The organism is Kitasatospora sp. NPDC059599 (assembly GCF_042735125.1).
Lineage (GTDB): Bacteria > Actinomycetota > Actinomycetes > Streptomycetales > Streptomycetaceae > Kitasatospora.
The window spans coordinates 1-56,322 of sequence record NZ_JBHWCL010000038.1 but is presented as its reverse complement, the minus strand read 5'-3'; the positions used below and the strand labels follow the sequence as shown (position 1 = coordinate 56,322).

Here is a 56,322-nt window from a genome sequence, read left to right as displayed (position 1 = left end):
GCGCCGTGACCCCGGGAGCTCCTCGTGGACATCTGCAATCTCCCGATGGTCGCCCAAGTGTGCGACATCGTCGACGGTATCAACTTCGTCAGCGATCCGGGCAAGAGCATCACCGACGGCATCGGCGCGTGGATCGCCAAGTCGATGGGCCAACTCGCGGCCAGTGCCGTCGACCTCTGTGCGAAGGCGGTCGACGAGACCACCGCCATCGACCTCTCCGCCCCGTGGTTCAGGGACAACTACCAGCTGATCCTGCCGATCGGCCTGATCCTGACCGTGGGCACCTTCTGCGCGCAGTTGATCCTGGCCGCCTGGCGCCGGGACGAGCGGGCCCTGGCCAAGGCGGCCTGGGGCACCATGACCGGCGTCCTGTTCTCCTTCGGTGCCATCTCCTTCACCGCGGTGGCGGTGACGACGGTGGACGCGTTGTCGGCCGGGCTGTTCCAAGCGGCGAACACCAGCGTGGCCGACGCCGTCAGGCGCATGATCAAGATCAGTCAGTTCGGCCCCATGTTCGCCCTCGGCTGGGCGATCCCCGCGCTGGTCGCGGTCGGCAGCGCCATCGGTGCGTTCCTCTACTGGGGCGTGATGGTCGCCCGCAAGGTCGGCGTCCTGATCCTGGTCGCGCTCGCAGCGTTCGCGGGGGCCGGCGGCGGCTGGGAGGTCGCCAAGCGCTGGCGTCGCGGCTGGATCGAGGCCACCGCCACCCTGGTCGTCAGCAAGCTGCTGATGACGGTGGTCTTCCTCGTCGGTGTCTCCGCGCTCGGTAAGACGGACGCCAAGGACGGCATGGCCGCCCTGTCCGACGCCCTGGCCGGAATCGTGATCATGGTGCTGGTGCTCCTGTGCCCGTACGCCGTCTACAAGTTCGTCCACTGGGCGACCGACGGCAGTGGGCACGACGATGTCCACCGCACCGGCATGGCCGGGATGGCGACCGCCGCCGGGGCGGCGAGGACCGCCGGATCACTGGCCATGCAGATGGGCACCGGCAGCCCGGCACCGCAGGGCCCTGCCCAGGTTCCGGGCGTCGGCGGCGGAGGTGTCGCCTCCGGCATCGACCCGACCGGTCGGATCAGCAAGGAAGGAATCGACGCCGGCCCCGCACAGCAGCCGACGAAATTCCGCTTCGGAGAGGACCCCACCGCATCCGGCGACCGCGGCCGGGCCCTGGTCACCCGGCCCGGCATCCCAGCGCTGATCACGCGGGCCTCCTCCGGCGGCGGCCGGGAGCAGCCGCAGTCGGGCGGCGGCGAGGCAACTGCCGTGCCTCGCGGCCAAGGCGTCGAACTGGCAGGTTCGGTCGCACCGTCCGCTCCCGGCAGCGCCCCGGTGCCCGGTGCGGCCTCGGCATCGACCGCTCCCGCACCGTCGACACCTGCCGGCGCCGCCGTTCCCACGGCGCCGCCACCGGGCGCCAACGACCCGACTACGGCCGGAGACCCGGCCCCGGTCCGGTTCGTCTACCCGAGCCGGAGCAGCAACCCCGCTTCCTGACGCCCGCGCAACGGCCCGTTCAACGGTCCTGGGGCAGGTCACCACATGTCGCCTGCCCCAGGCCCCTCCCCTCAGTGAAGGACTTCCCGCGATGACGTCCAGACGAGCGCCGCGACCCCGCCCGCCGCCCGCGCCCTGTCCCCTGGAACCCCGATGTCCTCCACCTTGCAGTCCGACGCCACACCTACAGCCGTCAAGTTCCCCCACCGCAGCCGCCGGGGCATCCTGCTCGGCCTCAGCTTCTCCCAGCTGGTCACCACCACCACCGCTGGTCTCCTGCTGCTCGCCGTCCTCACCACCCATGGCGTCATCGGCGCCCTCCAGCTCATACCGGTATGGGCGGGTGCCGCGGCAGTCGTCCTCCTCCGCTACCGGGGCCGCACCCTCGCCGACTGGGGCCCGATCGCCATCCGCTACGCGCTGCGCCGCTTCCGCGGTCAGCTGCTCTGGCTCGCCCGTCCCTCCCGCCGCCCGATGCGCGAGGGTCTGCTGCACCTGCCCGGCAGTGCGGCCAGCCTGCGCGTAGTCAACGCTCCCGACCGCCACTACGGCGCCGTCCACGACCCGCACGCCGGCACCCTCACCGCCGTCGTCAAGGTGAGCAGCCGCGCGTACGCCCTGCTCGACCCCGGTACCCAGAACGCCAACGTCAACGGCTGGGGTCGGGCGCTCGCGGCGCTCGCGCGCACCGGTCAGGTCGCCCGTATCCAGGTCATCGAGCGCACCGTCCCCGACTCCGGCGACGCACTGCGCCGCTACTGGGAGGAACACGGAACGCCAGGAGCCCCGCTGGCCGGCGCCCTCTACGGCGAGCTGATCCGAGGCGCCGGGCCGGCGGCCGCGCCGCACGAGGCGTACGTCGCCATCGCCCTCGACTTCAAGGGCGCACGGCGACTGATCAACCAGGCCGGCGGCGGCCTGACCGGTGCGTTCGCGGTCCTGGCGCAGCTGGCCGGCTCGTTCGAGCAGTCCGCCCGCACCGCCGGCCTCAACCCGACCGGCTGGCTGTCCGCCGCCGAGATCGCCGCCGTCGCCCGCACCGCCTACGACCCCAAGTCCCGTGCCGCTCTGGACCAGTGGTCCCAGGACGGACGCCCCGCTGCCGACCCGGCTGCCGCGGGCCCGGTGGTCGTCGTGGAGAAGGCGGACCACATCTCGACCGACTCCGCTCACCACGCGACCTACTGGGTGGAGAACTGGCCCCGCACCGAGGTCAACCCGGGATTCCTGCATCAGGTGCTGTTCGCCTCCGGCGTGCGCCGCACCGTCTCCCTCGCCTACGAGCCGCAGGACCTCGATTCGGCGATGCGTGACGTGCGCCGCAAGAAGGCCAGCGTGATCGCCGACTCGGCCGAACGTGCCCGCAAGGGGCAGGTGTCCAGCGAGTCGGACTCGGTGGAGTACCAGGACATCCAGCACCGCGAACGCCAGCTGATCGCCGGCCACGCCGACGTCGCGCTGACCGGTCTGCTGACCGTCTCCGCCGACACCGAGGACGAACTGCGCTCCGCCTGCGCCGTGGTGGAGACCGCCGCCGTCGGCGCCCAGCTCGACCTGCGCCCGCTCACCTGGCAGCAGGCCGAGGCGTTCACCGCCGCCGCCCTGCCGTTCGCCCTCGCCGCCTGATGCCGGCCGCCCCCGCTTCCGCGCAGGACTTCGTCCCCTACGCGACCGCAGCGATCGACTTCCACCGCGCGCTCAACATCCCCACCGGCCCGCTGGTCGCCTCCCGGGCCGAGCTCGACTCCCTGCACGAGCACCTGGTCGCACTGCAAGGCCTGCTCGACGCCCACACCCAGCGCACCGCCCCGCTGCTTCCGACCGAGGGCGACCACCTGAAGGCCGCCCGCACCCGTCTGTGGCAGGCCGCCGACCACCTCCACGCCGCCTACCATGCCTCGCCCCGCCCGGGCTCCGGTGAGGTGCCCGGCCCGGACCACTGCCGGGCGCGCATCCCCGAAGGTGCACCGTCTCTGACCATCTGTCGCCGCCACCAGCAGACCGCCCAGCTGGTCCGCCGCCGCACCACCCCAGCCGACCTCAACTCCCCGTTCACCGGCCTCATCCGCCGCTGAACCTCGACCACCGGATTGGTGATCATGCCCAGGAACCGCGCAAGCGCCTCCCCGCTCTTCGTCCCCCGCAAGACCACCCGCGCCCAACAGCGCGCCGCCCGCGCCGAGTTCGCCGAGGCCCGCACCAAGGCCCGCTCGGCCGGGGCCCCGGCCGAGCGCCGCGAGCACGAAGGCGCTGACCCCGAGCTTCAACCCACCTACCCGGCCGCCGGGCGGCCCGGCGCCGCCTCCGCACGCGGCGGCCGGCTCCGCCTGCCCAGGCACCGCATGACCACCGCCGTCGCCGGCGGCGCCTACCCCTTCCTGGCCGAAGCCGGCCTCGGCGCTGAAGGGATCTTCATCGGCCGCGACCTCCACGCCGAAGGCTCCTTCTGCTACGACCCGTTCTCGCTCTACAACTCCGGCCGCGTCGAGGGGTTCACGAACCCGAACGCGATCCTGTGCGGCGTCATCGGCATGGGCAAGAGCGCACTCGCCAAGTCCATCGCCACCCGGGCCATCGCCCACGGCTACAAGATCTACGTGCCCTCCGACCCGAAGGGCGAATGGACCGGCCTCGCCGAGGCCCTGGGCGGACAGACCATCGCCCTCGGCCCCGGCCTGCCGGGAAGGCTCAACCCCCTGGACGCGCCACCGGCACCGGCAGGGGTGAGCGAGGGCGACTGGCGCGCCGAGGTCCGCAAGCGCCGTCTGCTCCTCCTGGCGAGCCTGGCCGGCACCGTGCTCAAGCGCGACCTGCTGCCCATGGAACACACCGGCCTGGACGTCGCCCTGGACCTGGTCGTCGCCGGCGCCGAAGCGAGCGGTGCCGTACCTCTGCTCGGCGACATCGCCCACGCCCTCAGCCACCCGGAGCGCCTCGACGCCGCCCTGGGCGACCAGGGCGGCGGCCTCAGCCACGCCGCCGACGACCTCACCCACGCCCTGCGCCGCTTGGTCCACGGCGACCTCAGCGGCATGTTCGACGCCCCATCCACCGTGGCCTTCGACCCGACCGCACCGATGCTCTCCATCGACCTGTCCCGCCTCGGCAGCAGCGGCGACGACACCGCCCTCGTCCTCGCCATGACCTGCGCCAGCGCCTGGATGGAGACCGCCCTCGCCGACCCGGCCGGCGGCCGCCGCTGGGTGATCTACGACGAGGCGTGGCGGATCATGCGCCACCTCGGCCTCCTGGAGCGCATGCAGCAGCAGTGGAAGCTCAGCCGCGGCCTGGGCATCGCCAACCTCCTGATCCTCCACCGGCTGTCCGACCTCCTGTCCGCCGGCGACGCCGGATCGCGAGGACGCGTCCTCGCCGAAGGCCTCCTGGCCGACTGCTCGACCCGGATCATCTACCGCCAGGAACCCGACCAGGTCCAGGTGTCCATCTCCCTCCTCGGCCTGACCGGTGTCGAAGCCCAGGCGATCGCGGCACTCACCCGCGGCCGGGGCCTGTGGAAGGTCGCCGGCCTCAGCTTCATCGTGCAGCACCTCCTCCACCCCGAGGAGAAGCCTCTCTACGACACCGACTTCCGTATGAGCGCCTGACCGACCTGCCGCTTCGAGCGCGGCAACCACACCGCCGCGCTCCGGCTCCCGTCAGCCGAGCCGATAGCGGCGGGCGCTACCACCGGATCCCGGCCGGGCCAAACCGCCCGATCCCGGCACCATCGCCCTGCCGCCCGAGCCGAGCGCCGGGCCGAATTCCCGCAGGAGCAGTCCATGCACCCCTTCTCGTTCGCCCCGCCACCCAGACCGTGCCCGCGTCCCGCCTGCCCCCACCAGCCCACATTCTCCGAAGCGGAGCGCACCCGTGCCGGCCACCGATTCCTTCCCGCCGCCCGACGTCGCCATAGGGCACCACCCCGACCACGGCATCGTCGCCGCACTGCCCTCCCAGTCCGCCGCCGCACAGTGGATGCTCGAACGCCTTGACTTCCACCGCGTCCCCGGTCACCCCAGCCTCTACACGCTCACCGACCAGCATCGCGAGGCTCCCGAGCGCGCCGCCTGGGCCGCCAAGCTCCTCACCGGCGCCGGCTACCGCGTCGACTCCGACATGGCCCTGGCTCCCGAGAACCTCGCCAAGCAGCGACGACAGGCCACCGTCGAGCCGGAGCGCACCCCGTCAGCGGACACCGGTCCGGACGTCGCCTTCGCCGAGCATCCGACCCTGGGCATCGTCGCCGCCGTCAACGACCACCTGCCCTTCGACCCCGGCATCTTCCTTGACACCGACGGCTGGCGACATCACCGGGACCTCGACGTCTACCTCCCTCCGGCCGGCACCCGCGCTGAGTCGCTCGACGTCGTGGCCCACACCGTCGCCGGACTGCGGCGGGGCAACTTCCAGGTCGCCCTGGAACCCCGGCTCGCCGAGGACGTCGCCGCTCACCGCGCAGAAGTCCGGCAGGCGTTCACCACGCACAAGTTCCGCGTCGATGAGGCCGCTCTCGGTGGGCCAGCTCACCAGCCCGCTCCTGCTGCCTCTGTCGGTGTGCTCGGCAACGGCGTGCCGCCTGCGGCTGTCGACCCGCGCATCGCCTTTGCCCGCACCCGCTGACCAACTCTGCTTCACCCGAACCGCCTTGAAGCCCCTGTGTCCGCTGCTGCCGGCCCCGGCAACGACACCCCATCCCTCCGCGATCCCGGCGACCTCGCTGTTCACGCACAGGATCCGGACGCGGCCCTCACCGACCATCTGCGCGGTGATCCGGCCGAGGGTGCTCACCGAGATCGGAAGGCCCGCCTGCCGGACCTCGACACTACCGCGCGTCCAGCCTCGAAGCCGTCGCCTCGGCGAGGACCCTCCGCCCTCAGCGGAGCGCGGCCGGTACACCGTCGCCGTTGAGCGCACCCTCACGAACACCGTCCTCAGCCGTGCCACCGCCGGTGACCACCGCAGCTGATCAACCAGCACCACGAACACAGCAGGAGACAGAACATGGCAGTGAAGAAGGTCTGGATGATCACCCACGGGTGCGGGCACGAAGTCGAGCGTGATCTCGGAACTCGCCCGGCCGACCGCCGAGCCGGCTTCGCCGAGTGGCTGGCCGGGCAGGAGTGCACGGGCTGCTGGCGCGCCAGCCAGGGCAACGCCGAGACGGGCAAGGCGGAGTGGCTGCAGGCCAAGCGCGCAGCCGAGCAGGCCGATTCGGAGGCCTGGTCCCAGCAGTACCGGATGCCGCCGCTGGAAGGCACCGAACGCGGGATCGCCTGGGGTGTCCGCTGCCGCCACCAGGTCCTTACCGCCGCCTACACCGAGCTCGTCCTCGACGGAGGCATGCCGGACCCTCGGTGGGAGCAGATGGAGGATCAGGCCCGCACGATCACCCGTGCAGGCTGGTGGATCGACCAGCGTGTCTCCGAACCCGGCGACCTGCCCGAACTCCTCGACGCGGCCCTGGACGCCGACCGGCCGACCGAGAACCCCTTCGTCTGACCGGGCCCGCTCGTGAAGGCGGGCTCTCATCTCGCCGCGCCGACGCACGCGGACCGACCGGGCCGGCCTCCGCCGGGGCCGGGCCTACCATCGATCTCCAGCCCGTCCAAGCCGCCGAACCCGCGGATTCTCGCCCTACCGGCCTGCCTGCCGGACCTCGCCGCCCGTCCGAGAGGGGACGCCGTGATCGCCCACCTGCAGCGTGCCGCCACCACGGCCGCAATGATCCCCACCCTCTACGGCCTGGACAACCCGCGCGGCCGGCTGCGTCCCTGGCTGATCGGCGCCGACTACCGCGGCGCCGACAAGCAGCTGCCGCTGTTCGGCGACCCGCAGGAGGTCCTCGGCGGCGGCGTGCTCGACGCTCCGGCCCTGCGGCTCGGCGCCCGGGCGCCCGAGTACCCGGTGTGGATGTGCTCGGTGCGCTCCGACCCCCGTCACCCGGACCTGAGCGACGCCCAGTGGGCCGACGTCGCCCGGCGCCTGGTCACCGCGACCGGTCTCGCCCCCACCGGCGACCCGGACGGCTGCCGGTGGGCCGCGATCCGCAACGGCGACCGGTCGGTGCACGTCGTCGCCACCGTCGTGCGCGAGGACGGATACATCCACGGCACCTACCGCGACCCCTTCCACGTGCAGGCCGAGTGCACCCGCATCGCCGCCGAACTCGGCCACCTCACCCGTGCCGTCACCACCACCAAGGACCACCGGATGCCCGTCATCACCATCAGCGCCGAACCCAGCGGCAGCATCGTCGCCACCGGCACCAGCGACGACCTGTCGGCCACCCTCCTCCGCCACGCGGGGTTCAAGCAGATCGACGACTGGCACGGCCGCCGCCACCGACTGCCCACCACCACACCCCACCCCGACGCTGCCGCCATGGCCACCCAAGCCGCCGAGATGCTGCGGGCTGCCCGCTACAAGGTTGCCCTCGACCCCCGGCTCGCCGTCGAGCCGCTCCACACCGCGGGCCGACAGGTCCTCGGTCTCACCGATGAGCTTCGCGGCAGCACCGACTTCGCCGAACTCGCCGGGGTGCTCGACCAGCTGCTCGACCCGGACGAGGGGATGCTCGTGTACCTCCAGGAGGCCCTGGAGACCGCCTCCGAGCACATCATCGACCTCGGCCCCGACCAGGTCGAACTCTCCGACCGGTTCGGCTTCGCGTCCGACCAACTCGTCGCGCTCCAGGCCGACCTGGACGGGGCCGTCGACGAGGTGCAGCGCGCCGTGTTCCACGCGCCGGGCACCACCGCTGTCCGGGCCGACGACGACCTGCAAAGCCGCGCAGCCCTCGCCCGCACCACCACCCCGAGCGCGCCCGCCGCAGCCGCAGCCATCCGGCTGCCGCCCGCGCCAGCCGCATCGGCCGGGCCTGCCCTCCGAGCCCGCTGAAACGTTCCGCCATCCCCGCTACCAAGGAGAGCCGTTCCGTGCTTCACACCAGATCCGAGCGTGCCCCGCCCACCGCCCGCTCGCACCTCCCAGGAACCCCTTGTTGCCCTCCCCGCGCACGAGCGCGCCGTCTACCACCACCGGATCGGATGCGCTGCTCTACCTCCTGTTCGGTCTACTCGGCGCGGCCCTCGCCTACGACGCCCTCGCCTGGCTGACCGGCAACCTCACCAACGCCCTTGCTGGCTGCGGCCCTTGGGCACCGTTCAACGCCACCGACGCCCTGCTTCACCCTGGCCGGCTGTGGCCCCACCTCGACCCGGCCGCCGTCCTCGTCGGCGCCCGCGTCGTCCCCGGCGCGCTCACCCTCGCATCCGCCACCGCCCTGTTCGTCCTGTGGCTGCGTCACCGCGCCGGGACGAAGGGCGGTCTGGCCCGCAAGGCAGACATCGCGCCGCTGCTGGACAAGGAGGTCACGGACAGGGCTCGCAGCCTGCGTCCGAGCCTGAAGGACGAGAAGGACGTCACTCCGGCCGACCGGGGCATCCCCATCGGCACCCTCTCCCCGGGCAAGGCGCAGGTCCGTGCCTCGTGGGAGGACGTGATGGTCGCGATCATGGCTCCCCGCTCTGGCAAGACCAGCGGCATCGCGATCCCGGCGATCCTCGCCGCCCCCGGACCAGTGCTGTTGACCTCGAACAAGGCCGCCAACGACGCCTACACAGCGTGCGTCGACGCCCGCGCGACGGTCGGCAAGGTGTGGACGCTGGACCCGCAGCAGATCGCGCACCACCCGCGCGAGATGTGGTGGGACATCCTCGCGGACGCCCGCGACCTCGCCGGCGCCAAGCGCCTCGCCGGGCACTTCGTCACCGCCTCCGTCGACGAGTCCAGCGGCTCCGACTTCTGGTCCACTGCGGCGAGCAACACGCTGGGCTCGTTGTTCCTGGCCGCCGCGAGCCATCGCCGCCCGATCACCGACGTGCTGGCCTGGCTCGCCTCGCCCTCCGACCGCACCCCCGTCGACCTGCTCACCGACGCCGGCCACCACGCGGTCGCCGCCCAGCTCCAGGGCACCGTCACCGGCGCCACGGAGACGAGGGACGGCATCTACGAGACGGCGCGGCAGTACGCGAGCTGCCTGCTGGACCCGGAGATCGCCGCCTGGGTCACCCCCACGCCCGATCTGCCGGAGTTCAAGCCCTTCGACTTCGCCTCCTCGCGAGACACTCTGTTCCTCCTCAGCAAGGACGGCGGCGGCTCAGCTTCGGCGATCATCGCAGCGGCGGCCGACGCGGTATTGCGCGCGGCCGTCATCGTCGCCGAACGCAACGGCGGCCGACTCGACCCGCCCGCCCTGTGTGTCCTCGACGAGGCCGCCAACGTGTGCAGGATTTCGGACTTGCCGGACCTCTACTCCCACCTCGGCAGCCGGGGCGTCATCCCGATCACCATCCTGCAGTCCTACCGCCAGGGCCAGCGTTGCTGGGGAGAGGCCGGCATGGACGCCCTCTGGTCCGCGGCCACCGTCAAGGTCATCGGCAGCGGCATCGACGACGCCGACTTCGCGGACAGGCTGTCGCGGCAGATCGGCGAGCACGACGTACAGACCGTCTCCGTCTCCAACTCCGACAGCGGCAAGTCGACGTCGGTGTCGATGCGCACCGAGCGCATCCTGCCGCCCGACGAGATCCGCGCGCTCCCCAAGGGCAAGATCCTGCTCTTCGCCACCGGCATGCGGGTCGCCATGCTTGACCTCAAGCCCTGGTACAAGGAGCGCTCGGCCAAGGAGATCGGCCCTGCCTCCGCCCGTGCCACCAAAGCCATCACCGAACGCGCCCTCGCCAAAACCATCCACGGCCGCGACGATTTCACCTTCTCGGCCTGAGCGCCGCTTACCTCTCCCCTCTTCGCTCAGCTTCCCCATGCTCTCCGGGAGTCCTGCATGTCCGATCCGAACATCGTCACGCGCCGGCGCGCATCGGCCCCGCTGTCCGGGGCGCCCGTGGTCCGGCGCGGGGGCCACTGGTGGCTGATCACCGGAGCCGGTTCCCTCCTTGCCACCGACCCGGTGTTCACAGGCGCGCTGGACCGGTTCGCCGCGGCCAGCGCTGCCGCCGACCGCGAGGTCGCCCGGCTGCGGGCCGAGGACGACGGGGCAGCGTGATGGACCCGCTGCTCACGGGAGAGCAGGCCGTGCTCGGCGCGGTCCTGCTCGATCCGCGCCAGCTCGACCGCCTGGACTGGCTGGAGCCGCGCGACTTCTACCGCCCGGCCCACCAAGCCCTGTTCGCTGCCCTGCGCGCCCTCGGCGGTGCCGGGCACCCGGCTCTCGCCGCCGAGGGCACTGTGCCGCTGAGCTGGTTGAACGACAGCCTCGCCGAGGCGGGCCGCCACGTGCGCGGGCTCACCGCCTCCTATCCGCACGCCCTGATCGCGGCCTGTCCGCGCCCGGCGAACGCGCCGCTCTACGGCCGGATGGTGCTCGAAGGCGCCATCCACCGCACCGTCGCCGAGCATGCCGCCCGCCTGCTCGCGGTCGCCGACGAGGGCACCCGGCAGCACGAGGCCGACGGCACGGTCGCCCAAGCCGACGTCCTGGTAGGCGTCCTGGCCGACCTCGCCTGGCGCTGGGGAGCCCCGCCGAGGCCGCAGGCCCCTGCCGTGCCGCCAGCCGTCGTCGCTGCTGCTGCACCCACGCCGGGTCAGATCGAGGACGAGCGGTTCCTGCTCGCGCTGCTCGTCCACCAGGACGGCGCGATCGGCGAGGTGTTCGGCTGGCTGCGGCCCGGCGACTTCGCCGACCCGGGCCACGGCCACCTCTACCGCTGCCTCGGAGCGCTCCACCACCGGGGCGAGCCGATCGACCCGGCCACCACCCTGTGGGAAGTACAACGGCGGGGCCTGCTCGCCGACGGCACCCTCACCGGCGAACGCCTCTCCACCGTGCTCGGCAATGGAGCGGCCGGCTCGGCCGAGTGGCTCGGCGAGCAGCTCCTGCGCGGCTCCCTCAACCGCACCGCTGCCGTCGCAGCCCGGCAGATCGCCGCTCATGCCGACGACGACCGACTCGCCCCCGGACAACTCATCGGCCAGGCGCTGCACGTGCTCGGTCCGGTCGACCAGGTGCGGGAGCGATGGCGCACGGCCACCTCTCCACCCGAGCCGCAACCACGGCCGGGCGCCGACCAGGCCGCCCGCGTCAGCGCCGCGCTCGCCCGCAGCCCCGCCCGAGCCACCGGCCGCACGATGCCCGGCCCCGCCTCCCCCAAGATCCCGCACGTGGTCACCGACCCCGTCATCCGCACCCGCCCCCACCGGAGCCCCTCGTGAACACACCCGCCAGCGAATCCCTCGCCCTTCAGTCCCTGGCCCTCCGCCTCGAAGCACAGGACGCGAAGCTGCCCGCCATGACCAGCCTGCCGACCCGGCTCGCGGAAGCCACCGCCGTCGGCCGGCAGATCACCGAACTCGGCCACCTGATCACCGAGATGGGCCAGGCCATCGAAGCGCGGGTAGCCGTGGATCCCGTACCCGAGCACGTCCTGCGGGCGGCCTGGACCTACGGCGAGGTCGCCGACCGGACGGGCCAGACCGTCTCCGCCCTGGGAGCACTCACCGACCAGCTCGCGACACTGTCCCACCTCGGCCCCCTGCGCGGCCGCCCCGACGTCGACCAAGCCCTCGCGACCGCGAGCCAGGTCATCGACGAGGCGGTCTCGACCGCTCACAGCGAGCTGACGAAGGCTGGACGGTCCATCCTGACGACGGTCTCGATCATCGATACCCAGCAGGCTCGGGTCGAAGCCGCCCGCGCCCACTCGACCGGCGCCCTCCCCAGGTCCGAGCCGTTCACGATGACTGCTGCCGTAGCCGCGCCCGTATCCCTGTCCCTTACGCGCTCGCGCTGAGCCATCCCAACACCACCTCCAGGAACCACCCGTGATCGCTCCCTTCGAGGAATCGCTCGCCCTGCGCACCCAGGCGAGCGCCCTACAGCAGCAGGAAGCATTGCCGCCTTCCACCGCCGGACCCGCCGACGTTCCGGCCCTCGTACAGTTCAGCCGGCAGATAGCCGCGCTCGGCAGGCTCATCCGGGAACTGGGAGCCGGGTTCGCCGCCCAGGCCGCCGAGCAACCAGCGCACGGCTATTCGCGCGCTGCCACGGCGTACGGCGAAGCCGTCAGCAATCTCGGGGAGGCCTCCGCCCGCTCCCGGTCAGGTTGTTCACTGCACACCATCTCGCCCATCTCCTCGGCTTCGAAAGCCTTCCCAGGTAAGACTGGGGCCCGGTCCGCCGCCGTGATCAGTCCACTCCGGGGGGCTGTCCCATCGACTGAGCGCTGACGGTGGCCTTGATCTTCGCCCCGGGATAGCGTCCCTCCAGATCCTTGACCAGGCTCTGCACCCGGCGAGGGGTCTCCCCCGGGCTGACCCCCCGCAGCACGGGAAGTGGCGGCAATTCCTCGCCGTTGGACCAGGACCCCTCGATGACCAGATCGGGACCGATCACCCGGGACCCCCGGTCCCGGGTCTCTTGGGCTGCCCAGTCCGGCGGCGCCGTTCTCGACACCCGCAGGGTCAGGACGTGGCCGGCGTACTGTCCCTCTCGGGCTGGCTCGGGAAACGCCGGCCTTGCGCGGCGCGGCTCCAGTGGGTGTCCGCGGCCGATCGGCCACAGTCTGGGGGCATGGAGCTCGCTGTTGTAGGGCTGGAGGTACGGCCTGCCGGTTTCTGGGTTGATGGTCCTACGGGCCTGCTCGATCCAGCGCTCGTACTTGCGGGAGGGCTGCGCACGCTCACCCTCGGCCTCCACCAGAGGGAGGTCATAGACCTCCGAGATGGCGCGCTTCGGGGAGAGGCCGAAGTTGAGCGCGTAGTTGTACATCGTGCTGATGGTGGCGGCCCGCAACTGCACGCCGTCCGTCTTCTTCTTGTGCGGCGTGGGAAGGGCCAGGGAGACCACCCAAATCGAGCTGCGCGGGAGTTCCTTGGCTGCCTCAGCTGCCCTTCTTATGCGCCGGACCAGTTCGGGGTCGTCGGTCGGTCGCCGGGCGTTGCTCCGGGTTCGAGGGGGCGGGGCGTCCCGGACGGTGCGCGAGCTCCAGGTCGACCAGTCGATGTCGACCTCTGTCACCCAGCCCGGCCACCCGTGGAGATTCCGCAGGGTGACGCCGGTCTCGGTGAGGTCCATCTCGATCTCACCGAACCCCATCCCGAATGCCATACGGCCACTATCTCGCAAGCACGCGTTCGGCACCGTCGCGGTCGTCCGGAGAACACCCCCGATTTTGTCGGGCAGGATCTCCCGGCGATCGCGACGATGCTCGTGCCATGACCAACAACAGCTCCATTCAGACGCCTTCCGCCCGGCCCCAGCAGTCCTACCCGACTCCCGCAGGCCCGGCTGCCGCGGCCCTGCTCCCTCTCCTGATCTTGCTCTTCGTCCTCGTCATCCTCATCATCGGAGCCGGTCTGCTCTACGTGACGCTCGCGCACCCCTCGCTTGCGACCCCGCTCACAGTCGCGGTCGCCGGCGTGACTCTCGTCGTCACGATCGCGGGTGCGATCGCCGCCTTCCTCGCCGTCTCCAGGAAGTAGCTTCCCTGCGCGCAACCGGTGTGCTCTCTCCGCTGGTTGTGGATGGGTAGTGCCAACACGTCGTCCCCCAACAGGCATGCCGGACAACCGAGTTGCGGGCACCTGCTTTCGCTCTCTGCCCGCGCTGCCGCACCGGGTGAGGGGCTTCTACCTCCTTTTCCCGGCCGTACCAAATCCCGGAATCCGCGGACTCTTCTCTTCGCAGCCGCACCGAGCAGAGGGGGGCTTTCATGCCTGCGCATGCCCCGGTCCGGCGCGCCCGCGCGCCGCCGACCGTACGACCGAAGGACCTTCCCCTTGAGCACCATCACCGCCTGCGGCCGGGCCCAGGACAGCGGATACCGCGCTGTCCTGGGTTCGCCGTACGTCGTCCGCCTGCTGGGCGGCACCCTGATCGGCCGCCTTCCCACCGGCATGGCGCCGATCGCGATCCTGCTGCTGGTGCGCGCCGAGCACGGCCCGCTCGCCCTGGCCGGAGCCCTCGGCGCCCTGTACGGCCTCACCTCCGCGCTCGGGCAGCCGCTGCTCGGACGCCTGGTCGACCGCCACGGCCAGACCCGGGTCCTCGTCACCGCCACGGCCACGGCGAGCACGGCGTTCCTGCTCCTGCCGTGCACCGGCCCGGCGCGCCACCCGGTGCTCGCCGCGCTCACCGTGCTGGTGGCGGGGCTGGCGACGCCGCCCCTGGAGGCAGGTCTTCGGGCGCTGTGGCCGGTGCTGCTGCCCGATGCCGAACGCCAGCGCACCGCGTTCCCACTGGACAGCAGCACCCAGGGCCTGGTCTTCGTCGCCGGCCCGCTGCTGGCCACCGGCTTCGCGGCCGGTGCCGGAGCGACCACCGCGCTGGTGGCAACCGCGGCGCTCGGGCTGCTCGGCACCGGCCTCGTCGTAACCGCCCGCCCCTCCCGCGCCTGGACGCCGACGAAGCTCACCGAGGCCGTGCACTGGAGCGGGCCGCTGCGGGTGCCGGGCCTGAGGGGGCTATTCGCCGCGCTGATCGGCACCGGCGTCGCGCTCGGCGCCGTCAACGTCCTGGCACTGTCCGCCGCCGAGCGCCACCACGCCGGGTGGCTGGCCGGAGTGATGCCGGCCGCGCTGTCCATCGGCAGCATGCTCGGCGGCCTCGCCTACGGCCGCCACGCCTGGCCCGGCGCCCCGGCCAAGCACCTGGTCGCCGCCTCCATCGGCTTCGCGGCCGGATGGCTGCCGCTGCTGCCCGACCCCGAACCCGCCGTCGCCGCCCTGGGCGCCGTGTTGCCCGGCACCTTCCTCGCGCCGCTGCTGACCGCCTCCTTCCTCACCGTCGACCGCGTCGGCCCCGAGGGCGAATCGACCGAGGCGTTCGCCTGGCTGATCGCCTGCATCGGCATCGGCCAGGCCGCTGGCACCGCCCTCGCATCCCTCGCCGCCACCGTCGGCCCGCACCTCCTTGCGCTCCTCCCGCTCACCGGGGCCGCCGCCGCGCTGTGGCTGCTGCGCCGCTTCAAGGACCGCCTCTCCTCCTGACCACCCCGCTCATCCCGAAGGACACCGCCGTGAACACCGGCCTCTTCGCCGCCGCAACTCCCGCCACCCGCATGCACGTTGTATGGGACTGGAACGGAACGATCAAGGATGACCTCGACGACCACGTCTCCGCCCTGAACGCGACCCTGCCCGCCCTCGGTGGCGCCCTGGTTGACCGGGAGACCTACCGGGCCAAGCACACCGTGCCGATCCCCGACTTCTACGCCCGCCTGCTCGGCCGCACGATCACCGAGCAGGAGTGGGTCTCCAGCGACAACGCCTTCCTCGCCCACCTGCGCGCCCAGCCGGTACTCGTGCGCGAAGGCGCCGTCGAGCTGATGACCGTCCTGCGCGACGCCGGCCACACCCAGTCGCTGCTGTCCGTGTGCCCGCACGCCACCCTGGTCCGCGAAGTCGAGCAGGCCGGCATCGGGCACTTCTTCGCCCGGTACGAAGGGCGCACCGGGCCCTCCGGCGGCACCAAGGCCGCCCCGCTCACCGCCCACCTCGCCACCCTCGGCCTCACCGAGCAAGCTCACCGGGTGCTGCTGGTCGGCGACGCCGTCGACGACGCGGACGCCGCCCACGCCAACGGCGCGTACGCGGTCCTGCACACCGGCGGACTGCACCACCCCGCCAAGCTCGCCGCCGCCGGCCACCCACTCACCGACACCCTCGCCGACGCCGCCACCCTCGGTCTGCGCCTCGTCCAGGGTCGCGCCGCCCAACTGGCTTGCGCTTAGCGCCAGTCGGCGGCCAAGCCAAGCCGCCGATCCCGCAGATCCTCGCACTCGACAACCGCTACACCGGAGCCCCGCCATGACCCGAAGAAAACCTTCCGGCCCTGTTCTCCCGTCCGTCCGATCCCTCTGGATGTGCCATGTCCGACCCCATCCCGGGCACCCCCGAGCCCGAGCCGATCCGCATCCCCGACGAGGACCTCGACGACCTCGTCAGCGCCCTGAGCCGCACCATGGCCGAGGTCCGCCAGCACGGCGTCATCCTCGATCGCCTCGGCTCCGAACCCGACGCCATTCCGGGGCCCAGCTTCACCGAGGCGGTCCCCGAGACTGCGGGCGAACTCGGAGCCGCCCCACCGCTGTTCATCCTCGCGATGGGCGGCTCGCAGTACGCCGCCGAGGTTGCCGAGCTCGACTTCTGGGTCACCCACATCCTGCTGCCCGTCTACGGCCGGGAGATCGGCTCAACCCGCCCCTGGTGCGCGAAGTGGCACGAGCACCCGGAAGCCGTCGCCCGCCTCCACGGCCTGTGGCTCGCCTGGCAACAGCTCACCACCGCCGAGGCCGGCCAGAGCGGCCCCGCCACGTGGCACCGCGATCACCTCGACCACACCCTGCTCCAACTGCGCTCCCCGGACGGCCCGTTCGCCGCCTGCACCACCAGCCCGTCCCGGCTGGCCCACCGCCTCCTGTCCACCCCCGATCAGCTGGGACTCGCCACATGAACACCCTCGACTTCCACCTCGACGGCCTCAAGCCCGCCGACGAGTCCCCCGGCTATGCGTACAACCACCCCTGGGAGAACGACTTCCAGCTCATCTCCCGCCACGACGTGGGCGAGCGCAGCTTCATCATCGCCTTCGACAAGACGGCGACCTGGGACTACCCCAACAAGGCCAACATCGTCTCCTTCGACATCGACCGCGACAGCAGCCGAGGCCTGTTCAGCATGCACCGGGAGCAGCACGCCACCTTCGTGTTCGCGCAGAACTGGCTCATCAACCGCAGCTGCCCGCCGAACGCGCTCGCACCGGTCTTCGAGATCCCCCGCCCCGCCGACGAGCTGTCCCTCCGGGTCGAGGACCGCATCCGGCGCTCGGGCGAGAGCCTTGAGGTCGCCGACTACCGGGTAATCGACAGCTCCGACACCGAGGGTTGGAGCATCGCCGTGGACAGCCAGGCCAAGGAACTACCTGTCCGCCTGTTTCTGGAGACGCTCCAGCCCGACCAATTCACCTACACGGTGCGCGAGGGGGCCTTCGCTGACCACTCCGCCGCCGATTACTGGCTGGAGCACCGCTCTGCCCCGCTGCCCGAGCCGCCGGAGTATCGCCGTGACGCCGACGCCCTGCGTACCAGCGCCGCGCTCGCCCGCAGCACCACGGTTCCGGCCGTCACCGCTGCTGGCGTCCTGGCCGCCGCTTCCGCAGCGACCGCCGCCCTCTCGCAGCCCGACCGGGGGCAGTCTCTGTGAGCCGCGCCAAGTTCGCCTTCTCCGCCCACCCTGACGCCATTGCCGACCTGCGCCAACTCCCCGACGCCATCCGCGACCAGGCCCTTCTGCACCTGCAGGACCTCGTGCACGGTGAACGCGTCGCCACCCGCCTCGAAGGCCGGCTGGAAGGCTGCCACAAGATCTACCTCGGCGTCGGCGACCAATGGGCCAGCCATCGCCTGGTCGTGCAGTTCCGCAACGCCCCACCCGACTCCCAGCACCGCCGCGAGGTCCACCTCGTCGCCGCCGGCTCACGGCTCGACTACGCGGTGTACCGCTCCGCCCAGAACCGGCTGGGCCGCACCGGACTCAACCTCCCACCCGGACTCAACCCCGCCGAGGAAACCCGCGTGCGCGCCGCCCGCGCCCGCTCCACGCGGCCGACGCAGACGGCGAGCGCCGGCACCGCCCACACCACCGCCTCCCCCGGCTTCGCCGTCAACTCTTCTTCCCGAAGGGCTCGATGATGCCCCTCTCCCTCACCCACGCCGAACTCGCCATCTGGCTCGTCGAGGCAGCTGAGGCCGTCTCCGGCATTGCCACCATCTAGTGCTCCACCCCGTTCTCCCGCTCCTACCTCCACCCCGTTCTCGGCCCGCTCACTGCCGGGCCCGAGGCACTCACGGCCCTCGCGAACCGCATGGAGGACCTGCTCGACGAGAAACTGCCCACCACCCCGGCCACCTTGTTCACCCTGGCCTCCTAAGCCTCCGCCCTAGGGTGGCTGACCGAGTCGCTCGCCGAGCTGACCCGGACCGTCGACGCCCTGGCCACGATGGCGGGCCTGTCCGGCTCGGACACCGCCGACGCGGCCCCCGGGGAGCTGGCGGACTTCGATCTCTCCGCCTGCACCGCCCACGACCGGGAATCGGTCGCGACGCTGGCGGCCGAAGCCGGACTCCCGCCCAGCCTCTACCTCCAGGTCCTGGGCCGGGCTCTGATCGCGGCCTCGGACTTCACCGACGCGTGCATGGAGATCGTCGGGGCCCTGACCGAGGACGCCCACGACCTCCTCAAGGAGTCGGTCAGCTTCGTGCGCCTGGGCGGCAATGGCCCCGACAGCCTTCCCACCCTGGTCCGCTCCCTCATCGCCCGGATGGAGACGGCCGAGTGAACCCGCACGACCTGCTCGCGAGGCCCGCCACCCACCGCGTCTACGAGCGGCTCGGCGTGGAGGACGTCTGGACCCTGCACTGGTGCCGCCCCGAGGAGAACCCCGAGACCAGCCTCGCCTGATACCTCGCCGCCTCCCCAACACCTCCCGTCGGCGCCCCGGCGCGCACCCCGCTTTCTCCCCGCACCCGCTGACTCGGAGTCCCGACCATGTTCGCCCAGCCGACCACCGCCCTGACCGCCACCGACGCGGCACGGGTGGAAAGCGTCCTGCGCCGGCTCCCCCGAGGACCACGCACTTCGTCCACACGATCGCCAAGTACGGCCCGGGGATGCGCGTGCGCGACGTCGCCCACCACCACCCGGCGGTCAACCAGCCGAACGTCGGAAAGCGCCTCGCCGCCATGGTGGACGCCGGGCTGGTGGACCGCGACGCTACGCCGGGCCGCCCGATCCCCCGGGTGCCAGCCGCCACCCGAACCCTGGTCACCGGAGCGGACGCCGTACAGACCGCGGCCGCGCTGCGGCGAAGCCCCACCCCCGCCGGCCTGTTCAGCCACGCCCCTGCCCCGCAGCCGCGCGTTCCCGCAGCGGTGACGGCGACCTCCCATCCCTCCCGTGGACGGTGACCGCCATGGCCACTCGTCGGAGAACCGCTCCCCAACACCAGCACCCCCGGCCCGCACTCCGCATCGCCCGCGTGCGGGCCCGCTGCCGCCACGTTCAGGAGCCCCGTGCCCTCCTCCACGCCCTTGCTCGTCCACCCGCTCCGCCTCGCCGGCCCCGGCGACCACCGACTCATCACCGACACGCTGACCGCCGCCCCTGGGTGGAGCCGAACCCGCGCACCCGACGGCGCAATCCGCTTCACCAGCCCATGCCGAACCGCCATCATCACCGGCGAACCCCATGACGACCGCCCCGTTTCCTGGACCGTCCACGGCTACGGCTGGCCAAGCTCCGCCCCGCTCTGGCGCGCGTCATTCGCGCCCGGTACGCCCGCCGAGATCACCTCCGCCTTCACGACCGTCCTCATCGACGGCCTGCGCAGCGGGCACCGCGATTACTTGCACGGCGGCCCCCATCACCTCCCCCGCACCCCCGCCTCCGTTCTCGCCGACCGCGGCTGGCGGGCCGGCAAAAGCCCAAAGGGATTCCACGACCAGATCGCACCGGATCTGACGGCCGTCTACCGGCACCGCCTCGGCCACCAGCCGCCCGACGCCGAAGCCGCCGGCCTCACCCCGCCGGCCTGGAGCATGCTCGCGGGCAACCTGCGAAACCCGTCCTGGCGTGCGGACTTCACCACCGGTGTGCCCTTCTACCCCCTCATCCGCGCCACCCTCCTGTTCAGCTCGCCCGTTCCCGTGGGGCGGCGACGCTGCGACCTCCCCGCCCAGCACCTGCCCCACCTCACCGCCCAGCCGCCCTCCCGAACCGCCTACGCACGCCAAGCGCCCGACAGCCGGCCGACCACCCCGACTGTCCCGCCCGCATCCCGGCCCGCGCCCGCCCCCGCGCGCCGCCGCTGACCCTGGACGACCCGATGCCGCACGCCTCCGAGAAGCCCCGCGAGTACCGGGTCACGCCCCGCTACCTCGCCAACTCCGACGCCGACGTCTCACCGCCAATCCAGCGGCTGCTGGCCGCAGGTTGGGCACTCAGCCACGATGAGCTGGCGAACACCTTCGTCACCGCACCGGACCTGCGGGCCCGTCTGGCCTTCCTGCCCGAGGGCGAGGACGCCACGTACTGGAAGATCAGCGCGGGCCGAGACGCCTTCGCCCCACCCGACTGGCTGGTCACCTTCGACCACAAGACTCCTCCCGAGGTCGTCGAGGACTTCACCGCTGCCCTCGCCAACGCCTACGCCCAGGGCCCGGACGCCTACCTGAAGAGCGGGCCTCAACCGGACGGCGCATACGTGCCCCTCCAGCTCCTCACCTCCGGCTGGCACCTCAATCCGGCCACCCCCTTCCTCACCCACCAGTCGCCCGACAACCTCATCCGGCTGCACCGCCGGGGCCAATTCCTCCAGCACGCGTCCGAGATGGCCGGCGACACCGAGCGCTGGCTGTTCGAGGTCGGCCCGCCCCGCGACGTCTGGTACGCCACCGCCTCCTCCCGGTTGCCCGAGCACCTGCTCCATACGCTCGCCACCGCCGTCGCCGACCCCACCCCGGTCTACCGGCACATGTGGCGCGTCGACCTGGAGCACCTGCCCGCCGTCGCCACCGCAACACCGACGGCGCCGAGTCCGCTGGAGGTAGCGCGCGTTCGGGCAGCCTCCTCCCGCTCGCTCTCCGTGCCCCGAGCCGCCCCATCCACGCTCGCCTACAGCACCACCACCCGGCCGCCGGCGCTCCCTCGGGCCACCGTCGCCGGACGCTCCCGCTGATCACCGACACCCGGAGGAACCCCCGTGTCCGACGCCACCGCCCTGGAGCACGCGAACGCGATAGTCGAGAAGGCCTGGGGCCGGACGGTCGCCGAGCTGGAGAAGGCCGCGCCCTGTTTTGCCTGTCGAGGACCCGATGCTGCGCGCGGCCATGCACCACCGGGCCCACCTCGTCGTCGCGTCCAATTCCGCCGCCGTGCACCAGGAACGGCTGCACGCGCTCACCCGGCCAGGCCACGTCCCCGCCTTCTACGACCTCGACCGGATCACGGCTTCAGCGAGCGCCCTTCGCACCGCCTACGCGGAGAGCAACACGGCCGTCCAGATGATCCGCCACATCGTCGACGCCCGCGAGCTCGCCCTGCAGGCCCAGAACGGTCCGACGCCGAGCGCGTGAAGGCCGCCACCGCGCGCACCACGAACTCGCCTCGCCTGCTGGGCCCGCCAGCCGCGCAGTCCACCCCGCCAATCGCAGCCGTTCGGACTCCCTCGACGGCGAACCGGCAATAGCGACCGGTCAGTCCGCGGCCTGGTCGTGGTGCTCGCCTGGATCGGCGGCGCCCACCACCCGGGCCAGTTCCTCCACGGTCAGCTCCACCCGCTGCCCGTCGTCCAGGCTGGCCTCCACCACGGCTGCTTGTCGCCGCTCGACCCGGCTCGTCGTGCGCACGGCCCACTGGCCGTCGGCGATCGCCGCAGTGTCGCCCAGCGTCCACGCCCGCCCTGCCGACCGGACCTTGCGCTCCAGCGCCACCATGTCCCGGCCTCTGCTCGACCTCACGCCTTCTCCCCCTTCGCGTCCCACTGCGGTCCTTCGCCGCGACCCCGTTCCAGCACCCGACTGCGCCGATCCATTCCCGGCCAGTTCACCGACGGCAGACCGCCGACGGCCGGAATCGACTACGACCTACGGCGCACCGCATGCCAACGTACTCATGTCGCCGAAACCGCAGGTCGACGAGGGGAACGACCAGCTGATCAACCCCGGCCTGCCCGCCGCTCGGCCCGCTCACCTGAAGGGAAACCACGACGAGCACCCATTGCATCGACTTCCACCCGGTCATCGTCACCGCCATCACTGGGCACCGCGCTTCCCGCCACATCCTCGTCAGCCCAGCCCTGCGGGTCGTCCGCGCCGACGAGGTTCGCTCCGGCGACCTGATCGTCTCCGCCTTCCACCCCGTTGGACCCGACCACCTTCCCTCGGCCGACTACTTCGCCTCCGGCCCCTACCCGGCCAGCCCCGGGCGCTACGACCCGACCTGTGGCTGCGGGGTCTGTGGCCTGCCGGAAGTCCAAGGCCGGGACGGCATCGTCGTCCTCACCACCGGCTATCCGTGGGACACCTGCGACCCGTGGCCCGCCGACGACCTCGTTCTCATCCGCCCTACCGCCCTGCTGATCACCACCGCGAGGAGACCTTCGTGCCGCAGTACCTGACCGTCGCCCATCTGATCGTCCAGCTCCAGGACCTCGACCCGAACCTGCACGTCCGGCTCGCGGTGAACCCGGACTGGCCGTTCTCGCACCTGCCGGCCGGGACCGTCGTCGTTCACGACGGTGTCGTCTACCTGCCCGAGGACGGTCAGGAGGGTTACTTGCCCGCCGCCGTCCGTGAAGAACTCGCCTGGGCCTGAACCAACCCGACCGACCGAAGGAGACCCCGCATTCCCACCCGCGATCACCCGGAGCTTCCTCTCCCGCTCGACAGCCTCGCCCTGCGGTCCGTGCCGCCGTGGGCGAGCGGAGCGCTCGTGCACAGCGTCTCCGCGTCGCCCGACGATCCGATCAAGGTCCACTGGACCTCGAACCCCGCGCCCCCACTGCCGCTCGGCCGCATCCGACTGCGGTGGGAGCCGGCCACCGGATCCGGCTGGAACGTCACCGCCCACCTCGGACTCGCCAATACCGAGGTTCACCTCGCCACATGGCTCGCCGCCCCCGACGACTGGCCCCGCCTCGTCCGCCCCACCCTGCGCGAAGTGACCGAGCTGTGCTCTGCCCTCGCCGTCGCCACCGCCGCCCTTCGCGTTGCGGTCTCCCAACTACCCACCACGGACAACCTCCCCTGCTCCAAAGCATCGGGAGCGGCCGCTCCTGGGCCTGACGCACCCCACCTCCCCGGACCTGCCGGCCGAGGCGGACGAAGCCACCGACGACCAGGAGTTCTGGGGCTATCGCGAGATGGCGGCGTATCTGGGCATCAACCTTCATACTGCCCACGCCCGGGGTTCGAGAGGCCCTGCCCGCTCCCGACGACACCAGCATTCCTGATCGACCCCGTTGGAGCCCAGCACCGTCCGCGCCTGGAACCCCCTCGGCCAGGGCTACCGCCGCGACCTCCACGGCAACCCGCCTGACGACAACACCACCGGCTGACCGCAGGACCGCCATGAGGCGGTAGACCTGACCATGCGGGGGCGGCACCGAGCCTTCGGGGCCGCCTCCGCATCCGCGTGATCACGCACCGGGAGCGACCTGATCGGTCAGACCTGGTTCGTACTCTTCTCTCGGCCGGGGCAGCAGTGATATCACTTGACCCCGAGTGATCGGCTGGTCACGGATGCACCGGACTCGGGGGGCTGGGACAAGTGTCTGGCGATGTCGACACCAGGGCGGACAACATCGAGCCGCCGCTGACGCTCATCGGTCCCTGGCTGAGAACCCACGCCGTACCGTCCCCGAAGAAGATCGTCTTCTCGTACGATCCCGATGAGTTCGAGGAGTTCGTCAAGGAGTGGGTCCCTGCCCTGAAGACGAAGTACGTCGCTGTGCAGCGACACGGCGGTTCGGGGGATCACGGGGTCGATGTCGCCGGCTACCTGACCCCGTACGGGCTTGAGGGAACCTGGCACAACTACCAGTGCAAGCACTACGGGGAAGCCTTGACGTGGTCGAAGGCTGCCCCCGAGATGCGCAAAATGTTCGCCTCTGTGGTGGGCGGGCACTTCATCATGCCGCAGCAGTACGTCTTCGTCGCGCCGATCATCGGCCCCCGTCTCGTCCGGCGATTGTCCAAGCGAACCGAGTCCAAGGCCGAGTTCCTCAAGGACCTGGCATCCACCGGCGATCCCGTCGTCACCTCGCTCACCGCCGAGAAGCGACACGAGCTCCGCGAACTCGCCGAGGCCACGGACTTCTCCATGTTCACCACCATCGACATGGACGAGATGTTGTCGATGCACCAGACCACCCCTCACTGGGCGGCGCGGTTTCCCCAACCGCCGGCGCCACGTCCGCAGAGGATGCTGCCGCCTGATGCGCCAGCTCCAAACGAGGCCCGCTACATCCAGCAGTTGGTGCGGGCCTACGGAGAACTCTGGGGCGAGCAGGCCGACACCCTTGAGCGCATCGCCGAGCACGACGAGGCACGCGATCACCTGCGTAGACAGCGGGAGGCCTTCTACAGCGCGGAATCGCTGCGCCTGTTCGCCCGCGACGCGACCGCCGGCGGGCACTTCGAAGCCGTCCTCGACGACGTCTACGACATCGTGGTCGAGGTCGCGGCTGGCAGGTTCGAGTTCGGGTACGACCGCGTGCAGGCGGTCCTGGCTGCCTCCGGCAACGTCGAGCTCACCAGGACGATCCTCACCGAGTTCGTGCGGCCGTTGGACCGCAAGGGGGTCTGCCACCACCTGGCGAACGCCGACCGCCTGCTCTGGTGCCGCGGAGGTGCCGCGTGAATCCGTTGAACAGCCCTCTCGAAGTCGGGATGCGCGCGCTGATCCTGCTCGCTGAGAGCCATCCCGAACCCCTGGACTTGGCCCAGATCACCCTCCTCGACTACGCACTGCTTCACAGCGGCGAGTTCGACGGCCCGCCGAGCCTCCACCCCGACCTTCCCGCTCGATCGGGCGAACTCGGCATGAAGCGCAGCCTGTTGGAGAAGGCGTTGCTCGTCCTGATCCACGCCGAGCTGGCCCGGCTGGAGCCCGCGGACGACGGCCTCGTCTACCGCGCGACGGAGCGGGGGCCCGCGTTCGTCGAACTCCTCGAAGCCCCCTACGTCGAGCGCCTGCGCGAACGCGCCGAATGGGCCGTCCACCAATACACGCCCGGCGCCGACGTCCGGGCTGCCACCCGTGCGCTGCTCAACCGCCCGGCCGAGACGCCCCTACCCCCCGAGGTTCCCCGTGGCTGACCTGCGACTGACCCACCTCACGTACGCGGGCTCCGGAAAGCCCACCGCCCGGGTGGCCTTCGGCCCCGAGCTCACCGTCATCTACGGCGCGTCCGACACCGGCAAGTCCTTCATCGTCGAGTCCATCGAGTACATGCTCGGTGGTGCGCGTCTGCCGCTCATCCCCGAAGCCGAGGGCTACAGCCAGATCCTCCTCGGACTGCAGATGCCCGATGGAGCGCCGATCACCCTGGTCCGGCGACCGGGCGCCGGCACCGTCGCCGTCCACTACGAGGACCTGCGCGACCTGGTCACCCGGAGGTCCGACCGGGAACTGACCGCAGTCCACCGCTCAAACAGCTCCCGCAGCCTCTCCGCCATGCTCCTCGCAGAACTCGGCTACGCCGACACCCGGATCCGGAAGAACGACGCCGGCGGCACCCGCGGACTGTCCCTGGCCGACCTCGTCCACCTGTCCCTGGTGACCGAGACCCGCATGGGCGACCCCCTCTCCCCCGTCCTGCGGTCGAACGCGGCTTCAGGCAAGACCGCTGCCGCCTCAGTGATGAAGTACCTGCTGACCGGCGAGGACGACCCGCTGATCGACGCTGGGCCGAACACCAATGAGCGCCGGGTCCACAAGGGCCAGATCGGGCTCCTCGACCAGATCGTCGTCGAACTCTCCGCCAAGCTGACGACCCGGGAGAACGCCTCCCAGCTGCGCGAACGACTGGCGCGAATCCAAGCCACCATCGACGGTCAGTCCCGCTCCCTGCGGGTGATCACCGACCGCCACGTCGGCGCAGTCTCCGACCGCATGAACGCCGCTCAGGAACTCGCCGCCGTCGAGTCCCGCCTGGCCGAGGTCCACGACCTGCTCACCCGGTTCGGGCTGCTGGAACAGCAGTACCGCTCCGACCTCGACCGGCTCGCGATGGTCAGCGAAGCAGGCAGCATCCTCGGCTACTTCCGCGTCGGCACCTGCGTCTTCTGCGGCGCCGAACCCGAACACCAACACCACGGCCACGGGGAGCAGGAGACGACCCAGCTGCAGGCGGCCGTCGAAGCCGAAGCCGCCAAGACCAGCTCGCTCCTCGCCGACCTCCTCCCGACCATCGCCGACCTGCGGACCCAGCTGGACGAGCTGGTCGGACGAAGGGGCGTCCTACTCCTGCGAGCCAGAGAGCTCGACGCCGAAATCTCCCAGGCAGAGGAGCGCCTAGAACCCCTGCGGACGCACATGGACGACCTCCTGGCGGCCCGCTCGACCGCCGAACGCGAGCTCGAACTCCACGCCCGCATCGAGGAGTTGGACGAACGGCGATCCAAGCTCGACGGGGCAGGTGCGGTCCGGTCCCAGCGGCCCGCCAGCCACATCCCCGCCCGGGTGCTCTCCAGGTTCGACGATGTCCTGCGGCGGACGTTGGACGCCTGGTCCGTTCCCTCGGTCGAGTTCGCCGAGTACGACCAGTACGGCATGGACGTCCGGGCCGGCAGCCGGCCCCGATCCGGCCGCGGCCAGGGCGTGCGCTCGGTCCTGCACTCGGCGTTCACCACCGCCCTCGCCCGGTACTGCCTCAGGGAGGGCCTCCCCCACCCCGGCTTCGTCGTCCTCGACTCCCCCGTGGTCACCTACCGCGAACCGGTCGGGGAGGATGTCGACATCACCTCGAACGTCGTCGACCACTTCTACCACGACATGCTGACCTTCCCCGGCCAGGCCATCCTCATCGAGAACGGCGACCCACCGAGCAACGTGCTTTCCGCTGCCACGACGTACCGATTCACGGGCCCTGGCGGAGGCAGGCCCGGCTTCTTCCCGCTCTCCCCGACCGACAGGGTCTGAGGCGAGCCTCAAACCTCACCGTGCGCGTCCGGCTGCGAGTTCTCGCGTCGCCACCGGCGCCGCGTCTCGGCCACCATCCCGGCAGCGCCATGTTGCGCTGCCGGGACCTGAACGTGGGAAGAGCCCCCAATCGTCACATGAAAGATCGCGCGAGTCCGTGACGTGACAGCCTGACATCGGGCTTTCCGGTCAGACGGAACGGACGAGTCATGGCGGACAAGTTGGTGCCGGTGACGATCCCGGGGCCACTCCACGCCGATGCCGACCTCTCGGGCGATCCACACCTCTCCGACCTAGCGGGCCGCCGGACAGGCCGTTCAGGGAGCCCGACCGACCAGATACGAGCATCGACGTCGGAATCTCCCCACCCATGAACAGCCCAACGAGCGAACCCGACGTCCGTCACGTTGTGCACCGGTGCAGTTCTGGCCCCCGCACGCAAGTCAGAGCGCTATCACGCAGCAACCCTGCCTCCGACACGTACTTGCACCTGATGCGGTGCCGGGCCGTTAGTCTTCACGGGCCTACTCTCTTCCGTACGTGCCCGAATGACTCCAAAGGAGTTCTCCCATGTGGACGGAAGCCGAGACGAAGCTTCGCGAGAAAGCCCTGGCCTCGGAGGAAACGCGTCTCGGCGACGGCGACGCGAGCCAGGGCGAAAGCTGGCCGTCCTCGCGCACGATCAGGGCGACCGTCATCCGCGACCTGCTGACCCACCCTACGACCGCCATGCGCATCACTCGGCTACGCCTGGTCGGGGCCCACATCGAGGGCGAGCTCGATCTGGAGGCCGTCGCCCTGAACGCCACGCTGGAGCTGAGGCACTGCCACTTCGCCGATGACATCAACTTGGATCAGGCAACGGCAACGGCGGTCTACCTGGAGCGGTGTCACCTGGCGAACCTGAGTGCCGTACAGCTCCACACCGTAAACAGTCTGTTCGTCACCGCGTCGAGCTGCACAACCATCAACCTCAAAGAGGCCCGGATCGACAAACAACTGAACCTCAAACACACCGTCCTGCGAGGTTATCCGGCCCAGGCGCCCGACGCCGCCACGCTGGCGATGAACGGCATCATCGTCGGTGCCAGTGCATTCCTGAACGGCATGACCGTCCACGGGAGGACGGCTCTCAGCGGAGCCAAGGTCGACGGGCAGCTCTCTTTCCGGGGAACCACGATGACCTCGTCCAGCACGGCAACGTGCGATCTGCACACCCGCTGTGTGCTGCACGCGCGAAAGCTGCACGTCAGCGGTGACGTCGGGTGCATCGGACTCACCGCCGACCAGGCAGTGGACTTCACCGGGGCGGCTGTCGGCGGGTCCATGCTCTTTGGAGGAGCAACCTTCCACGGCCAGGGAGAGGACGCCGCACTGGATCTGGCCAGGGCACAGGTCAAGCAACACCTCTACTTCACGGACGGCGTCACCGTCAACGGCATGCTCATGCTGGGCGGCGCAACCGTCGACGGCGATCTGGAGGCTGGCGGGGGTCAGTTCCTCCACCCGGTCGACACCGCCATCGATGCCCGCGGCCTCCGGGTCAACGACATCAAGTTCGCCACCGAGTCCGCACAGCGTGAGGCTAACCGCATCGGATTCCGGGCGGAAGGCAAGGTCGTTCTGGCAGACGCCGTGGTCAGGGGCAACCTCGACTGCGGCGGCGGTTCCATCTCCCGGCCGAGGGCTAACGAGGACGCCCTCGATGCCCGCGGCGTGAAGGTGACCCGCGACCTACTGCTCAACAAGGGATTCACCTGCACGGGCAGGGTGACACTTGAGGGCGCCGAGATCGGAGGCAAGGCCGAACTCTCGGACGGTTCCTTCCACAACGCCGGACAGACCTCGGTGGCCGCACAACAGCTGACAGTCCGCACGAGCCTCCTCCTCCAGGGCGCATTCGAGGCCGAGGGCCTCGTGGACTTCTCCGGTGCGATCGTCGGTGACCTGCGAATCGGAGGACAGATCCACCGTCCCGGGCAGGACGCCCTGCTCCTGGGAGGCCTGAAGGCAACCCAGACGGTCGAACTGAACCGGGGGCTCACCGTGGAGGGCACGATCAGCTTGCGCGCTGCGAGCATCGGCGGCGATCTGAGGATCATCAGGCCCAACATCAGCCGGGGTCGGGACGAGATGGCGCTCGACCTGAGCGGCGCAACGGTGCAGGGCGCGCTCCGCATCAAGGGTGACAACCCGATCGGCGGGGCGGTGGACCTTCGGCACGCCTCCGTCGGAGTACTCAGGGACGACCCGAAAGTCTGGCCGCAGAACCGCACGCTGCTTGCCGAGTTCACCTACAACGCGTTGTGGAACGTCGAGAAGAGACCCGTCAACGACCGGCTCAACTGGCTCTATGTGAAGGACTCCTACTCGGCACAAACCTATGAGCAACTCGCCGCGGTGTACCGCGCCGCCGGCCGGGAGGACTTCGCCCGCGACGTCCTCTACCGCGGTCAGAAGAAGCGCCCTCGGCCGGGATGGCGTGAGCGATTCTGGTCTCGCATCCTGTGGGCGGCCGTCGGCTACGGCTACCACCCCGCACGCGTCCTCTACTTCCTCGCGGGGCTCGAAATCTTCGGAACCGTGTACTTCGGACTCGCACGAACTGACCTGCGGCCCAGCTCCGCACTGGTGAGCGCCTACGGCGAGAGCGTTGGTACTGACGCCAAAGCGAACGGCCACTTCCAACCGGCGCTCTACACCCTGGACCTGCTCCTGCCGGTCGTGAGCTTCGGCCAGCGGGCCCTGTGGATTCCCCAGGGACACACCAGCTGGGTAGCCACTGTTCTCATGGTCGCCGGCTGGATCCTCGGCGCCATCCTCGTGTACGGGATCAGCACCGCGTACCAGCGCCGGGTATAGCCGATGCCACACAACTCGTCACTCCAGGTAGGGCCTGGCGAATCCAAGGCGTCGCGGCTGGATCCCGGAGCCTACCCGCAGGTGCTCACTCAGCCCCGCAGCTGCAGCCTATCCAGATGTAGCGGCGGTGGTTGATCAGCAGTCAGTCCCGGCGAGCCCGAAGCTTCGGGCAGATTGCGAGCAGTCCGCGAAGCGCCGGTTCGATGGGGCCACTTCGCGAGGCGTACGCCCCCCGACCTCGGCGGCCGGCTGTCACACAACAGCCACAGGAGCGGGCGGAAGCCGCCGAGGTCGGGCCCGGGCGCTGGTTCTACGCTCGTCGGTCCTGGCCACAAGCTCTCCGTACGTGAGCTCGGCTTCTCGCGTAGTACCTGGTGGGACGCGGTACCGAGAAGCGCAGGGTGGGGCCCAGCGAGCTGCTGGGGTGACATGCTCGGTGGGAAGTCAGCGGCGCAGGGCCCGGCGGTGCGGGTCAGTCACGAGCTGAGCCGGTGCCGACGAATCAACGCGCGGTGCCGCTCGTCCCGGCTTCGCACTGGTCCCGGCCGTGGTGGCAGGAGCCGTGCGCGGTGGTACGGGGTCTGCGGGCAATTTGGCGAGGCGGCGGATACGCCATACCAGGACGTCTTCGCGGTTGCGGGCGGTGCCTAGTTCACGCCGGGAGGTGGCCTCTTCGAGGAGTGCCTTCGGGTCGTGGCTGGCCTGCTCGGCTTCTGCGAGGACGGCTGCCAGGGCGTCGTGGCGGCGGGCCGATGCTGCAGGCTTCCGGCCCTGCCCGAGGACAGTGCGGATGGTGGTGTCGTGGCGGCGGCGCTCGATCTCCGGAAGGACACGGCCGTACTCCCGCATGGTGCGCATCGGAGTGGCTGCGGCCTGCTGGTAGGCGGCCTGTAGATGGTCGGCGGCCTGGCGGGAGGCGGCGGCCTGCTGGGCGTGCCCTCGGGCGGAGTGCCAGCGGGCTGCGGCCAGGGTGACCAGGACGAGGGTGGACAGGACCATGGCAGTGGTGCCGCCGTCCTCGCCCCGGCCGAGCGCGCTGCCGGCCTGGACGATTCCGCGGGCGGCCGAGCGCAGAGCACGGATGTCGGCAGACTCGGCGCGGACGTGGCTGCGGGTGGCGCGCTCGAAGGCGCGGGCGGCGTCTCGCAGTTCGGCGCGGGTGGCGGCCGGGGAGGTCTGGGCGAGGGCGTCGAGGAGTTCACCGGTGCCGACGAGCTGGGCGGCGGCCTCGTCGTCGTCCTGGTCGAGGATGTCGGCGGCGTGCTCGGCGGCGTGGGCGGCGTCCCGGCGTCGGCGCGCGGGAGCAGTGTGGTCGGGCCGGTCCGGCCTGTTGTCCGGCTGCGGGGTGTCGGTGGCGGGTGCGGTGTCGAGGCGGCGGCGGATGCGTGGGAGGGAGAGGTCAGGGGCCAGGGTGCTGCCGGAGAACCAGATCGGCTCCTTGCTGGCGTTGCGGTCGCCGGGCAGGGCGACGTTGTATCCGAGGACGTGGCCGGAGGGGGCGTGGCGCAGCTTCACTCGCAGGCCGGCCTCGCGCAGGCCGTTGAAGAACTCGGCTTCGGTGGCGACTCCGGCGACGGACTGGCGGACGGCTTCGCGCAGGCTCTCGCGTGGGGTCTCGGTGCGGCCGGCTCGCTGGGCCTTGAAGTGTTCCTGGCTGGTGGGGTTCTTGGCAGCGGTGCCGTCCCCGGGGTTGAGCTGGCGCAGACCGTACTCCTTCTCTATGAGGCGGGCTTCGGCCTGGGCCTTGCGCTTGTCGAAGCTGAGGGCGGCCAGTCGGCCGTCCTGGCGGACAAGGGTGGCGGCGATGTGGATGTGGTCCGCGGCGTGGCGGACGGCGACCCAGCGGCAGGCGGCGGTGTCGCCTTCGGGGGCGATGCCGGTGGCGTGGACGATGCGCCGGGCGATGATGGCCCACTCGGCGTCGTCGAGGTGCCGATCGCCGGGGGCGATGCGGACCGAGCAGTGCCAGATCTTGTTGGCCGGTGCCTGCTTGCCGAGGGCTTTGACGGGCTGGTCGAGCTGGTTGGCGAGTTTGGCGACCTGGTGCGGCGCCGGGTTGGGGCCCGGGTTGGGGGCGAAGTTGTTCCAGGAGGCGATGAGGTGCTGGTCGGTGTGTTCCTCGTGTTTGCCGGGGCCGAAGAGGTACTCGATGAGGGGGAAGGCGCGGTCGGTGCCGGTGCGGATCTTGGGGATCACCGGCGGACCAGCCAGTCGACGGCTTCGTCGACCGCGTCGATGGAGGCTTCGACGCGAGCCAGGAGCTGGCGCAGCTCGGCGCCCGGCTGGCCGCCGGCGTTCACGTAGTGGGCGAGTTGGTTGAGGTTGTTGCCGACGGCGCCGAGCTGGCGGTTGGACTCCATGAGTTCCTGGATGCCGCGCCGGTAGTCGGCGACGGCAGCGCTGGGGTCGGTGCTCGCGGCAGCGGCCACGGCGGCGGCAGCGGTGTAGCCGCCGGGGGCGAGGTCGGCTCGGGCTGCGGCGCGCTGGAGGAGGGCCCACTCGGGGTCGCTGAATCGGGGGCAGATGCGGTTGGTGCGCGGCACGCTTTGGCGCAGGCGTCGACGCGGTGCGGCATGAGCGGCGGTCGGCTGCTGCTCGTACTCCCCCTTGGTCGGCACCCCTGGGCCGACTCCCCGGTCGGCGGCAGGCCCCCCTGGGTCCGCCGCCGACCGGGGTGTCCCCGCCTCCTCCGGGGCGGGGGTGGGGTAAGGACTCCTTACCCCACAACTTGCTCCGCCAGGAGCCTGATCGGGGTCACACGCCCTTCCCGCCCTGGTTCCGGCCTGGTTGAGCGCGCTCATCGACTGGCCTCGGTGTCGCGCTGGCGGATGGCCAGGAGGAGGTCCACGATGAAGTCGAGGGCGAGTATGGGGTGGTGGAGGGTCCAGGGCCGGGAGCGTCGGCTTCGGTGGACAGTGCGGGCACCGTCGGGGCCGGTTTCGACCCGGTGGACGTGGCCGCGCTGGTGCAGGACGGTGAGCCAGGAGTCCGCTTCGGCCCAGGTGGCAGGGGTCGTGCGCATGATGGGGTACTTCCGTTCGATGCTGAGTGCGGGTGAGCGAGGGCCGGTGTGACCGGGCTGGTCACACCGGCGGTCGGGTGCCGGATCAGCTCCGGCTGGTGGTGACCGGCTGACTGTGCTGTTCGCGGAGCTGCGCCATCAGCTGGGTCAAGGTGTCGCTGGACAGCGGGATCTGCTGACCTCGGATCGCCTGGGCGACCACCTTGCGGGTCAGCTTGTCCTCCTCCTTGACCGCTTGCCGGGCGATCTCCAGCAGGTCCTCGGTGTCCAGGTCGGGGCGGCGGTCACCGGAGCTGTCGGCGACCGCGACCTGCAGCGCGGTGACCGGGTGGGTGACCGACTGACCGGTGACCTCTGCGGCGCTCACCTGCGCGGCGGTCACCGGCTGCTTGGGCGCTGGCCGGTCAGTGACCGACCGGGTGGTGTCCTGGTGCCCGCCCAGGTCAAGGGGCTTGGCCAGGCTGACCGGAGTCGCCTCCGGCCGAGGCTCCGCTGAAGTGACCGGGCGGGTGACCGGCTGACCGACCTCGGAGTGACCGACGGTGCTGTCCTGACCGCCGGACACCCGGGCCGTTCTCCCGGGCAGGTCAGCCGCTGCGGTGCGCTGACCGATGCCGGCCGTCCGGTCACCTTGACCGCCCAGGTCAGGAGGACTGACCGGCCCGCGGGCGATGAGGATGTAGAGGTGGACGGCGCCGGCCAGGGCGAGTGGGGCGATGGTGGACAGCACGGCGACCACGGTGTCGCCGATCCGCAGCCCTCCGTCCCGGGAGTGCAGTTCGTTGAGCCGGATCGCGTGCAGGGCGTTGGCCCACAGGCTCGCGCCGGTGGCCGCGCCGAAGAGCGTCCACACGTAGGCACGGGCGCGCAGCGGGGCATCGCGCAGCACCAGGAGGGCGCGGACGCCGTAGGCGATGAAGCCGTCGATGACGAGCGGGAAGAGGTAGGTGAGGGGACCTCTGACGTGGATGGCGATGGCCATCTGTTGGAGGGCGTCGTAGGAGAGCGCGCATCCGGCGGCGCCGAGGGCGATGACGACGGCCCTGTCCCAGCCGGTGACGCGCGCGGGGGCCGGGAGGGTCGCGGTGGCGGCGTTCATGCGGCCGTCCCGAAGTCTTCGCGGTGGAGCCGGTCGGTGGTGTCGCCGGTGCTGGTGGCGCGGGCGGCGTCCTGGGCGATCTGCCGGTGGCGGATGGCGCGGCGGGTCTCGCGGTAGAGCTTGAGTGCGTGCTCCTCGGTGATCTTGAGGAGCCAGGCGAGTCGCTCGACCGGAACGCCCTGGCGGTATCCGGCGAGGACGACGGCGCGGCGCTCGGCGCGGGTGAGGTGGATGTCGCGGCCGGCCAGGGTGGCGTTGACGCGGCTGTAGTCGAGGCGATCGGCGATCTTGGTGTGCAGGGGTTCGCGCTCCTCCTCGGTGAGACCGCCCCTGATGCCGTGGGTGTCGCCCGTTTCCAGGGCGGCGTCCAGGCAGGCGCGGGCGACGGGACACTGGGCGCACAGGGCCTTGGCGGCGGCGATGGCCGCCGTGTCCTCCGGGCCCGGGAAGAACGTCTCGGGGTCGACGAGGTTGTACTCGGTCGGGGAGCAGACGGCCTGCTCCTGCCAACTGCGGTCACCGAGGGAGCGGTGGCAGGCAGCGCTGGTCGTGGTGGTCATGGGGGATGCTCCGATCGCTCTCCGCGCGCGAGTGGCGTCGGCGGAGAGGTGTGCTGGGTCGGTGGAGGCGGGCGGCTCGCCGTGGGGCGGCCGGGCGCGGCGCGGGTCAGGCAGCGCGCTGGGGGCGTCTGCGGTCGACCGGCTCGAAGCTGACCCGGGTGGTCATCTGGGCGAGCCGGGAGGTGACGCGGTCACCGAGGCAGGTGCGGAGGTCCTTGATCGGCAGGTTGGTGGTGATCAGGGTCGGGAGCATGTGGTTGTAGCGGCGGTTGATGAGCCGGTACGTCTGCTCCTCCACGAACTCGGAGCTCTTGGCGGCGCCGAGGTCGTCAAGGATTAGCAGGGGCACCCGGCTGTAGGCCGTGAGCACCCGCTCGGCGTCGGTGTCCGAGCCAGGCCGCAGCTCCGCGTAGAGGTCTGCGGCGGTGGTGGCGCGCCATCGCACCCCGATGCCGGCCCGTACGAGGGCTCGGACGGCGCCGTACGCCTCGTGGGTCTTTCCCGATCCGACGACTCCGGCCATCAGCAGGCTCGGACCGGTGGCGACCTGGCGCCGGGCACCGGCGCTCGGGGCCACGGCCTGGGCGGCGGCCTGCCGGACCCAGCCCAGGACCTCCGGGCGCTCGGCCATCGCATCCCGGTAGCGCGGCGGCATCCCGGCCGACAGCGCCGCCTCCGGCGAGTACGGCTCCGCCTCGACCGGGAGGGCGTCGACCGCGGCCTGCCCGATGCCCCGGGCCGCAAGGATCCGGGTCATCCGGTCGAGCACCGACGGGCCTTCGGCGAGGGTCCGTGGGTCGCGGTGGGTGCGCATCACAGCTCCTCGGCGTAGGCGGCGACGGCGTCGACCGGGTTGGTCCACGCCTGGTGGGCCGGCACGTTAGGCCGGATCCCCGGCCGGGCCAACCCGGCACCACGTGCGTTCATGGCGTCGTTGACCAGGCTCGGCAGCCTGGAGGGGTGGCCCTGGATCTCGGCGTACCGGCGCAGCCCGGCCCGGACGTGGTCGGGCGAGATGCCCTCCTCCAGGAGCTTCTTGGTCAGGCGGCCGAGGTGACCGAGCACGTCGCCCGGAGGTCGCTCGGTGCAGGCGGCGACGTACTCGCCGATCAGCTGACCGGTCGAGGCGGCGTCCGCGTCGGGCGCCTGGCGCCCCGTAGGTGAAGACGATCCAGGATCCAAGATCCTGGATCCAGGCGTCGAGGGCTCCGGGAGGCTTCGGCGAGCCTTCGGGGAGTCCTCGGCGAATGCCCTCTGAACTGCTGTTTTCCGCGGCGCCGGGGTCTGGTCATTGTCGGTGCCGGCCGAACGGCCCGCTTGGTCGGCGGCCTCGGAAGCGCGCGGCGCGGGAGCCTCCGGTGAGTGCTCGGGCTGGTGGTCGAGACGCTCGGGAGCGTTCACCGAGCCTTCGGCGAAGGGTCGAGGATTCGCCGTGCTGCTGCCGGCGGCCGTTCCCGAGCCGTCTGTGATGGCGGCACGCTGGATGCAGGGCCCCTTGCAGACACCGCACCGCTCCGGCTCGCAGTGCGGGCACGCGGGCAGCCTGGACAGGCTCGGCTTGTCGATCTTCTGGTGGTTGCGCCAGGTCGGGTAGTGGAAGTACTTCCGGCCGTCGCAGCCGACGTACCGGCAGATGGCACCGGCGGAGGCGAGCTGCCGGAGGTGGTCCTCGACGTCCGCCCTGCCGATCTCGTCACGCATCGGCCAGATGACGCCGTAGACGATCGCCGCGTTGTCGCGGTGACGGCCGTGGTCGTCGGCGTGGTTGGTCATCCCGAGGAAGGTGACCGTCGCCGGGATGGAGACTTCGGCGAGCGTCTCGCTCACCCAGGTCTCCGGCTTGATGGAGCGTATCCGCGCCATGTCAGTGGCTCCGAGCGGGCTCTGCTGCGGCGGGAGTGAACCGCGACCGGCTCAGGCTCGTCGCCCGGTTGTGGGTTCCGTTCGGTTTGGCAGGCATGCGATACTCCGTGGCTCGTAGGAGCGCGTGCGGCGGTCTCTCGTGCAAAGAAGTCCCGCTGCTCGCGTGGTAGTGAATCGGCGCCCTCGGCGCCGGCCCGGCGTCCAGGAGTTGGTAGCTCCCGGACGCCGGTCACGTTTCCGGACGGTGCGACTCAGCAATGCTCATCTCCGCCGTTCAGCTCACTGACCAGCGGTGACGGACTTTGGTGCGTCGCATCGCGATCAACGTACACCAAAGTACGCGAGACGGGGAGACTAAAGTGCGCCCGGGCTGCGCGGCGACACCTTGGACGCACTAGAGTGCGTGTAACGCCACACCCTGATGGAGTACGCCGTGGGAGAGATCCAGTCCAGACTGAACCGCCTGTTCGAGACCTGCCCACACCCCAGCGGGCGACAGTTCACGAACCAGGAGGTGGCCGACCTGACGGCGGCTTGGGCCGCAGCGGCCGGCAACCCGTCGGCGAGCGTCAGCGCCAGCCTGATCCAGAAGCTGCGCAGCGGCGCGAAGGGGAATCCGACGGCAGGGACGCTGAAGGCTCTTGCCGCGGTGTTCAAAGTGCGGGCGAGCTACTTCATCGATGACGAAGAGCCCGCCGCACCCGCGAACGATGCGCCGGCCACCCGGCAGGACCTGGAGCAGCTGATCAAGGACGAGGACGTCCGGAACCTCGCCCTCCGCGCCAACGGCTTGTCCAAGGAGACCCTCTCCACCCTTGCCGGGTTCATCGAGCGCGCCCGCTCCCTGGAGGGACTTGAGGACGAAAAGGCTCCGCGCAACAACTAGGGCCACCCGCCTCGCTTGATCATCTAATTCGAGATCAGATGACATTTCGATAACGCAGATCATTACTGTCAGTAGCCCCACATCGCCACCGCGTCGATCCCCCCGCTCCCCCATGCGTCACGCCATAACGCTCCGCAGTTCCATGACCGCAGGAGTTGCACCGGTCACAATCGGTCGGCCCGTCGCTCACCTATGCTTTCAGCGCCGGATCACAGGGAGCTAAGAAGAATTTCGGGGCGGGAAAAGGATCATGCGTAACTGGCGAAGGAAGAGCGGCGACAACAGCGGAGAAGCCACTGATTTCTCCGCCGTCGCAGCAGCCCTCGACATACCGCTCCCGTTCACCATTGAGAAGCTGTGCGACAGCATCGCCTCCACACGCGAGCGGCCGATCCGCATTCATGCGATAGAACACGAAGGCTCATCGAGCAAGGCGCCCTGCGGCGCCTGGATCGCGCTGGAAAGAGCGGATCACATCTTCGTGGAGAACGCGACGAGTCCGCTGCACCGCTCCCACATCATCCTGCACGAGCTGTGCCACATGCTGCTCGGCCACTCCTGCCTTCCGACGGATGAGCATGAGCCATCGCCCGTCAGCGCCGCGCAGCGCCGCAGTCTTGGGGAGGTCCTCTCCGTCGAGGAGTGGGCCGGATTTCCGATCAACCGAATCGTCAGCCTTCTCGGTCGCACGAGCTACACGCACGCAGACGAAAAGGCTGCCGAAGGGCTTGCCGGCGTGCTCGCACGCAGAATTCGCCAGACGGAGGAAGCCGCCCAGCGCCCCACTGACCCCCTGTCAAGTCACCTTCTGAAAGCGCTGACCGAGTAGCCGGACATGACCGCAATCAATCTGGGCGTGTGCATCGCTCTCTGGGCGATCACGATATGGCGGGCGCCGGGTGCCTGGCGGAACAGCGATAAGCGGTCGCTATGGGCGGCGTTCTTCGTACTCGCCTGCGAGATGTGCTTCTCGACCGACACCGCTTCGAGGTGGCTCGACAGAACCTCCGGAATCCACAGCGTCTCCGCATTGCTGAAGCACGCGGCCGCGGTTACCGCTGCGGCTTTCGTGCTGGATTTCCTGGCCGACGCGGCGGCGACTTCACGGCCGACCACCGTGACGGCCCGGAAGCGGCCGATTCGGGTCGGCGTCGTCGTCCCGTTGGCCACGCTCACCACGATGATCACGCTGTTCGTCCTGGCCGACCGGCCCGACGAAGCCCTCGACCTGATGACCACCTACCCCCACGACACCCTGGTGCTGGCCTACGTCCTGGTGTGGACGACGTACTTCGGCTGGGCCATGCTGACGGCCTCACGGCTCTCGTGGCAGTGGTCACGCGGACCGGGGCCCCTACTGCTCCGCCGGGGCCTGGGTCTGATCTGCCTCGGCACGAGCATCGGGATCGTCTACGCGGCGCACCGAGCCGCCATGCTCTTCTTCGCCCGGTTCGACGTCCACCCGGTGCCGACAACCGCAGACGTCGCACTGAACGGCCTGCTCGCCCTCGTACCCCTGCTCCTGATCTCCGTCGGCAGCACCATGCCCGCCTACCCCAAGGCGAGAACAGCCCTGCGTCAGCACCGCCACCTGACCGAGCTCTACCCGCTGTGGGAACACCTCAGCGAGGCTGTTCCGCACATCCGGTACCGGCACAAGCGGCACCGGGTGCGCGACGCCCTCGACCCCTGCGGCATTCGCGACCGCCTCTACCGGCGCACCATCGAGATCCGCGACGCCATGCTGATCCTGAACGGCCACGCGCCGACGTCCCTACGGCTGCGCGCCGCAGATCACGTCGAGGACGCAGGACTCACCGGCCCGGCCGCGACCACGGCCGCGGACGCGTGCTGGCTGCGGGCCGCCCGCGAAGCCCACACCGCCGGCCTCGCGCGACCAGGCAGCCCCGAGCCACCGGAACAGGCCGGAAGCGACCTCGACTCCGAGGCCCACCTGCTCCTCTCGCTGTCCGACGCCTACTTCACCGACATTGCCGTCACCTTCGCCCGAGACCACCTCGAACGACTCGGCAGCACCCGTCCCCTCTCTGCTGGAGCCACCCCGTGACCTTCGCACCACCCGCACCACCGGCCTTCTCGGACTGCACCCCGGTCCAGAAGACCGCCAAGATCATCACGGACGTCCTCGCCCCGGCCAACCTGGTCACCGCCCTCCTCCTGCTCGTGGGCTGGCACAGCACTCAGTCCTGGTCCGGCCTCGGCTGGGGACTTGTGGCCGCCCTCTTCTGCGGTGTCATCCCCATCAGCATCGTGCTTCTCGGAGTCAAGCGCGGAGGCCTGACCGACAAGCACATCCGGGTCCGTCGACAGCGGGTCGTCCCGATGGCCCTCAGCCTCGTCTCCGTCGTCTCCGGCATCATCCTGCTCTACGTCCTGGGCGCACCCACCGACGTCTCCGCGCTGGTGGTCGCCATGCTCGTCGGGCTCGTCTCCTCCCTTCTGGTGACCACCGGGTGGCAGATCTCGATCCACAACTCGGTCGCCGGCGGGACCGTCATGATCCTTCTCCTGGTGTTCGGCCCCTGGATGCTCCCCACGGCCCTCGGCGCGGCCGCCATAGGCTGGTCCCGCATGGTCCTCAAGGCGCACACGATCTGGCAGATCCTCGCCGGCACCGCCCTGGGTGGCACGTCGGCGCTGGCGTTCATTCTGCTTCGCTGAGGACAGTCCCTGGAGACCGCGACGCGGCAGCTCTACCGTCTGGATTGCCGTAGTCGCCGGCCAACACGTCACCGGGCTTCTCGGCAAGCGCACGGCGACCCGCGGTGACAGAGAACCAACAGCAGATGACCACCGGCAAGACTCCGGAACCACCTCTGGTCTCGCCGGATCGGGGTGAAGGGCCAGGCGTCGCGTACTGGCCAACATGCCGAGGTGGCGCTTACCTGTGTAATTCGGCAGGATCCCTCCCATGAGGTCTCAGGGCAGCGGGCTCTCGCCCGCGTGGGTCGCGCGGAAGGTCGTCGCCTACGACGAACTCCAGTCCGTGGCAGGCTCGCTGTGGTGGTTGCAGGCCGACCCCAACCACGGCGGAATCCGGCGTGTGATGCACCAGGACCGAATCGGCACGACCGTCGCGGTGACACCGTCCGATGTCTCGGTCGGAAGTGAGCTCCACGCCTACGGTGGAGGCAGCTTCGCTGTGGTGGACGATGGACTGTGGTTCGTCGGCGATGACGGCTCCCTGTTCCACCAGCCTCCCGGCTGTGCACCGAAGAGGATCGTGCCCGTCTGCGGCTCCGAACAGTACGGAGAGCTCGCTCCGGGCCCTGGTGGCGTCGTCCTTGCAGTTCGCGGCGATGACACGACGGATGAAATCATCACGGTAGCTCCGTCCGGGGCCGTGCAGATACTGGTCCGATCCTCCGAATTCCTCGCCTGCCCTCGAATCGCCGGGGAGACCCTGGCATACCTGGAGTGGAGCCGGGACCGGATGCCCTGGGACAGTACGCGGCTTCTGCTGTCCGATGCCCGTTCCGGCCTCCGCGGGCCGGGCCGCATCGTCGCGGGCGGCCCCGAGGAGTCCGTGGTCCAGCCGTCCTGGGGGCCGGACGGGTCGCTGTACTTCCTGTCCGACCGGACGGGGTGGTGGAACCTCTACCGGCTCCGGGACGACGCAGCCGAGATCGTCATACCGATCGACGCGGACTGCGCGCCGGCGCCGTGGGAAGGCGGCTACCAGTCGTACGGTTTCACCACCGACGGCAGCGTCGTACTGACCCTCCTGGACGGGCACTCCACCCAACTCGTGGAGGTCGACCCCGCTGGCGTCCGGCGCCGGCTCGGACCGAACCTCACCTCCGTGAAGCCCTACATCGCCGTCGACAGCGACCGGGTCGCCGTCATCGCTTCCACCCCGTTGTCCGCCCCCGGGTTGTGGTCGCTCAACCTGGTGGCGGGAGAGGAGGGTCTGGCTCGCCAGGTGGGTACGGCACCCGAGTCGGCTCTGCCCTGGACGCCTCACCCACCAGAGGTCCGAACGGCGCCCGGTCCGGCCGGGCACGTGGGCTTCCTGTTCCATCGACCGCCAGGGGCAGCGATGCCGGTGCCGCTCGTCGTACGAGCACACCCCGGTCCGACGGACGACGTGCCCCTGCGACTGGACTGGACGACCCAGTTCTTCGTCAGCCACGGCTTCGCCGTCGCCGAAGTGCTCTACCGCGGCAGCACCGGCCGTGGCCGGGAATTCCGCCAAGTACTGCACGGGCACTGGGGCGAGTACGACGTCGAGGACTGCGCGGCGGTGGCCGAGCACCTGCGGTCGACCGGTGTGGCACGGCCCAAGGCGATATTCATCACCGGCGCCAGCGCCGGCGGGTACACGGCGCTCCAGGCGGCGAGCCGTCCTGGACCGTTCGCCGGCGCGACGGCGACGTCGGCCATCATCGACCCGGCACGGTGGGAGCTCTCCGTACCGCCGTTCCAGCGCCCTCACGCCACCGTCCTGCGAGGACCTGCCGGCGCCGCGACGCCGAAGGGGATCCGCTGCCCCGTCCTGGTGATCCACGGGGCCGCCGATACGATCACCTCCGCCGAGGACGCCATGCGGTTCGCCCAGGAGTTGGCCACCCTCAGCGATGACCACGCCGGCCTGCTCCTGGACAACGGCGACCACTACCTGTCGTCACCGGTCGCGCGGGAGCAAGCCCTCCACGCCGAACTCGCCTTCTACAACCGCATCATGCGCCGCCAGACAGGGTGAGAGCCACACTGTCGGCTTCCGGTAGCACGGCCCGGGCGAACTCACGCAGCTCCCGAGCCGGAGCGTAGTCGGCGTGGGCCTGCACGTCGGCCAGGACTCCGGCCACCCGCTCGACGCACCGGCCTGATCCTGTCCTGGCAGCGTAGGCGACGGCGTCCCGGCCGGCCGCACACGCCCGGTCGAGGTCCCCGGTGCGCAACCAGGTGGCGGCCAGTAGGGCGGCGTCGATCGCACGTCGGCGGACCCTGTCCTCGCCCACACCGCTGAGGGCCTCCACGAGTTGGCTCCGCGCGGCCGGAGCGCGGCCGAGATCGTGAAGGCAGTGGGCGACCTCGTCCGCGAGGTAGGCGTGGTTGAAGTAGCGGATCCAGGCGGGCTCGTCCTGGTGGTCAGCGGTGTCGAGCAGTTGCTCGGCCTGGATGATCAGCTCGGTCGCCTCAGCCTCCCTGCGCATCCTGGCGTTGGCCCGAGCGACGACGGCGGTGATGGCGGCCCGGGTCGCCGGACTCACGGCTGTCCCGGCCGCGGCCCGCGCCGAGGCTGCCCAGCGTAGGGCGGTCTCCGGCTCGCCGCAGTGCAGCGCCAGGTGCCCGAGGTTCACCGCAACGAGGTAGGCGCCGTAGGCCCGGTCATTGGTCACCGTCGTCAGGGTGAGGGCACGCTGGTAGTACGCCTGGGCTCGGTCGGGGTCGCCAGTGTCAACCGCCTGGTATCCGGCGAGCTCGCAGAATCCGGCTGTGAGCTTCGCGCGTCGGCGGGCGGCCGGTTCGTCCGCAGCCGGACGACGGAGCAGGGCTTCGAGTTCATTGTCGATGTAGGAGCTGACCTGCCGCTGGTACTGCCCCGCTCCGTGCGTGTGGTCGAGCTGACGGAACAAATCGAGCATTCCCTCGGCGGCGCCGAGGTCCGCTCCGGTCACCGGCAGCGACGTGGCCGCCCCTTCGACCCTGGCGTTGACGGACAACCAATCGGTCACCAACCCTCCGACCTGCGCCAACGGCGACGCCACCGGCTCCGCCAGCTGCTCGCCGTGACCGCACCGGCACGAAGCTTCCGCTCCGCCCTCGCATGCTGGCTGGTCGCCGGCAGCCGAGCGCCCGGCCAGTAAGGAGCGCAACTCGGCAGCGGAGACCTTCAACAATCCGGCGAGTTTCGGCATCTGCCACGGTTGCGGCGTCGCCGTGCCCTTCTCCCAGCGATGGACCGTCGTTCGATCGACGTCCATCAGGTCCGCCAGCCGCTCCTGGGTGTGGCCGGCAGCCCTGCGCTGCACGGCGAGCGGTCCCCATCGCGTCATCGCGCCCTCCCCAGGAGTTTCGGTCGACCAAGTGCGCAGGTCAACAGTGCCTCTTCAACATCACTGCCACCTGTTGCAACAAGTCTGCACTGTCACAAAGGGATTGGCAGCTGGTTCCGTATGAGCCCCCAAGGTGTGCACCTCGGATTGGGAGCCCTCCGTACTGCCGCAGACCGGACGCCCTCGTGGCGCTGCGCTCTCCGGCCGTCTCGGCAGGGCTGGTGCAGCACAGGGCCAGCAGCTCTCCGAACAAGGATGCCGATGACCACGAACTCCTCGCCGCCGACGCACCTCGTACACGCCCCGACGGTGAACTCGCGCCAACCACGGCCCGGCGCCGCCGCCCGCCTCCGGAACACGGGTTCCGGTGACCCCGTGGACACGTTGCTGTCGGCCTTCTGGCTGCTGGGAAACGTCGTCACGATCACCCTCCTGGGGGTGCTCCTCAACCCGCAGCCGAGCCACCACGACGCCGCGCGGACACCGATGCCCTCCCGGTCCGCGCCGGATGTCGGCGAGGCCTGACCCCGCGGTCCCTCTCAAACCCATCCCCGCGACCTCCGCTCCGCCCCGGCTCCGCCGGCGTGAAGCGCTCGCGTCCACACCGGCTCGACTCCGTCCGAGCGTGGCAGACCAAGCTGCTGGCCCGGCCACGGAAGTACGACAACCGGACTCGCTCCGACCTCCGTCAGCGGAGGACTACGAGGAAGACGTATGGAGATGACTGAACACACTCCCCCGCGACACACGGTGGTGATCGCCTCCGGTGGGCTGGACAGCACCACCGTCGCGTACTGGCTCGCCGGCAGCGGCAGCATGCTCACGCTGCTCTCCTTCGACTACGGGCAGCGTCACCGGAAGGAGCTCGACTTCGCCCGGCGGACCGCTGGCCGCCTCGGTGCGCGCTACGAACTCGTCGACCTCGGCAGGCTCGACGGCCTGCTGTCGGGCTCGGCGCTGACCGACCCGACGGTCGAGGTGCCTGACGGCACCTACACCGCCGAGAGCATGCGCAGCACCGTGGTGCCCAACCGGAACGCGATCATGCTCTCGATCGCCGTGGGCGCGGCGGTCGCAGCTGGGGCCGACGCCGTGGCGTTCGGCGCCCACGCCGGCGACCACGCCGTCTACCCGGACTGCCGCACCGAGTTCTTCGACGCGTTCGCCGAGGCCGCCCGGTTCGGCAACGAGGGATTCATCGCCGAGGACTTCCGTCTACTGGCGCCGTTCATCGCCCAGACGAAGGCCGACATCGTGCGGGTCGCCGACCAGGTCGGTGTGCCGTTCACCGACACCTGGTCCTGCTACCGCGGCGGCGCGCTGCACTGCGGGACGTGCGGGACATGCAGCGAGCGGATCGAGGCCTTCGCCCTTGCCGGGGTCGAGGACCCGACCGAGTACGCCGACGCAACCGCCGGGGCGGCGCGATGAGCGGGGTCGCCGTGCCCGGTCGGCACCGGATCGGGAAGACGTTCCGGTTCGAGGCGGCGCACTTCCTGCCCGGTCTGCCGGAGGGTCACCAGTGCGGGCGGATGCACGGCCACTCCTACCGGGTGGAGTTCGTCCTCACCGCCGACCGGCTGGTGGCACCCGGCTTCGTCACGGACTTCGGCGAGCTCACCCCGGTGAAGAAACTCATCGACGCCACCCTCGACCACCGGGTGCTGAACGACGCCCTGTCGGTCACCCCGACGTCGGAGAACCTCGCGGCCTGGCTGGCCGGCTGGTTCGTGCAGCACGTGGAGCCGTCGTTGCCGGGGCGACTGGTGTCGGTACGGGTGTCGGAAACGGCCAGCAGCTGGGCCGAGTTCGTGCTGGAGGAGCGGTGAGCGTGCTGGGAGGCAAGGCCGACACAGCCAGGGGTCTGCTGGTGGCGGAGTGCTTCGGCCCGACGTTCCAGGGCGAGGGCCCCAGCGTCGGGCAGCGGTCGCTGTTCGTACGCCTGGCCCCGTGCAACCTTCACTGTCCGGGGTGCGACACCCCGGAGACGTGGGACTGGTCCCGGTTCGACCCGCGCGAGGTGTCCACGCGACACGGCGTCGAGGACCTGGCGGCGTGGGTGATGACCCGCTCACCACAGCTGGTAGTGGTCACCGGCGGTGAGCCCCTGCTCCAACAGCCCGGGCTGATCGACCTGGTGCACCTGTTGCCGGGCCGGCGCGTCGAGGTGGAGACCAACGGCACCGTCGTCCCACGGGCGGAGCTGGTCGAGTCGGTCGCTGCGTTCAACGTGTCGCCGAAGCTGAAGGCGTTCGCCGCGCCCGGGGACCGGAGGATCGTTCCGCAGGCGCTGGCGGCGTTCGCCGCCTGCGGAAAGGCCCGGTTCAAGTTCGTCGTGCACGAGGCCGCCCAGCTCGACGAAGTCGCTTCCCTGGTCGAGGCGTTCTCGCTCTCCGAGGTCTGGATCATGCCGGAGGGCACGAGCAGCGAGACGGTCCTCGACCGGATGCGGGCCCTGGCGGATGAGGTCCTGGAGCGGGGATGGAACCTGACGCCGCGGCTGCACACGCTGCTCTGGGAGGCTGAGCGTGGCCGGTGAGCGCAGCAAAGCGCCTGGACGACGCGGTCGTTCCGGCTTCCGGAGGCCGCGCGTGTTGGGTAGCGGCCAAGTATGCGGTGCGGAGGAGAGCGGGATCCTGCATGCCGTCCAGGCGCCACCCACTATAGCCAACTCCCGCCCACCGCGCGCCCATTCGCTGATGCCGTTCCTCGTCGAACGCCGTCATCTGAAGGCGGCCGCCCGTGCCTGCATGCGCCGGGCCGGCTCGCCGGGCGCCGACGGGATGAGCTGGGCGCAGTTCCGGCAGGACATGGACGGCCGGCTGGAGATCCTGGCCGAGGAACTGCGCACGGGTTCCTGGGTGCCCGGCCCGCTGCGCGAGGTGGGGATCACCACCTACACCGGCAAGACGATGCCCTCGGTGATCCCGACGGTGGCCGATCGGGTCGTCCAGCGGGCGATGCGGGCGGCGATCGAGCCGGTGCTGGAGCAGCGGGCGTTCGCCGACTGGGTCTCGGGCTACCGGGCCGGGCGGAACCGGATCACCGCACTGCGCGACTCCGACCGGCACCTGCGGGAGGGGTTTCGGTGGGTGGCGGACGTGGACGTGCGGAGAGTGTCGGAGGGGTCCAGCGCCGCCGAGGTCACCGACTGGCTGGCCGAGCACGTGGCGGACGGCTCGTTTCTCCGGCTGTTCGAGCGGGTGCTGGAACCGTTGCCGTTTCCGCTCGCCCCGGGTACCGCACTCTCGCCTTTGCTGATCAACCTGCGGCTCTCCCGGGCGGACAGGCGGCTCGCAGGGCTTCGCACGGTGCGGTTCGCGGACAACTACTGCGTCTTCTGTGACGGCGCCGAACAGGCCGGCGAGGCCATGGAAGCCATCGCCGGGGCGCTGGCTCGGTGCGGGCTGCGGCCCAACCTCGGCAAGTCCAAGGTGTGGGCTGGCGTGAACGCCGAAGACCTGTTCCTGATCGCCGGATGAAGGAGGTGGCGATGACGATGAACTTTGCCGGGCACGCGCTCACCTGGGTGCCGGTGCCGGGCGGTGTGTGCCTGTTCGGCGACCGGCAGAAGCCGCTGCGGGTGGCCGACCTGGAGTGGACGGCGACGCCGGTCACGCCTGCCCAGCTTGGCCTCGCCCCGGACCACCGGCCGCTGGTCGGGATCGCCCAGGCGCAGGCGGCCCGGATCGCCGCCGACCTCGGCGGCCGGTTGCCGCTGTCGAAGGAATGGGAGTGGGCCGCCTCCGGCGCCGAGCGCCGCTCGTACCCGTGGGGTGAGGAGGTGCCGGACGAGGGACGCGCGAATCTGCGCGACTCCTGTGGACGGCTCACCCCGGTCAGCTCCTACCCCCGCGGGCGAACCCCGACCGGGCTGTGGGACATGGCGGGCAACTGCTGGGAGTGGACCTCCTCGAAGACGATCGGCGACGGCTTCGTCATCCGCGGCGGCTCCTACAACTCGCTGCCGCTGTACGCACGGTGCACGTTCCTGAACGCCGCGCCGGCCGAGCTCGGCTCACCGGGCATCGGCTTCCGAGTGGTGCGAGCGCCGTGATCGGCGACCTCGTGATCGCGGGCTGCTCCCGCCGCAAGGCGCCGGCCCCCGGGCTGGTGCCCGCCCTGGAGCTGTACACCGGAGGCATCGCCCCGAAGCTGCACGCCCGCTTCGCCGATCACCCGCACGCCCGCAGCCGGATCCGCTTCCTGTCCGCAGCCTACGGCCTGGTTGGTGCGGACGACCTGATCACCTCGTACGACCAGCGCCTGACTCGTGACCTGGTCGAAGGGCTGCGCGCGACCGTGAACGGCCAGCTGCGGCGCGACTTCGCCGCCAACGGCGTCCCACAACGGGTGCTGCTGGTCCTCGAACCCGACTACCTGGTCCTGCTCACCGACCTCCTGGCTATGCCGGAGCGCCCGGTTCTGCAGTGGATCTCCGACCCTCGCGGCTGGCCCCAGGCTGCCGCCGTGCTCGACGAATGGAGGTGGCCGTGACGCACACCAGCCTCGCGGACGCGCTCAAGACCCAGGCCAACGCCCACCGGTACGTCACCGCGGGGTTCACCGAGCGCACCGGTCTCGGCTGGCACCAGCCCACCCCCGCCGGCGCCAACGCCGGCGGCGCACTGTCGGTGGTGATCCCGGCGCGCAACACCGCCTACGCCCTTCCGACAGTGCTGGACGCGCTCGGCGCGCAACAGCACGCGGCCGACGTGGAGGTGATCCTGGTCGACGACGCCTCCGCGGACACGACGTTCGAGATCGCCCGCCGCCACCCGGTGGTCACCACCGCGGTCCGCCTGGCCCAGCAGCGCGGCTCGGGGACGGCGCGCAACGCCGGTGCCCGCCTCGCTCAGGCCCCGACCATCCTGTTCGTCGACGCGGACATGGTGCTGCCCTCCCACGTGCTCGCCGATGTCGCCGCGCGCGCGGAGGCAGACACCGTCCTGACCGGCTTCCGCCACAACGTCACCCACCAGGTGTCGCCCTGCGGCGAGCCTGTACTGCCCAAGGGGCCGCCGCTCCTCAGCGCCGACCACCGCGTCACCTGGACGCCTCCGACCGGGAAGGTCCTGCCGTACTCCGGGATCACGCTCACCGATGAGCTGAACGGGCGCCCGCTCGACGCCACCGACGACTTTCAGACCCTCGGGTACGGGCGGTCCTACTACGACTGGGATCTGCCCAGGATGGTCGTCACCGCCTTGCTGGCGGTACCGCGCGAGCAACTGGTGACCGTCGGCGGCTTCGACGAGGAGTTCGGAGCTCTCGGCTGGGGCATGGAAGACACCCACCTCGGCGCGACCCTGATCGCCTCTGGCTGCCTCGTCGTTCCGCTGCGCCAGGCGGTCGGGTTTCACCTCGACCCGCCGGACGCCGCCTCGCAGTGGCAGACCAAGCTCGCCACGTGGCCCGCGACGCTCGCCCGTTACCGCCACCTGCTCTCCCTTCCCGCGCCCACCGCCCGCAGCAACGCCTTTGCCGCCGCTGCGGACAAGCACTTGATCGATGCCGAGGTGTACACCCGATGATCCGCACCTTCGCCGCCGCCATGTACGGCGACATCACCGTCGTGCACGATCCCGCGGTCGGCACCAACCACATCTCACCCCAGCCGCTCCCGGCCGGCCGCGTCAGCCTCGACGACCGCCAGGTGGCCGCGTGGTCCCTGGTCGACCTCGCACTCCTCGCGCTCCTCGCTCTGGAATTCCCGCTGAGCATGTGCTGGTCGCCGATCGTGCGCTGCAACCTGGCGTGCCCGCAGTGCCTCGACGACAAGAGCGTGCGCGAGTCCACCGCGGCCGAGCGGCTCACCCTCGCCAGGCACATCGCCGCATCGGGCATCCTGGGCGTCGACATTTCTGGCGGTGAGCCCCTGCTGCTGCGCGACCTGCCCGACCTCGCCCTCACGATCCGCCGACAGGGCACCTCTGTGGTCAGCTGCACCACCAACGGCTGGCACCTCGCACGACGCGCCGAGGAAATCGCCGGTGCTGTGGACGCGATCCGCGTCTCCCTCGACGGCGCCACCGAGGACACCCACGACACCTGGCGCGGACCGAACAGCTACCAGCGCGCCATCACCGGCATCCACGCCGCCGTCGACGAGGGCCTGCTCGTCCAGCTCCAGATGGTCCTCATGCAGTCCAACAAGCACGAGGCCCAGCAGCTGGTGGACCTCGCCGCCCAACTCGGCGCCGGCGGGGTGACCTTCCTCCAGATGCTTCCCATCGGTGACGGCGCCGCCCTCGCCGCCGGGCAGATGCTCACCGACGAACAGGCCCAGGCGGTCGTCGAGCCGCTCACCGTCCCCGACGGCGTCCGGGTCCGGCTGCGCACCCGCCAGAGCGCCGGCGGCTTCACCGTTCTGCGCGCCGACGGCTACGCCTGGCGCAACACCCTGGGAGCTACCGGCATCTCCGCATTCGTCCCCGTCACCGGTCCGGCCGACCTACGCCTTCCTACCTCCAGGAGCGACTCGTGACCAACTCCTCGCATAACGGCAGGCGAGTCTTCGCACGGCGCGTCCCGTTCGCGCCCACACACTTCCAGTGTTTCGACGCAGCGAGGATGATCGCCGAGTCCACCGTCGGAATCGACCCGCACGTGACCTGCGCGATCGGCATCGCCTCCGGCGGGATCAAACCGGCCCGCCTCATGGCCGACTACCTCAAGGTGCCGTTCCACACTGTCACCGCCAGGCACAACAAGAGCGACGCCCCGTTCCAGCAGGCCACCGGCGACGTCGAGGTACGGCTCCCGGACAACCTGCCCCGGCTCCTCACCGGAACGGTGCTCCTCGTCGACGACATCGCCGGAACCGGTGCGACGTTCGCCGCCGTCACCGACGCGCTGAAGGACCGGCTCGACCGCAGCGCCGAGGTCATGACCGCCGCGCTGTTCCGCAACCGCGGCTGCACGCAGAACCCCGACCGCTGGGCCTGGACCGTGGACGACTGGGTCACCTTCCCCTGGGAGAACCCGCACTTCGGCCCGACCCGCCCCGTCCCCACCCTTCGGCGGGTGCGCGCCCGGTGACCGCCGCCGCCTCCGCCCGCGGAGTCCTGCTGGTCCTCGTCTCCTGGACCCCCGACGCACCGGCCGGCATCGAACGCGCGACGGCCGCCCTGGCCGTCGGCCTCGCCCGGAACGGCCATCGGCCCGTCATCGCCACCGCCGCGCAGCAGCCCGAAGGCCCCGGCCTTCCCGGTGTCACCATCGCACCGTTGTACCTGGACGGCGTCCGTTTCCCCTGCGACGACGGTGTCCTGCGCCGCGCCGTCACCTACCAGGACACCCCACTGACCCGCCAGATCCGGGACCTGATCACCGAGCACCGCATCGACACCGTCCTGTTCACCGACGCCCTCTGGGGCCTCGGCCGCCTGCGCGGCGATGTCCCCGGCCACGTGCGCCGCGCCCTCGCTGCCCACGTCAAACCGCACGCCCTCGACGCCGGACCCGCACTCGCCCGTGCCACCCGCGTCATCGTGCCCTCCACCGTCGTCCGCGACGAGCTCGCCGGCTGGGCACCGCGCAACCTGCGCGTCGTTCCCAATGCGCTCATGACCGACGCCACGGTGGCCGTTCCCCCGCCGTCGCGCCGCGAGCAGCTCCGCCGCAACGGCCCGGTGCGCGTCCTCGCACGGCTCGGACCGGAAAAGGGCGTACTCGGGCTGCTGGAGGCCCTCTCCGGCTGGGACAGGCCGATCGAAGTGGCCCTCGCCGAAGCCGGTTTCGAGGAGAGCCCTGGGTCGCAGGCCCGACTCTGCGGCGCCTCCGTCGAGGCGGCGGCCCGCGCCGCGAGCGTCCACGTGCGCGGGGCGCTGCCGTGGGACGAGGTGCTGCCCTGGCTTGCGGGAGCAGCCGCCGTCATCGTCCCCAGCCACAAGGAGACCTTCGGTCTGGTGGCACTGGAAGCCATGAGCGTCGGCACCCCCGTCATCGCCTACCGGATCGGCAACCTGCCCGCCCTGATCGGCCCGACCGGCCACGGAGAGCACCTCCTCGTCGACCGCGACCAGGGCCCCACGGGCCTCCTCAAGGCGACGCAAACCCTTCTGGAAGATGACATACTGTACGCCGCGACTACACAGACCGTGTATCGGAGAGCGGCCCACTTCGAGCCCCGCCGAATCGCTGACTTCTTTCTGGAGGCGGTGTCGTGATGCCCGAAAACCCCGTAACCCCTGCGCCGTTGCTGCTCGTCGACGGCTTCAACCTTCTGTGGGCCGGCACGTTCGGCTTCCCCGCCCCGATCTTCTCCCGCGACAAGACCCGCGAGCTGACCGGCCTGTTCGCCTTCTTCGCCCTGCTGCGCGCCGCGATCCGCGACGACCTCGACGTCGCGGCTCCCGAGGTCCTGGTTGTCTTCGACGGCGAGCACGGCACGGCCGACCGCGTGGCCGCCGACCAGGAGTACAAGGCGAACCGGGAAGCCACACCCGAGGCGCTCAAACCGCTGCAGTTCCTCGCCCCGGTGAAGGACGGACTGGACGCGTTCGGGATCCGGTGGGTCGAGGTCGGCGACGCCGAGGCCGACGACGTCATCGCCACCCTCGCCACCGGGGCCGCCGATACCCGGCAGGTCCTGGTCATGTCGCGCGACATGGACTTCTACCAACTCCTCGACGACCGCGTGCGCATCCTCAACCGCTCCCGGAAGTCCTCCCAGCGGATCATCACCGCCGCCGAGGTCGTGACCCGCTTCGGCGTCGCCCCGGCCCAGTGGCCGGCCTTCCGCGCCCTGACCGGCGACAAGTCCGACAACATCCCCGGCGTCCGCGGCGTCGGCCCGAAGGTCGCCGCCACCCTGCTGCGCGACGGCATGCGCCTGCCGGACCTCCCCGGCTCCGGACGACTCACCGGCGCCAAGGGTGCCGCGATCACCACCGCCTGGGCCGACGTGCTCCGCTGGGAGGCGATGATCACGGTGCGCCGCGACTTGGCCGTCCCCGTCCACCTCCGCGGCGAGGCCAGCCCCCAGCTTCCGAAGCCCGTCGACGTCGTCGAGAAGCTCGGGCTGTGGTGACCACCACCAGACCTGGCTCGGTCCTGGCCGCCTTCGCGCACCCCGACGACGCCGAGCTGTGGGCCGGCGCCACCCTCGCCCTGCACGCCAGATGCGCCACCGTCACCGTCGTCGTCCCACACCGCGACGAAGTCCGCGATGCAGAGGCGCGCAAGGGCGCCGCGGCCCTCGGGGCCGAGCTGCGCCAGATCCCCCGGCTCGACCACGCCGCCCTCCAGGAGCTGCTGTTCGAGGTGCAGCCCGAGATCGTAATCACCCACCCGCTGGGCGATGTCCACCCCGAGCATCGTGCCGTCGCCACCACCGTGCTCACGGCCGTTCCCGAACCCCGGATCGTCACCGGTCGCCCGAGCCGCCTCTACACCTGCGACACCTACAACTCGCTCACCCTCGAAGGCCCGGTGCGCGCCGACGTGATCGTGGACGCCACCGCGACCTTCGATACCAAGATGGCGGCGCTGCACGAACACGTGAGCCAGCCGATCGAACAGCACTTCGGCCCCATGGCCGAAACCCTCGGCCGGCTCTGGGGCGCCCGCATCGGAACCCGGTACGCGGAGGCGTTCACCGCCGTACCGATCCTCGGCTGCCTGCCCGGCGCCACCCACCTCTGACACACCGCACTTCGCGGCCCCTCACCGTCAACCCATCCCAGGGGGATGACCCATGACGTCCATACCCGTGCAGGCCCAGCGCCGCCCCGTCGACCGCCCGCGCGTCGAAGAACTGACCCGCCAACTGCTGCTCGCCCTCGGCGAAGACCCCGACCGCGACGGCCTCAAGGACACACCCCGCCGATTCGCCGACTGGTGGGGCGAGTTCCTCGACCACGACCCCGGCCGGCTCGACACCAGCTTCGCCCACGAGCGCCAGTACGGCGACTTCGTCCTCCTCACCGGCATCGAGGCCTGGAGCATCTGCGAGCACCACCTGCTCCCCTTCCGTCTCGATGTCTCCATCGCCTACGTCCCGGACACCTCCGTCCTCGGTCTCTCCAAACTGGTGCGGCACCTGGAGGCCCACACCCACGCCCTCCAGCTCCAGGAACGCATCACCCACGACGTCGCCCGCGACCTCGCCAAGGCCGCCGGCACCGACGACGTCGCCGTCTTCACCACCGGCGAGCACCTGTGCATGAGCATGCGCGGCGTCAAAGCCACCTCGGTCCGCACCACCACCATGTGCCGACTCGGCCGCACCGAGAACGACCCCGGCCTGGCCACCCGCATCGAACGGCTCGCACTCCCCGTCCGCGCCTGATCACCTCCCGCCCACGACACACCAGGCACCGAGCATGACCGTCCACACGTCATGGCCTCGCTGGGCACCAACTCACCGGCGGCGCGTCCCCCTTCACCCGGGCGCGCTGGCGACCGGTATCGCGACGACTCGTCTTGGTTCCGTTCGCGTTCACTGTCTACGCCGACCTCGGCGACCGCCGCGGTGCCGGCCTTCCAAGGTCCTCCTCCGCTCCGCCGCCGCCCGCCAGGGCAACACACCGACTTCGGCGTCCCGCTGCTGCGGCAAAGCCATCGCCGACCTCGGCTCGCTCACCCGCCCGACCCGCTGAACGTGGCCCGGGCGCAGGTCTTCCTCGGCGAGGCTCAGTCCCTGGCGGGTGAGTACGGCCTCGCCGTCGCCACCATCAGCGAGGCCTGCCAGGCGTTCACCAACTCTGGCCACGACCACTGGAGGCCCACGCCACCGAGTTCCTCGGACAGGCCGCCGAACGCTCCGGCCTTCCGGACGCCGCCCGCAGCTGGCCCACCACGTGCCTACGGCAGTACGAGAGCCTCGGAAGCGCCCTCGACGCCGAGCGCCTCCGGAGCCGGATCAGCGCCCTGGCGCAGACGTGAATGCCCTGCCTCCCGCCGAGCTTGGCGCGATTGTCAGTACCCCGTGGCACACTGCCCTGTTCGACCCACAACCGCCCTATCAGTATGACGAGTTGGGGCTGTTCACCGGATCGTGTGGCTTCTGTCGCGACACGCCGACGCGGCCCCGCCGGGCCGCCTACGGTGGGACACCTGGCCACGCACTCACATACGACGAACGATCACCAGTTTGATCGCAGCTTTGCCATGCCCTGAGCCGGCCGCGCTCCCCGCGCTGGTTCCCTCACCCCTGGGAAAGGAGACGTCCGTGCCGCACACCCTGGGCGTCGGAGTGCACCTGGTCCTGATCGAGAACGGCCGGGTGCTGCTCGGACAGCGCGCCAACACCACCTTCGCCGACCAGCACTGGCACGCCCCAGCAGGCCACCTCGAAACGGGAGAGTCCGTCCTCGCCGGCATGGCCCGCGAGGCCAACGAGGAACTCGGCATCACCATCAGGGAGGAGGACCTCGACCTGGTGCACACCCTCCACCACCTCGACGCCGACGACGGCGCCGGACGCCTCCAGCTGTTCTTCACCCCGCGCGCGTACACCGGCAAGATCACCAACCGCGAACCGGACAAGTGCACCGTCCTCCGCTTCTGGCCGCTGGACAGGCTCCCGGAGCCGATCGTCGGCTACACCGCCGACGCGCTCGCGCAGATCACCGCCGGCCGCCCGCTGTCCGTCGTCGGATGGCCGGCATGAGCACCATGAGCCACCCGTGGCTCCCGTCGGCCGGAACGCCTGCGGGGAGCACGGAGACCCGGCTCGTGGTCGTCCGGGGAAACTCGGCGTCGGGCAAGTCCTCGGTGGCGGCGGGAATCCGGGAGCGGTTCAGGCGGGGCCTGGCCGTGGTCGCGCAGGACAACCTGCGCCGCATCGTGCTGCGCGAGCGGGACCGGCCCGGCGGCGCGAACATCGGCCTGATCGACGCCGTGGCACGGTACGCGCTGGGCGCCGGCTACCACGTCGTCATCGAAGGCATCCTGTACGCCGACCACTACGGCGAGATGCTCCAACGCCTGGTGGACGACCACCGCGGTGTCACCCGCTGCTACTACCTCGACATCCCGATCGACGAGACGCTGCTCCGTCACGCCTCGAAAGCCGATCGCGAGTACCTGACGGCCGTCACCGAGCGTGAACTGCGCGACTGGTACCGCGAACACGACGTCCTTCCCGGCGGCATCGAGACCGTCATCGGCACCGACAGCACCCTCCACGACACGGTCGACCGCATCATGCGCGAGACCGCGCTCTCGGAGTTGCGCCCGCGCGACACGTAGAAGCGCAGGTACTCGACCGTGGCCTCCCCTCCATCGCCCCCTCAACCTTCAACCAGGAGCCCCTGATGCACGAGACGAACAGGCTGTCGGTCGGCGTCATCGTCCACGACCTGAACACCGACCGGATCGCCACCGTCCACTACGGCCAGCGCAGTTGGACCCCGGGCCCCGCGTGGACGATCCCGGGTGGAAAGGTCGACCCCGGGGAAGAGATCCCCGATGCTGCCGCCCGGGAGCTACGTGAGGAAGCCGGGCTCATCGTCAAGCCGTCCGACCTGCGCCTGGTGCACACCATCCAGGCCAAGGAGGGCTGGGACGGGCTCGGCGGGTTCATGCTGTTCGTCTTCACCACCAGCGAGTTCACGGGCGAGCTGGTCAACGTCGAGCCGGACAAGCACCTGGAGGTGCGCTGGCACCCCGCCGCCGCTGTCCTGCCCAGCCCGATGTTCCCGACCTCCAAGGCCGCGGTGGAGGCGTACCTGGCCGGCGGGCCAGCATTCTCCACCCACGGATTCGACCCCGCCTCCGGACAGCGGCAGCTCGTCGAGACCTGACCGGCGCCCGGTCGGCACCGTGCCGGGCGAGCACTCGCCCGGCAC

61 protein-coding genes (1 of these 61 only partly in view) are annotated in these 56,322 nt (G+C 70.8%); 51 read left to right on the top strand and 10 right to left on the bottom strand.

Annotated features, from left to right (window positions below; all coding sequences use genetic code 11):
- From ACFV04_RS16110 to ACFV04_RS16055, 12 genes are all read left to right on the top strand, one after another.
- Nucleotides 1-9: the final stretch of a hypothetical protein gene (locus ACFV04_RS16110; RefSeq protein WP_380529606.1), read on the top strand. Its footprint begins 690 nt before the window's first position; only the last 9 of its 699 coding nucleotides appear in the window; its start codon lies beyond the left edge, outside the window; its stop codon occupies nucleotides 7-9.
- Between the two features lie 15 nt (nucleotides 10-24).
- Nucleotides 25-1,497: an ATP-binding protein gene (locus ACFV04_RS16105; protein ID WP_380529604.1), complete on the top strand. Its 1,473-nt coding sequence runs from the start codon at nucleotides 25-27 to the stop codon at nucleotides 1,495-1,497.
- A 153-nt stretch (nucleotides 1,498-1,650) separates the two neighbouring features.
- A complete protein-coding gene (locus tag ACFV04_RS16100; RefSeq protein ID WP_380529602.1) occupies nucleotides 1,651-3,123 on the top strand; it encodes an SCO6880 family protein in 1,473 nt (490 codons plus the stop codon).
- Nucleotides 3,123-3,572 carry a DUF6238 family protein gene (locus ACFV04_RS16095; RefSeq protein WP_380529601.1) on the top strand — a complete coding sequence of 150 codons (450 nt, stop codon included), beginning with the start codon at nucleotides 3,123-3,125 and terminating at the stop codon, nucleotides 3,570-3,572. Before ACFV04_RS16100 ends, ACFV04_RS16095 begins: the two co-directional genes overlap by 1 nt.
- Nucleotides 3,573-3,596: 24 nt before the next feature.
- Entirely contained in the window at nucleotides 3,597-5,102 is a 1,506-nt protein-coding gene (locus ACFV04_RS16090; RefSeq protein WP_380529599.1) for an ATP-binding protein, read from the top strand.
- A 265-nt stretch (nucleotides 5,103-5,367) separates the two neighbouring features.
- Nucleotides 5,368-6,117, top strand: coding sequence for a hypothetical protein (locus ACFV04_RS16085; protein WP_380529598.1), 750 nt, complete (start codon nucleotides 5,368-5,370; stop codon nucleotides 6,115-6,117).
- Nucleotides 6,118-6,498: 381 nt separating this feature from the next.
- A complete protein-coding gene (locus ACFV04_RS16080) occupies nucleotides 6,499-6,996 on the top strand; it encodes a hypothetical protein (protein ID WP_380529596.1) in 498 nt (165 codons plus the stop codon).
- Between the two features lie 183 nt (nucleotides 6,997-7,179).
- Nucleotides 7,180-8,394, top strand: coding sequence for a hypothetical protein (locus ACFV04_RS16075; protein ID WP_380529594.1), 1,215 nt, complete (start codon nucleotides 7,180-7,182; stop codon nucleotides 8,392-8,394).
- Nucleotides 8,395-8,497: 103 nt separating this feature from the next.
- Nucleotides 8,498-10,282, top strand: a complete 1,785-nt coding sequence (locus ACFV04_RS16070) for a type IV secretory system conjugative DNA transfer family protein (RefSeq protein ID WP_380529593.1) — start codon at nucleotides 8,498-8,500, stop codon at nucleotides 10,280-10,282.
- 57 nt (nucleotides 10,283-10,339) lie between these two features.
- On the top strand, nucleotides 10,340-10,561 hold the full coding sequence (locus ACFV04_RS16065; protein ID WP_380529591.1) for a hypothetical protein: 222 nt from the start codon (nucleotides 10,340-10,342) through the stop codon (nucleotides 10,559-10,561).
- On the top strand, nucleotides 10,561-11,727 hold the full coding sequence (locus ACFV04_RS16060; RefSeq protein WP_380529590.1) for a DnaB-like helicase N-terminal domain-containing protein: 1,167 nt from the start codon (nucleotides 10,561-10,563) through the stop codon (nucleotides 11,725-11,727). Before ACFV04_RS16065 ends, ACFV04_RS16060 begins: the two co-directional genes overlap by 1 nt.
- The gene (locus ACFV04_RS16055; RefSeq protein WP_380529588.1) at nucleotides 11,724-12,305 is read left to right on the top strand and encodes a hypothetical protein; all 582 of its coding nucleotides are present in this window, start codon (nucleotides 11,724-11,726) and stop codon (nucleotides 12,303-12,305) included. Before ACFV04_RS16060 ends, ACFV04_RS16055 begins: the two co-directional genes overlap by 4 nt.
- A gap of 395 nt (nucleotides 12,306-12,700) precedes the next feature.
- On the opposite strand, the gene ACFV04_RS16050 is transcribed toward ACFV04_RS16055, so the two are convergent.
- Nucleotides 12,701-13,621, bottom strand: a complete 921-nt coding sequence (locus ACFV04_RS16050) for a hypothetical protein (RefSeq protein ID WP_380529586.1) — start codon at nucleotides 13,619-13,621, stop codon at nucleotides 12,701-12,703.
- A 107-nt stretch (nucleotides 13,622-13,728) separates the two neighbouring features.
- On the opposite strand from ACFV04_RS16050, the gene ACFV04_RS16045 reads away from it, so the two are divergent.
- The 12 genes from ACFV04_RS16045 (at nucleotide 13,729) to ACFV04_RS15990 (ending at nucleotide 21,644) form a co-directional block, all read left to right on the top strand.
- Entirely contained in the window at nucleotides 13,729-13,995 is a 267-nt protein-coding gene (locus tag ACFV04_RS16045; RefSeq protein ID WP_380529585.1) for a hypothetical protein, read from the top strand.
- 297 nt (nucleotides 13,996-14,292) lie between these two features.
- The gene (locus tag ACFV04_RS16040; protein ID WP_380529583.1) at nucleotides 14,293-15,501 is read left to right on the top strand and encodes an MFS transporter; all 1,209 of its coding nucleotides are present in this window, start codon (nucleotides 14,293-14,295) and stop codon (nucleotides 15,499-15,501) included.
- Between the two features lie 29 nt (nucleotides 15,502-15,530).
- A complete protein-coding gene (locus ACFV04_RS16035) occupies nucleotides 15,531-16,244 on the top strand; it encodes an HAD family hydrolase (RefSeq protein WP_380529582.1) in 714 nt (237 codons plus the stop codon).
- A gap of 137 nt (nucleotides 16,245-16,381) precedes the next feature.
- The gene (locus ACFV04_RS16030; protein WP_380529581.1) at nucleotides 16,382-16,966 is read left to right on the top strand and encodes a DUF4913 domain-containing protein; all 585 of its coding nucleotides are present in this window, start codon (nucleotides 16,382-16,384) and stop codon (nucleotides 16,964-16,966) included.
- Nucleotides 16,963-17,715, top strand: a complete 753-nt coding sequence (locus ACFV04_RS16025) for a glycosyl hydrolase (RefSeq protein WP_380529579.1) — start codon at nucleotides 16,963-16,965, stop codon at nucleotides 17,713-17,715. Before ACFV04_RS16030 ends, ACFV04_RS16025 begins: the two co-directional genes overlap by 4 nt.
- Entirely contained in the window at nucleotides 17,712-18,203 is a 492-nt protein-coding gene (locus ACFV04_RS16020; protein WP_380529578.1) for a hypothetical protein, read from the top strand. The genes ACFV04_RS16025 and ACFV04_RS16020 overlap by 4 nt, the downstream gene beginning before the upstream one ends.
- Before the next feature lie 308 nt (nucleotides 18,204-18,511).
- Entirely contained in the window at nucleotides 18,512-18,850 is a 339-nt protein-coding gene (locus tag ACFV04_RS16015; RefSeq protein WP_380529576.1) for a hypothetical protein, read from the top strand.
- On the top strand, nucleotides 18,847-18,972 hold the full coding sequence (locus ACFV04_RS16010; protein ID WP_380529575.1) for a hypothetical protein: 126 nt from the start codon (nucleotides 18,847-18,849) through the stop codon (nucleotides 18,970-18,972). The genes ACFV04_RS16015 and ACFV04_RS16010 overlap by 4 nt, the downstream gene beginning before the upstream one ends.
- A 209-nt stretch (nucleotides 18,973-19,181) precedes the next feature.
- On the top strand, nucleotides 19,182-19,478 hold the full coding sequence (locus ACFV04_RS16005) for a hypothetical protein (RefSeq protein ID WP_380529573.1): 297 nt from the start codon (nucleotides 19,182-19,184) through the stop codon (nucleotides 19,476-19,478).
- A 105-nt stretch (nucleotides 19,479-19,583) separates the two neighbouring features.
- Nucleotides 19,584-20,381, top strand: coding sequence for a DUF317 domain-containing protein (locus ACFV04_RS16000; protein ID WP_380529571.1), 798 nt, complete (start codon nucleotides 19,584-19,586; stop codon nucleotides 20,379-20,381).
- 14 nt (nucleotides 20,382-20,395) lie between these two features.
- A complete protein-coding gene (locus ACFV04_RS15995; protein ID WP_380529569.1) occupies nucleotides 20,396-21,247 on the top strand; it encodes a DUF317 domain-containing protein in 852 nt (283 codons plus the stop codon).
- A 118-nt stretch (nucleotides 21,248-21,365) separates the two neighbouring features.
- A complete protein-coding gene (locus ACFV04_RS15990; RefSeq protein ID WP_380529567.1) occupies nucleotides 21,366-21,644 on the top strand; it encodes a hypothetical protein in 279 nt (92 codons plus the stop codon).
- A gap of 120 nt (nucleotides 21,645-21,764) precedes the next feature.
- Here the strand turns inward: ACFV04_RS15990 and ACFV04_RS15985 are convergent, their stop codons facing one another.
- On the bottom strand, nucleotides 21,765-22,028 hold the full coding sequence (locus ACFV04_RS15985; RefSeq protein WP_380529565.1) for a hypothetical protein: 264 nt from the start codon (nucleotides 22,026-22,028) through the stop codon (nucleotides 21,765-21,767).
- Between the two features lie 643 nt (nucleotides 22,029-22,671).
- Between ACFV04_RS15985 and ACFV04_RS15980 the strand changes: the two genes are divergently transcribed.
- The 5 genes from ACFV04_RS15980 (at nucleotide 22,672) to ACFV04_RS15960 (ending at nucleotide 30,075) form a co-directional block, all read left to right on the top strand.
- Nucleotides 22,672-22,884, top strand: a complete 213-nt coding sequence (locus ACFV04_RS15980; RefSeq protein WP_380529563.1) for a hypothetical protein — start codon at nucleotides 22,672-22,674, stop codon at nucleotides 22,882-22,884.
- A 954-nt stretch (nucleotides 22,885-23,838) separates the two neighbouring features.
- Nucleotides 23,839-24,930 (top strand): ABC-three component system protein, encoded by a 1,092-nt coding sequence (locus ACFV04_RS15975; protein WP_380529561.1) that lies wholly within the window; start codon nucleotides 23,839-23,841, stop codon nucleotides 24,928-24,930.
- Nucleotides 24,909-25,388, top strand: a complete 480-nt coding sequence (locus ACFV04_RS15970) for an ABC-three component system middle component 2 (protein ID WP_380529559.1) — start codon at nucleotides 24,909-24,911, stop codon at nucleotides 25,386-25,388. The genes ACFV04_RS15975 and ACFV04_RS15970 overlap by 22 nt, the downstream gene beginning before the upstream one ends.
- Nucleotides 25,381-27,213: a hypothetical protein gene (locus tag ACFV04_RS15965; protein ID WP_380529557.1), complete on the top strand. Its 1,833-nt coding sequence runs from the start codon at nucleotides 25,381-25,383 to the stop codon at nucleotides 27,211-27,213. The genes ACFV04_RS15970 and ACFV04_RS15965 overlap by 8 nt, the downstream gene beginning before the upstream one ends.
- 570 nt (nucleotides 27,214-27,783) lie before the next feature.
- Nucleotides 27,784-30,075 carry a hypothetical protein gene (locus ACFV04_RS15960; protein WP_380529555.1) on the top strand — a complete coding sequence of 764 codons (2,292 nt, stop codon included), beginning with the start codon at nucleotides 27,784-27,786 and terminating at the stop codon, nucleotides 30,073-30,075.
- Nucleotides 30,076-30,519: 444 nt separating this feature from the next.
- Here ACFV04_RS15960 and ACFV04_RS15955 read toward each other — a convergent pair whose 3' ends face one another.
- The 7 genes from ACFV04_RS15955 to ACFV04_RS15925 form a co-directional block, all read right to left on the bottom strand.
- The gene (locus ACFV04_RS15955) at nucleotides 30,520-32,271 is read right to left on the bottom strand and encodes a relaxase/mobilization nuclease domain-containing protein (protein WP_380529553.1); all 1,752 of its coding nucleotides are present in this window, start codon (nucleotides 32,269-32,271) and stop codon (nucleotides 30,520-30,522) included.
- Complete coding sequence (locus ACFV04_RS15950) at nucleotides 32,268-32,693, bottom strand: MobC family plasmid mobilization relaxosome protein (RefSeq protein ID WP_380529551.1); 426 nt, start codon at nucleotides 32,691-32,693, stop codon at nucleotides 32,268-32,270. Before ACFV04_RS15950 ends, ACFV04_RS15955 begins: the two co-directional genes overlap by 4 nt.
- A 179-nt stretch (nucleotides 32,694-32,872) precedes the next feature.
- On the bottom strand, nucleotides 32,873-33,097 hold the full coding sequence (locus tag ACFV04_RS15945) for a hypothetical protein (protein ID WP_380529549.1): 225 nt from the start codon (nucleotides 33,095-33,097) through the stop codon (nucleotides 32,873-32,875).
- An 85-nt stretch (nucleotides 33,098-33,182) separates the two neighbouring features.
- On the bottom strand, nucleotides 33,183-34,196 hold the full coding sequence (locus ACFV04_RS15940; RefSeq protein ID WP_380529547.1) for a DUF2637 domain-containing protein: 1,014 nt from the start codon (nucleotides 34,194-34,196) through the stop codon (nucleotides 33,183-33,185).
- Nucleotides 34,193-34,756, bottom strand: a complete 564-nt coding sequence (locus ACFV04_RS15935) for a WhiB family transcriptional regulator (RefSeq protein ID WP_380529545.1) — start codon at nucleotides 34,754-34,756, stop codon at nucleotides 34,193-34,195. The genes ACFV04_RS15940 and ACFV04_RS15935 overlap by 4 nt, the downstream gene beginning before the upstream one ends.
- A gap of 106 nt (nucleotides 34,757-34,862) precedes the next feature.
- On the bottom strand, nucleotides 34,863-35,570 hold the full coding sequence (locus ACFV04_RS15930; RefSeq protein ID WP_380529543.1) for an ATP-binding protein: 708 nt from the start codon (nucleotides 35,568-35,570) through the stop codon (nucleotides 34,863-34,865).
- Nucleotides 35,570-36,619, bottom strand: coding sequence for a hypothetical protein (locus ACFV04_RS15925; protein WP_380529541.1), 1,050 nt, complete (start codon nucleotides 36,617-36,619; stop codon nucleotides 35,570-35,572). Before ACFV04_RS15925 ends, ACFV04_RS15930 begins: the two co-directional genes overlap by 1 nt.
- A gap of 433 nt (nucleotides 36,620-37,052) precedes the next feature.
- Between ACFV04_RS15925 and ACFV04_RS15920 the strand changes: the two genes are divergently transcribed.
- From ACFV04_RS15920 to ACFV04_RS15900, 5 genes are all read left to right on the top strand, one after another.
- The gene (locus ACFV04_RS15920; protein WP_380529539.1) at nucleotides 37,053-37,505 is read left to right on the top strand and encodes a transcriptional regulator; all 453 of its coding nucleotides are present in this window, start codon (nucleotides 37,053-37,055) and stop codon (nucleotides 37,503-37,505) included.
- 250 nt (nucleotides 37,506-37,755) lie between these two features.
- Nucleotides 37,756-38,334, top strand: a complete 579-nt coding sequence (locus ACFV04_RS15915) for a hypothetical protein (RefSeq protein ID WP_380529537.1) — start codon at nucleotides 37,756-37,758, stop codon at nucleotides 38,332-38,334.
- A gap of 6 nt (nucleotides 38,335-38,340) precedes the next feature.
- Nucleotides 38,341-39,573, top strand: coding sequence for an MAB_1171c family putative transporter (locus ACFV04_RS15910; RefSeq protein ID WP_380529535.1), 1,233 nt, complete (start codon nucleotides 38,341-38,343; stop codon nucleotides 39,571-39,573).
- The gene (locus ACFV04_RS15905) at nucleotides 39,570-40,187 is read left to right on the top strand and encodes a hypothetical protein (RefSeq protein WP_380529534.1); all 618 of its coding nucleotides are present in this window, start codon (nucleotides 39,570-39,572) and stop codon (nucleotides 40,185-40,187) included. Before ACFV04_RS15910 ends, ACFV04_RS15905 begins: the two co-directional genes overlap by 4 nt.
- Before the next feature lie 325 nt (nucleotides 40,188-40,512).
- Complete coding sequence (locus tag ACFV04_RS15900; RefSeq protein ID WP_380529532.1) at nucleotides 40,513-42,228, top strand: prolyl oligopeptidase family serine peptidase; 1,716 nt, start codon at nucleotides 40,513-40,515, stop codon at nucleotides 42,226-42,228.
- On the opposite strand, the gene ACFV04_RS15895 is transcribed toward ACFV04_RS15900, so the two are convergent.
- Nucleotides 42,206-43,525 (bottom strand): helix-turn-helix transcriptional regulator, encoded by a 1,320-nt coding sequence (locus ACFV04_RS15895; protein ID WP_380529530.1) that lies wholly within the window; start codon nucleotides 43,523-43,525, stop codon nucleotides 42,206-42,208. The two genes, ACFV04_RS15900 and ACFV04_RS15895, sit on opposite strands and share 23 nt — an antisense overlap.
- A gap of 375 nt (nucleotides 43,526-43,900) precedes the next feature.
- Here ACFV04_RS15895 and ACFV04_RS15890 point away from each other — a divergent pair, with 375 nt between their 5' ends.
- The 17 genes from ACFV04_RS15890 to ACFV04_RS15810 all read left to right on the top strand — a co-directional run bounded on the left by ACFV04_RS15890 (nucleotide 43,901) and on the right by ACFV04_RS15810 (nucleotide 56,277).
- Nucleotides 43,901-44,050: a hypothetical protein gene (locus ACFV04_RS15890; RefSeq protein ID WP_380529528.1), complete on the top strand. Its 150-nt coding sequence runs from the start codon at nucleotides 43,901-43,903 to the stop codon at nucleotides 44,048-44,050.
- A 195-nt stretch (nucleotides 44,051-44,245) separates the two neighbouring features.
- Nucleotides 44,246-44,956, top strand: a complete 711-nt coding sequence (queC, locus tag ACFV04_RS15885) for a 7-cyano-7-deazaguanine synthase QueC (RefSeq protein WP_380529526.1) — start codon at nucleotides 44,246-44,248, stop codon at nucleotides 44,954-44,956.
- Nucleotides 44,953-45,354, top strand: coding sequence for a 6-pyruvoyl tetrahydropterin synthase family protein (locus ACFV04_RS15880; protein WP_380529524.1), 402 nt, complete (start codon nucleotides 44,953-44,955; stop codon nucleotides 45,352-45,354). Before queC ends, ACFV04_RS15880 begins: the two co-directional genes overlap by 4 nt.
- The gene (locus tag ACFV04_RS15875) at nucleotides 45,351-46,064 is read left to right on the top strand and encodes a 7-carboxy-7-deazaguanine synthase QueE (protein WP_380529522.1); all 714 of its coding nucleotides are present in this window, start codon (nucleotides 45,351-45,353) and stop codon (nucleotides 46,062-46,064) included. The genes ACFV04_RS15880 and ACFV04_RS15875 overlap by 4 nt, the downstream gene beginning before the upstream one ends.
- Before the next feature lie 160 nt (nucleotides 46,065-46,224).
- The gene (locus tag ACFV04_RS15870; protein WP_380529521.1) at nucleotides 46,225-47,007 is read left to right on the top strand and encodes a reverse transcriptase domain-containing protein; all 783 of its coding nucleotides are present in this window, start codon (nucleotides 46,225-46,227) and stop codon (nucleotides 47,005-47,007) included.
- 11 nt (nucleotides 47,008-47,018) lie between these two features.
- Nucleotides 47,019-47,582 carry a formylglycine-generating enzyme family protein gene (locus ACFV04_RS15865; protein ID WP_380529519.1) on the top strand — a complete coding sequence of 188 codons (564 nt, stop codon included), beginning with the start codon at nucleotides 47,019-47,021 and terminating at the stop codon, nucleotides 47,580-47,582.
- Nucleotides 47,579-48,022: a hypothetical protein gene (locus tag ACFV04_RS15860; protein WP_380529518.1), complete on the top strand. Its 444-nt coding sequence runs from the start codon at nucleotides 47,579-47,581 to the stop codon at nucleotides 48,020-48,022. The genes ACFV04_RS15865 and ACFV04_RS15860 overlap by 4 nt, the downstream gene beginning before the upstream one ends.
- The gene (locus ACFV04_RS15855; protein WP_380529516.1) at nucleotides 48,019-49,059 is read left to right on the top strand and encodes a glycosyltransferase family 2 protein; all 1,041 of its coding nucleotides are present in this window, start codon (nucleotides 48,019-48,021) and stop codon (nucleotides 49,057-49,059) included. Before ACFV04_RS15860 ends, ACFV04_RS15855 begins: the two co-directional genes overlap by 4 nt.
- Entirely contained in the window at nucleotides 49,056-50,012 is a 957-nt protein-coding gene (locus ACFV04_RS15850; RefSeq protein WP_380529514.1) for a radical SAM protein, read from the top strand. Before ACFV04_RS15855 ends, ACFV04_RS15850 begins: the two co-directional genes overlap by 4 nt.
- A gap of 86 nt (nucleotides 50,013-50,098) precedes the next feature.
- A complete protein-coding gene (locus ACFV04_RS15845) occupies nucleotides 50,099-50,566 on the top strand; it encodes a phosphoribosyltransferase (protein WP_380529513.1) in 468 nt (155 codons plus the stop codon).
- Nucleotides 50,563-51,696: a glycosyltransferase family 4 protein gene (locus ACFV04_RS15840; RefSeq protein WP_380529511.1), complete on the top strand. Its 1,134-nt coding sequence runs from the start codon at nucleotides 50,563-50,565 to the stop codon at nucleotides 51,694-51,696. Before ACFV04_RS15845 ends, ACFV04_RS15840 begins: the two co-directional genes overlap by 4 nt.
- Nucleotides 51,696-52,559: a 5'-3' exonuclease H3TH domain-containing protein gene (locus tag ACFV04_RS15835; RefSeq protein ID WP_380529509.1), complete on the top strand. Its 864-nt coding sequence runs from the start codon at nucleotides 51,696-51,698 to the stop codon at nucleotides 52,557-52,559. Before ACFV04_RS15840 ends, ACFV04_RS15835 begins: the two co-directional genes overlap by 1 nt.
- Entirely contained in the window at nucleotides 52,556-53,173 is a 618-nt protein-coding gene (locus ACFV04_RS15830) for a PIG-L deacetylase family protein (RefSeq protein ID WP_380529507.1), read from the top strand. The genes ACFV04_RS15835 and ACFV04_RS15830 overlap by 4 nt, the downstream gene beginning before the upstream one ends.
- A gap of 52 nt (nucleotides 53,174-53,225) precedes the next feature.
- Nucleotides 53,226-53,819 (top strand): GTP cyclohydrolase I, encoded by a 594-nt coding sequence (gene folE, locus ACFV04_RS15825; protein WP_380529505.1) that lies wholly within the window; start codon nucleotides 53,226-53,228, stop codon nucleotides 53,817-53,819.
- An 882-nt stretch (nucleotides 53,820-54,701) separates the two neighbouring features.
- Nucleotides 54,702-55,142: an NUDIX domain-containing protein gene (locus tag ACFV04_RS15820; RefSeq protein WP_380529503.1), complete on the top strand. Its 441-nt coding sequence runs from the start codon at nucleotides 54,702-54,704 to the stop codon at nucleotides 55,140-55,142.
- A complete protein-coding gene (locus tag ACFV04_RS15815; RefSeq protein ID WP_380529501.1) occupies nucleotides 55,139-55,723 on the top strand; it encodes an AAA family ATPase in 585 nt (194 codons plus the stop codon). The genes ACFV04_RS15820 and ACFV04_RS15815 overlap by 4 nt, the downstream gene beginning before the upstream one ends.
- Before the next feature lie 65 nt (nucleotides 55,724-55,788).
- A complete protein-coding gene (locus ACFV04_RS15810) occupies nucleotides 55,789-56,277 on the top strand; it encodes an NUDIX domain-containing protein (protein WP_380529499.1) in 489 nt (162 codons plus the stop codon).
- Nucleotides 56,278-56,322: the final 45 nt, after the last annotated feature.

Bases quoted from the DNA above. Each gene is read 5' to 3' on its own strand.
- ACFV04_RS15810 (WP_380529499.1), top strand. From the start codon at position 55,789: ATGCACGAGACGAACAGGCTGTCGGTCGGCGTCATCGTCCACGACCTG.
- ACFV04_RS15865 (WP_380529519.1), top strand. From the start codon at position 47,019: ATGACGATGAACTTTGCCGGGCACGCGCTCACCTGGGTGCCGGTGCCG.
- ACFV04_RS15870 (WP_380529521.1), top strand. From the start codon at position 46,225: ATGCCGTTCCTCGTCGAACGCCGTCATCTGAAGGCGGCCGCCCGTGCC.
- folE (WP_380529505.1), top strand. From the start codon at position 53,226: ATGACGTCCATACCCGTGCAGGCCCAGCGCCGCCCCGTCGACCGCCCG.
- ACFV04_RS15930 (WP_380529543.1), bottom strand. From the start codon at position 35,570: ATGCGCACCCACCGCGACCCACGGACCCTCGCCGAAGGCCCGTCGGTG.
- ACFV04_RS15895 (WP_380529530.1), bottom strand. From the start codon at position 43,525: ATGACGCGATGGGGACCGCTCGCCGTGCAGCGCAGGGCTGCCGGCCAC.
- ACFV04_RS15850 (WP_380529514.1), top strand. From the start codon at position 49,056: ATGATCCGCACCTTCGCCGCCGCCATGTACGGCGACATCACCGTCGTG.
- ACFV04_RS15960 (WP_380529555.1), top strand. From the start codon at position 27,784: ATGTGGACGGAAGCCGAGACGAAGCTTCGCGAGAAAGCCCTGGCCTCG.
- ACFV04_RS16015 (WP_380529576.1), top strand. From the start codon at position 18,512: ATGGCGGGCCTGTCCGGCTCGGACACCGCCGACGCGGCCCCCGGGGAG.
- ACFV04_RS15910 (WP_380529535.1), top strand. From the start codon at position 38,341: ATGACCGCAATCAATCTGGGCGTGTGCATCGCTCTCTGGGCGATCACG.
- ACFV04_RS16090 (WP_380529599.1), top strand. From the start codon at position 3,597: ATGCCCAGGAACCGCGCAAGCGCCTCCCCGCTCTTCGTCCCCCGCAAG.
- ACFV04_RS15935 (WP_380529545.1), bottom strand. From the start codon at position 34,756: ATGACCACCACGACCAGCGCTGCCTGCCACCGCTCCCTCGGTGACCGC.
- queC (WP_380529526.1), top strand. From the start codon at position 44,246: ATGACTGAACACACTCCCCCGCGACACACGGTGGTGATCGCCTCCGGT.
- ACFV04_RS16060 (WP_380529590.1), top strand. From the start codon at position 10,561: ATGGACCCGCTGCTCACGGGAGAGCAGGCCGTGCTCGGCGCGGTCCTG.
- ACFV04_RS16005 (WP_380529573.1), top strand. From the start codon at position 19,182: ATGCGCGTGCGCGACGTCGCCCACCACCACCCGGCGGTCAACCAGCCG.
- ACFV04_RS16080 (WP_380529596.1), top strand. From the start codon at position 6,499: ATGGCAGTGAAGAAGGTCTGGATGATCACCCACGGGTGCGGGCACGAA.
- ACFV04_RS16045 (WP_380529585.1), top strand. From the start codon at position 13,729: ATGACCAACAACAGCTCCATTCAGACGCCTTCCGCCCGGCCCCAGCAG.
- ACFV04_RS15995 (WP_380529569.1), top strand. From the start codon at position 20,396: ATGCCGCACGCCTCCGAGAAGCCCCGCGAGTACCGGGTCACGCCCCGC.
- ACFV04_RS16065 (WP_380529591.1), top strand. From the start codon at position 10,340: ATGTCCGATCCGAACATCGTCACGCGCCGGCGCGCATCGGCCCCGCTG.
- ACFV04_RS16095 (WP_380529601.1), top strand. From the start codon at position 3,123: ATGCCGGCCGCCCCCGCTTCCGCGCAGGACTTCGTCCCCTACGCGACC.
- ACFV04_RS15815 (WP_380529501.1), top strand. From the start codon at position 55,139: ATGAGCACCATGAGCCACCCGTGGCTCCCGTCGGCCGGAACGCCTGCG.
- ACFV04_RS16030 (WP_380529581.1), top strand. From the start codon at position 16,382: ATGTCCGACCCCATCCCGGGCACCCCCGAGCCCGAGCCGATCCGCATC.
- ACFV04_RS15945 (WP_380529549.1), bottom strand. From the start codon at position 33,097: ATGCGCACGACCCCTGCCACCTGGGCCGAAGCGGACTCCTGGCTCACC.
- ACFV04_RS15925 (WP_380529541.1), bottom strand. From the start codon at position 36,619: ATGGCGCGGATACGCTCCATCAAGCCGGAGACCTGGGTGAGCGAGACG.
- ACFV04_RS15940 (WP_380529547.1), bottom strand. From the start codon at position 34,196: ATGAACGCCGCCACCGCGACCCTCCCGGCCCCCGCGCGCGTCACCGGC.
- ACFV04_RS16050 (WP_380529586.1), bottom strand. From the start codon at position 13,621: ATGGCATTCGGGATGGGGTTCGGTGAGATCGAGATGGACCTCACCGAG.
- ACFV04_RS16025 (WP_380529579.1), top strand. From the start codon at position 16,963: ATGAACACCCTCGACTTCCACCTCGACGGCCTCAAGCCCGCCGACGAG.
- ACFV04_RS15845 (WP_380529513.1), top strand. From the start codon at position 50,099: ATGATCGCCGAGTCCACCGTCGGAATCGACCCGCACGTGACCTGCGCG.
- ACFV04_RS15880 (WP_380529524.1), top strand. From the start codon at position 44,953: ATGAGCGGGGTCGCCGTGCCCGGTCGGCACCGGATCGGGAAGACGTTC.
- ACFV04_RS15835 (WP_380529509.1), top strand. From the start codon at position 51,696: ATGCCCGAAAACCCCGTAACCCCTGCGCCGTTGCTGCTCGTCGACGGC.
- ACFV04_RS16100 (WP_380529602.1), top strand. From the start codon at position 1,651: ATGTCCTCCACCTTGCAGTCCGACGCCACACCTACAGCCGTCAAGTTC.
- ACFV04_RS15915 (WP_380529537.1), top strand. From the start codon at position 37,756: ATGCGTAACTGGCGAAGGAAGAGCGGCGACAACAGCGGAGAAGCCACT.